Origin of the sequence: Streptomyces neyagawaensis (genome assembly GCF_023516595.1) — a bacterium.
Lineage (GTDB): Bacteria > Actinomycetota > Actinomycetes > Streptomycetales > Streptomycetaceae > Streptomyces > Streptomyces neyagawaensis.
On sequence record NZ_JAMGBG010000025.1, the window covers coordinates 1 to 57,671 of the forward strand.

General features: G+C 72.2%; 45 protein-coding genes and 1 pseudogene (1 of these 46 running past the window's edge). 17 read left to right on the top strand and 29 right to left on the bottom strand.

The genetic code is table 11. From position 1 onward, the window contains the following. From M8J73_RS12695 to M8J73_RS12750, 12 genes are all read right to left on the bottom strand, one after another. The coding region (locus M8J73_RS12695; protein WP_249828615.1) for an alpha/beta fold hydrolase at window positions 1–1,139 on the bottom strand (1,139 nt) is incomplete at its 3' end. A gap of 375 nt (window positions 1,140–1,514) precedes the next feature. Beyond that, window positions 1,515–2,360, bottom strand: a complete 846-nt coding sequence (locus M8J73_RS12700; RefSeq protein WP_055541797.1) for a 4'-phosphopantetheinyl transferase family protein — start codon at window positions 2,358–2,360, stop codon at window positions 1,515–1,517. Then, window positions 2,341–3,204 carry a 2-oxo acid dehydrogenase subunit E2 gene (locus M8J73_RS12705; RefSeq protein WP_055541798.1) on the bottom strand — a complete coding sequence of 288 codons (864 nt, stop codon included), beginning with the start codon at window positions 3,202–3,204 and terminating at the stop codon, window positions 2,341–2,343. The genes M8J73_RS12700 and M8J73_RS12705 overlap by 20 nt, the downstream gene beginning before the upstream one ends. Then, the gene (locus tag M8J73_RS12710; RefSeq protein ID WP_055541799.1) at window positions 3,201–3,428 is read right to left on the bottom strand and encodes an acyl carrier protein; all 228 of its coding nucleotides are present in this window, start codon (window positions 3,426–3,428) and stop codon (window positions 3,201–3,203) included. The genes M8J73_RS12705 and M8J73_RS12710 overlap by 4 nt, the downstream gene beginning before the upstream one ends. Window positions 3,429–3,465: 37 nt before the next feature. After that, window positions 3,466–4,524 carry a 3-oxoacyl-ACP synthase III family protein gene (locus M8J73_RS12715; RefSeq protein WP_055541800.1) on the bottom strand — a complete coding sequence of 353 codons (1,059 nt, stop codon included), beginning with the start codon at window positions 4,522–4,524 and terminating at the stop codon, window positions 3,466–3,468. A gap of 94 nt (window positions 4,525–4,618) precedes the next feature. Continuing rightward, the gene (locus M8J73_RS12720; RefSeq protein WP_055541801.1) at window positions 4,619–7,669 is read right to left on the bottom strand and encodes a type I polyketide synthase; all 3,051 of its coding nucleotides are present in this window, start codon (window positions 7,667–7,669) and stop codon (window positions 4,619–4,621) included. Continuing rightward, a complete protein-coding gene (locus tag M8J73_RS12725; RefSeq protein ID WP_055511768.1) occupies window positions 7,666–7,974 on the bottom strand; it encodes an acyl carrier protein in 309 nt (102 codons plus the stop codon). The genes M8J73_RS12720 and M8J73_RS12725 overlap by 4 nt, the downstream gene beginning before the upstream one ends. Window positions 7,975–8,019: 45 nt before the next feature. Then, complete coding sequence (locus M8J73_RS12730) at window positions 8,020–9,816, bottom strand: acyl-CoA dehydrogenase family protein (RefSeq protein WP_249828616.1); 1,797 nt, start codon at window positions 9,814–9,816, stop codon at window positions 8,020–8,022. Next, complete coding sequence (locus M8J73_RS12735; protein WP_249828617.1) at window positions 9,810–11,702, bottom strand: acyl-CoA dehydrogenase family protein; 1,893 nt, start codon at window positions 11,700–11,702, stop codon at window positions 9,810–9,812. Before M8J73_RS12735 ends, M8J73_RS12730 begins: the two co-directional genes overlap by 7 nt. Before the next feature lie 3 nt (window positions 11,703–11,705). Beyond that, a complete protein-coding gene (locus tag M8J73_RS12740) occupies window positions 11,706–13,523 on the bottom strand; it encodes a fatty acyl-AMP ligase (protein WP_055540275.1) in 1,818 nt (605 codons plus the stop codon). A 164-nt stretch (window positions 13,524–13,687) separates the two neighbouring features. Next, window positions 13,688–14,005, bottom strand: coding sequence for a DUF6059 family protein (locus M8J73_RS12745; RefSeq protein ID WP_055540276.1), 318 nt, complete (start codon window positions 14,003–14,005; stop codon window positions 13,688–13,690). Between the two features lie 11 nt (window positions 14,006–14,016). After that, window positions 14,017–15,960: an HAD-IIIC family phosphatase gene (locus M8J73_RS12750; protein WP_055540277.1), complete on the bottom strand. Its 1,944-nt coding sequence runs from the start codon at window positions 15,958–15,960 to the stop codon at window positions 14,017–14,019. A gap of 288 nt (window positions 15,961–16,248) precedes the next feature. On the opposite strand from M8J73_RS12750, the gene M8J73_RS12755 reads away from it, so the two are divergent. Continuing rightward, window positions 16,249–16,485, top strand: a complete 237-nt coding sequence (locus M8J73_RS12755; RefSeq protein WP_055540278.1) for a hypothetical protein — start codon at window positions 16,249–16,251, stop codon at window positions 16,483–16,485. Window positions 16,486–16,608: 123 nt separating this feature from the next. Here M8J73_RS12755 and M8J73_RS12760 read toward each other — a convergent pair whose 3' ends face one another. Together M8J73_RS12760 and M8J73_RS12765 are read right to left on the bottom strand one after the other, a co-directional pair. After that, the gene (locus M8J73_RS12760; protein WP_055540279.1) at window positions 16,609–17,064 is read right to left on the bottom strand and encodes a (2Fe-2S)-binding protein; all 456 of its coding nucleotides are present in this window, start codon (window positions 17,062–17,064) and stop codon (window positions 16,609–16,611) included. 21 nt (window positions 17,065–17,085) lie between these two features. Continuing rightward, window positions 17,086–19,260, bottom strand: a complete 2,175-nt coding sequence (locus M8J73_RS12765) for a xanthine dehydrogenase family protein molybdopterin-binding subunit (RefSeq protein ID WP_055540280.1) — start codon at window positions 19,258–19,260, stop codon at window positions 17,086–17,088. Window positions 19,261–19,423: 163 nt separating this feature from the next. Here M8J73_RS12765 and M8J73_RS12770 point away from each other — a divergent pair, with 163 nt between their 5' ends. Next, window positions 19,424–22,390, top strand: coding sequence for a helix-turn-helix transcriptional regulator (locus M8J73_RS12770; RefSeq protein ID WP_249828666.1), 2,967 nt, complete (start codon window positions 19,424–19,426; stop codon window positions 22,388–22,390). 78 nt (window positions 22,391–22,468) lie between these two features. Here M8J73_RS12770 and M8J73_RS12775 read toward each other — a convergent pair whose 3' ends face one another. The 10 genes from M8J73_RS12775 to M8J73_RS12820 all read right to left on the bottom strand — a co-directional run bounded on the left by M8J73_RS12775 (window position 22,469) and on the right by M8J73_RS12820 (window position 35,478). Beyond that, the gene (locus M8J73_RS12775) at window positions 22,469–23,323 is read right to left on the bottom strand and encodes a hypothetical protein (protein ID WP_055542040.1); all 855 of its coding nucleotides are present in this window, start codon (window positions 23,321–23,323) and stop codon (window positions 22,469–22,471) included. Window positions 23,324–23,453: 130 nt separating this feature from the next. Beyond that, window positions 23,454–23,855 (bottom strand): hypothetical protein, encoded by a 402-nt coding sequence (locus M8J73_RS12780; protein ID WP_240501677.1) that lies wholly within the window; start codon window positions 23,853–23,855, stop codon window positions 23,454–23,456. 119 nt (window positions 23,856–23,974) lie between these two features. Next, window positions 23,975–26,944: an aminotransferase gene (locus M8J73_RS12785; RefSeq protein ID WP_055542039.1), complete on the bottom strand. Its 2,970-nt coding sequence runs from the start codon at window positions 26,942–26,944 to the stop codon at window positions 23,975–23,977. A gap of 78 nt (window positions 26,945–27,022) precedes the next feature. Then, window positions 27,023–27,463 (bottom strand): Lrp/AsnC family transcriptional regulator, encoded by a 441-nt coding sequence (locus tag M8J73_RS12790; protein ID WP_055537936.1) that lies wholly within the window; start codon window positions 27,461–27,463, stop codon window positions 27,023–27,025. A gap of 171 nt (window positions 27,464–27,634) precedes the next feature. Next, the gene (locus M8J73_RS12795) at window positions 27,635–28,459 is read right to left on the bottom strand and encodes an ABC transporter ATP-binding protein (protein WP_055537935.1); all 825 of its coding nucleotides are present in this window, start codon (window positions 28,457–28,459) and stop codon (window positions 27,635–27,637) included. Next, window positions 28,459–30,435, bottom strand: coding sequence for a dipeptide/oligopeptide/nickel ABC transporter permease/ATP-binding protein (locus M8J73_RS12800; protein ID WP_249828619.1), 1,977 nt, complete (start codon window positions 30,433–30,435; stop codon window positions 28,459–28,461). Before M8J73_RS12800 ends, M8J73_RS12795 begins: the two co-directional genes overlap by 1 nt. Beyond that, window positions 30,425–31,456, bottom strand: coding sequence for an ABC transporter permease (locus M8J73_RS12805; RefSeq protein WP_055537933.1), 1,032 nt, complete (start codon window positions 31,454–31,456; stop codon window positions 30,425–30,427). Before M8J73_RS12805 ends, M8J73_RS12800 begins: the two co-directional genes overlap by 11 nt. Next, complete coding sequence (locus M8J73_RS12810) at window positions 31,453–32,880, bottom strand: amidase (protein WP_055537932.1); 1,428 nt, start codon at window positions 32,878–32,880, stop codon at window positions 31,453–31,455. Before M8J73_RS12810 ends, M8J73_RS12805 begins: the two co-directional genes overlap by 4 nt. 128 nt (window positions 32,881–33,008) lie before the next feature. Next, window positions 33,009–34,586, bottom strand: coding sequence for an ABC transporter substrate-binding protein (locus M8J73_RS12815; protein WP_055537931.1), 1,578 nt, complete (start codon window positions 34,584–34,586; stop codon window positions 33,009–33,011). 274 nt (window positions 34,587–34,860) lie between these two features. After that, on the bottom strand, window positions 34,861–35,478 hold the full coding sequence (locus M8J73_RS12820) for a TetR/AcrR family transcriptional regulator (protein WP_055537930.1): 618 nt from the start codon (window positions 35,476–35,478) through the stop codon (window positions 34,861–34,863). A gap of 146 nt (window positions 35,479–35,624) precedes the next feature. On the opposite strand from M8J73_RS12820, the gene M8J73_RS12825 reads away from it, so the two are divergent. The 4 genes from M8J73_RS12825 to M8J73_RS12840 all read left to right on the top strand — a co-directional run bounded on the left by M8J73_RS12825 (window position 35,625) and on the right by M8J73_RS12840 (window position 39,903). Further along, window positions 35,625–35,885, top strand: coding sequence for a hypothetical protein (locus tag M8J73_RS12825; RefSeq protein WP_055537929.1), 261 nt, complete (start codon window positions 35,625–35,627; stop codon window positions 35,883–35,885). A 237-nt stretch (window positions 35,886–36,122) separates the two neighbouring features. Next, window positions 36,123–37,730 carry an amino acid adenylation domain-containing protein gene (locus M8J73_RS12830; protein ID WP_055537928.1) on the top strand — a complete coding sequence of 536 codons (1,608 nt, stop codon included), beginning with the start codon at window positions 36,123–36,125 and terminating at the stop codon, window positions 37,728–37,730. Continuing rightward, window positions 37,727–39,064, top strand: coding sequence for an FNR domain-containing protein (locus M8J73_RS12835; protein WP_055537927.1), 1,338 nt, complete (start codon window positions 37,727–37,729; stop codon window positions 39,062–39,064). Before M8J73_RS12830 ends, M8J73_RS12835 begins: the two co-directional genes overlap by 4 nt. Window positions 39,065–39,135: 71 nt before the next feature. Next, window positions 39,136–39,903 (top strand): enoyl-CoA hydratase-related protein, encoded by a 768-nt coding sequence (locus tag M8J73_RS12840; protein ID WP_055537926.1) that lies wholly within the window; start codon window positions 39,136–39,138, stop codon window positions 39,901–39,903. 55 nt (window positions 39,904–39,958) lie between these two features. Here M8J73_RS12840 and M8J73_RS12845 read toward each other — a convergent pair whose 3' ends face one another. After that, window positions 39,959–40,693, bottom strand: coding sequence for a TetR family transcriptional regulator C-terminal domain-containing protein (locus M8J73_RS12845; protein ID WP_240501132.1), 735 nt, complete (start codon window positions 40,691–40,693; stop codon window positions 39,959–39,961). A 370-nt stretch (window positions 40,694–41,063) separates the two neighbouring features. On the opposite strand from M8J73_RS12845, the gene M8J73_RS12850 reads away from it, so the two are divergent. The 5 genes from M8J73_RS12850 (at window position 41,064) to M8J73_RS12870 (ending at window position 46,947) form a co-directional block, all read left to right on the top strand. Further along, window positions 41,064–42,377, top strand: a complete 1,314-nt coding sequence (locus tag M8J73_RS12850) for an ABC transporter substrate-binding protein (RefSeq protein WP_055537924.1) — start codon at window positions 41,064–41,066, stop codon at window positions 42,375–42,377. A 101-nt stretch (window positions 42,378–42,478) separates the two neighbouring features. Further along, on the top strand, window positions 42,479–44,497 hold the full coding sequence (locus tag M8J73_RS12855) for a branched-chain amino acid ABC transporter permease (protein WP_055537923.1): 2,019 nt from the start codon (window positions 42,479–42,481) through the stop codon (window positions 44,495–44,497). Then, a complete protein-coding gene (locus tag M8J73_RS12860) occupies window positions 44,494–45,309 on the top strand; it encodes an ABC transporter ATP-binding protein (RefSeq protein WP_055537922.1) in 816 nt (271 codons plus the stop codon). Before M8J73_RS12855 ends, M8J73_RS12860 begins: the two co-directional genes overlap by 4 nt. After that, complete coding sequence (locus tag M8J73_RS12865; protein WP_055537921.1) at window positions 45,306–46,019, top strand: ABC transporter ATP-binding protein; 714 nt, start codon at window positions 45,306–45,308, stop codon at window positions 46,017–46,019. The genes M8J73_RS12860 and M8J73_RS12865 overlap by 4 nt, the downstream gene beginning before the upstream one ends. 28 nt (window positions 46,020–46,047) lie before the next feature. After that, window positions 46,048–46,947 (top strand): alpha/beta fold hydrolase, encoded by a 900-nt coding sequence (locus M8J73_RS12870; RefSeq protein WP_055537920.1) that lies wholly within the window; start codon window positions 46,048–46,050, stop codon window positions 46,945–46,947. Between the two features lie 15 nt (window positions 46,948–46,962). Here M8J73_RS12870 and M8J73_RS12875 read toward each other — a convergent pair whose 3' ends face one another. Then, window positions 46,963–48,534, bottom strand: a complete 1,572-nt coding sequence (locus M8J73_RS12875; protein WP_055537919.1) for a sigma-70 family RNA polymerase sigma factor — start codon at window positions 48,532–48,534, stop codon at window positions 46,963–46,965. Between the two features lie 487 nt (window positions 48,535–49,021). Here M8J73_RS12875 and M8J73_RS12880 point away from each other — a divergent pair, with 487 nt between their 5' ends. From M8J73_RS12880 to M8J73_RS12890, 3 genes and pseudogenes are all read left to right on the top strand, one after another. Beyond that, window positions 49,022–50,452, top strand: coding sequence for a glycoside hydrolase family 43 protein (locus tag M8J73_RS12880; protein WP_055537918.1), 1,431 nt, complete (start codon window positions 49,022–49,024; stop codon window positions 50,450–50,452). Window positions 50,453–50,555: 103 nt separating this feature from the next. Beyond that, window positions 50,556–50,795, top strand: a pseudogene (locus tag M8J73_RS12885) (family 43 glycosylhydrolase); the annotation flags it as partial. 279 nt (window positions 50,796–51,074) lie between these two features. After that, window positions 51,075–51,725 (top strand): arsenate reductase/protein-tyrosine-phosphatase family protein, encoded by a 651-nt coding sequence (locus tag M8J73_RS12890; RefSeq protein WP_240501131.1) that lies wholly within the window; start codon window positions 51,075–51,077, stop codon window positions 51,723–51,725. Between the two features lie 57 nt (window positions 51,726–51,782). Here M8J73_RS12890 and M8J73_RS12895 read toward each other — a convergent pair whose 3' ends face one another. The 3 genes from M8J73_RS12895 to M8J73_RS12905 all read right to left on the bottom strand — a co-directional run bounded on the left by M8J73_RS12895 (window position 51,783) and on the right by M8J73_RS12905 (window position 55,306). Then, complete coding sequence (locus tag M8J73_RS12895; RefSeq protein ID WP_249828620.1) at window positions 51,783–53,252, bottom strand: DUF4012 domain-containing protein; 1,470 nt, start codon at window positions 53,250–53,252, stop codon at window positions 51,783–51,785. Window positions 53,253–53,649: 397 nt separating this feature from the next. Continuing rightward, complete coding sequence (locus M8J73_RS12900) at window positions 53,650–54,465, bottom strand: hypothetical protein (RefSeq protein ID WP_055537914.1); 816 nt, start codon at window positions 54,463–54,465, stop codon at window positions 53,650–53,652. Between the two features lie 181 nt (window positions 54,466–54,646). Further along, on the bottom strand, window positions 54,647–55,306 hold the full coding sequence (locus M8J73_RS12905; RefSeq protein ID WP_055537913.1) for a sugar transferase: 660 nt from the start codon (window positions 55,304–55,306) through the stop codon (window positions 54,647–54,649). A 191-nt stretch (window positions 55,307–55,497) separates the two neighbouring features. Between M8J73_RS12905 and M8J73_RS12910 the strand changes: the two genes are divergently transcribed. From M8J73_RS12910 to M8J73_RS12920, 3 genes are all read left to right on the top strand, one after another. Beyond that, window positions 55,498–56,499, top strand: a complete 1,002-nt coding sequence (locus tag M8J73_RS12910; protein WP_055537912.1) for a UDP-glucuronic acid decarboxylase family protein — start codon at window positions 55,498–55,500, stop codon at window positions 56,497–56,499. Between the two features lie 65 nt (window positions 56,500–56,564). Continuing rightward, complete coding sequence (locus tag M8J73_RS12915; protein WP_249828621.1) at window positions 56,565–57,449, top strand: WecB/TagA/CpsF family glycosyltransferase; 885 nt, start codon at window positions 56,565–56,567, stop codon at window positions 57,447–57,449. Further along, window positions 57,446–57,671: the start of a class I SAM-dependent methyltransferase gene (locus M8J73_RS12920; RefSeq protein ID WP_240501128.1), read on the top strand. Its footprint extends 593 nt past the window's final position; only the first 226 of its 819 coding nucleotides appear in the window; it begins with the start codon at window positions 57,446–57,448; its stop codon lies beyond the right edge, outside the window. The genes M8J73_RS12915 and M8J73_RS12920 overlap by 4 nt, the downstream gene beginning before the upstream one ends.

Genomic DNA, 57,671 nt, shown 5'->3' on the forward strand with positions numbered 1-57,671 from the left:
GGGGCGCCGGGCGCGCCGGGCGCCTCGGCGCCGACCGCACGGGACAGGCCGGGCGCGCCACCGGGCGCCCCCGGTCGCCGCCCCGCTCCGCCGGCGGGCAGGGCGCGGGATCCGCCGAGCCGGTGGGTGACGCGGGCCCGCAGCAGGGACGCGATCAGCCACTTCCGCATGGCGCCCAGGTGCGCCGGGGAGCCGTGGACGTCGTCGAACTCCTTGAAGCGCACCCGGGGCAGTGTGGCGCCGAGCAGCTGCCGCTCGGTGGGCGGAATGATCTCGTCCCGCGAGCTGACGACGTATCCGACGGGGATGTCGACCGCGCCCAGGACGTCCGGGCCGAGCGGGAAGCCGGCGAGCAGCGCGCGCAGGGCGTCGTCGTCGGGGGCGCCGGTGAGCCGGCGCAGCGTGGCGACGGTGATCCCGGGGACCCGGGGCCACCAGTCGGGGTCGTCGAAGAACCCGGCGACGGGGGCGCCGACGGTGTGGACGGAGCGGATGCGCGGGTCCTCGGCCGCCGCGCGCAGCGCCAGGTGGCCGCTGAAGCTGAGGCCGAGGACGGAGGTGTCGGTCACCCGGGCGCGGCCGGCGAGTTCGTCCATCAGGAACGGCAGCAGCCGCCAGGAGTCCGCGTGGTAGCGCAGGGTGTTCTCGCCGACGCCGGGCATCTCGGCGACCACGGCCGCCCAGCCGAGGCGGGCGAGCCGGGGCAGCAGGGGTGCCCACTGCTCCTTGACGCTGACGATGCCGCCCATGACCAGCAGCAGCGGCCGTCGGCGGCGGGAGTCGAGTCCGCTCGCCCAGCAGGCGACCGTGCCGTCGGGGTGGTCGAGGACCAGGCGTTCGACGCCACGCCGGCGCCGCCAGTCGTCGAAGGTGCGGACGCAGTTGTCCTGGGCCCGGCGCCGGACGTCGTCGCCGTGGTAGGGGAAACGGGCGAGGGCGTAGTGCCGGCAGGCGTCGAGGGGGCGGCCGGCGACGGCCAGCCGGTCGGCCTCGCCGGTCCACACCCGGGCCCACGACGCGGGGTGTCCCGGCTCGTCGTTGGTGATCCTCGGCAGGACGGCCGCGACCTGGCGGTCACCGATGCCCTGGCCGCGGGCGTGCAGCCGCGCGAACTCCTTGAGTTCCGCGAGATGGTCCATCGCTGTTCTCCGTCTCCTCCGGGATGCGGGTCCGATGCCCGGGGGATGCGGCCGGAGGGCTCGGGGCCTTCCTGGTCGTACCGGCGGCGGGCGGGGCTGTCCGGTCGTACGGCGGCGGGCCTGCCCGGTCGGGAGCGGGGGATGTCCCCCGGCCGGGTGGCCCGCCCGGAGAGATCCTGGCCGCCGTCCCTTAAGCCCTGCTGGCGCACGGGTTGCGCCCCGCTAAGCGCCGCGCGTGGAGTGCCGTGCGCGATGTGCCACACATGGTGTGCCGTGCGTGGTGTGCCGTGCGGTGCCGCGCGGGCGCGCACGGCACACGGCGGCGCGCTGGTGCGAAGAGGCGTCCTCTTCGCACCAGCGCGTCGCCGTGGTCCCTCACCAGTCCAGGAGGTCGTCCCCTTCCCCGGCCGGGTCGTCGGACTCGGCGTCGTCGCCCAGGGCCTCGGCCACGGCGGCGACGACCCGCGGGTCGAGCATGGTGCGGGCGGCGGTGTCCCGGGTGCCGCCGAAGCCGGCGTCGCTGACCGCGACGCTCACCACGTAGCCGTCGTCGACGGAGAAGGTGCGGAACTGCCATTCGACACCGGTGCCCGGCGCGCCGTCGGGAGCGAGGACCCTGGCGGGCCGGCCGTCGCGGCTGAAACCGAAGTCGGTGAAGCGGAACCGCAGCCCCTGCCCGATCGCCTTGCTGTATGCCTCCTTGAGGGTCCACATCCGTACGAGCGCGGCGCCCCGCCGCTGCGCCGGGAGCCGTTCGAGGACGGTCAGCTCGTGCGGCGTGCAGACGTGGCGGTGCAGCCCGCGCGTGTAGAGCGGGCGGTCGGCCCGCTCCGCGTCCACCCCGATCAGCCCTTTCGTGGTGAGCCCGATGAGCAGCAGGTCCTCGGTGTGGCTGAGGCTGATGTCCACCGCGTCGTAGCCGCGCAGATAGGGCCGGCCGGTGGGGCCGTACCCGAGTTCGACGGCCTGCGGGGGCACCCGCAGCGCCACCGAGGCGGCGAACTTCAGCAGCACCCGGGACGCGGCGAACCGGGTCCGCACGTCCGGGTGTGTCATCTCCAGGTAGCGGTCCCAGTCCCGGCCCAGCAGGGCACGCAGTCGCGGGGCGCCCGCCCGGTCCGGCCGCCAGTCGGCGAGCCGGGCGTGCAACACCGCGACCTCGTGCTCCTCCAGGTCGGCGCGTACCTGGTCCCAGGCTCCGTCACGGCCGGAGATCCGCACCGGCTCCCCGAGCGATGGGCTGGGTGCCGTCCTCCTCCGCGTCATCGAAGCCCTCCAATTCCTGCTTGAGATCCCCGAGTACGTCGGCGGCGGCCGCGCCGTCGACGACCCGGTGGTCGAAGGTGAGTCCGAGCCGCATCACCGGGGCGATGGCGAGCCGCCCGTCCTTGACGACGGGCCGCTCGACGACGCGTCCCGCGCACAGGGTGATGGCGGTGCCCCCGCTGGAGTGGAATCCGTCGACGGGGCGGTGGCCCAGCGAGCTGACCGCGACGGTGCCGAGGACGCCCGGCCGTCTGGCCGGGTCGCGGGTCGCGGCGGCGAAGGCCAGCCGGCCGAGCGGCACGGGCAGCCGGCCGAGCATCCGGACCCCGCGGAACTCGGGCATCCGCTCGGTGCCGGGTCCCCGGTAGCGGTCGACGCGTGCCTGGATCTCGTCGAGGTCGGCGCTCTCCAGGTCGGGCAGCAGCGCGGACAGCACGGTCCGTTCGCCGTCCACGGTGCGGTCCAGCGCCAGCTTGGCGGTGACCCCGCTGAACCGGACGGTGCGCGGTCCGCGCAGCCCGAACAGACGGGCGGGGGCGAGGGCCGCGTTGGCCTCCGGGTGGCGGTGCAGCACCCGGCCGGTGGCGTGCAGCAGATAGGTGACGACGGAGTAGCGGCGGCCGGCCGCCCGCGCGGCCCCGCGGTGGGCCTGGATCCGGGTCATGTCGATGTCGGTGTCGAGGTGGACGGGCCGCTGCCGGGCGGCGTGCTCCAGGAAGTACAGGGTGTGCCGCCGTCGGCGCTCGGGGTGCGCCCGGGCGGGGGCCGGCGGGTTCCCGCCGGCCCCGGCGGCGGTCATGTCCGGGCCGCCAGCTGGTAGATCTCGCCGAGGCTGCGGGCCTCCAGCAGTCGGCCCACGGGCAGGCTCCGGCCGGTGGCCTGTTCCAGCGCGGTGACCAGTTTCAGGAGGTACAGCGAGTCCCATTCGGGCAGCTGGTCCAGGTCGGCGGAGACCTGGTGCTCCTCCAGCGGCATGCCGAGCTCGTCCCTGACGAGGCGGACGAAATCGTCGATGGTGTGCATTCTGTACGGCCCTCCCAGGGGCGGGTGTGTGCGGATGTCAGATCTTCTCGAGCGCGAAACCGGACTTGATCCATTTGCTGGACTCGACGGCGACCGCCAGCGCGCGCTGCCCCTGGCCGATCTTGCCGAGGAGCCCCTCCAGTTGGAGGAAGGGCAGGGCGTTGCCGTTGTTGCCGGTGTCGGCGACGCAGGACACCTCGACGGCGTCGGGCAGTCCGAGTCCGTCCGTGATCCGCCGGGTCATCCGGCCGGACAGCTGCGGCGGCAGCAGGAAGTCCACATCCTCGGGGGTCCAGTCGAGTTCCTCCAGGAGTTCCCAGAGGATCTCCACGGCCATGGTCGGGACGGACTCCTCGATGGCCTTGTAGTCCTCCCGTACGGCCTGCCGGTCCTCGTAGCGGTCGGCGAGCCCGAACCAGTCGATGACCTGGCCGGGTTCCCGGCCGAGGCCGGTGAACCGGTTGAGGACGGTACGCAGGGCGAGGCGCTCCCCGCGCGGGGTGGAGGTGACCACGGCGGCGCCCGCCCCGTCGCCGAAGAGGACGTAGTTGACGAGGTCGCTGGGGGCGGCCGAGGACAGGTCCCGGTCGAGATCGAGGTGCTTGCTGCAGACGTCTCCGCCGATGACCAGCCCCGCCTTGTGGCCGCCGCCGGTGACGAGGGTGTGGCCGAGTTGCAGGGCCTGGACGGCGCCCGCGCAGCCGGACTGGAGCTGGTAGGTGGGGATCTGGTCGAGGCCCAGCTGGTCGACGACGTGGTTGACGGTGGCGGGCATGAGGTGGTCGGGGGTCGCGGTGCCCATGACCACGAAGTCGATCTCGTGCGGGGCGAGTCCGGAGGCGGTGAGTGCCTGCTCGGCGGCGCGGGCGCACAGGTCGGCGAGCGACCAGCGGACCTCGCCGGTCTCCAGGTCGCGGGCGAAGTGCCGGGTCCGGGTGCCGATGAACACGTCGATCCACTCTTCGTTGACGCCGAGTGTCCTCGCCAGCGCCGCGTTGTCGACCGGGTCGCCCGGCAGCGCGGTGCCGACCGAGGCGAGGTAGGAGACGGGGCCGGGCGGTGCGGAGCCGTGCTGAGGTGAGTGTTCCGACTGCATGCGAGCGGTCCTTCCTTGAAGTCCGTGACGAGAGCGGGAAGCGCCCGGCCGCGCGCGGCGCGCGGCCTGCCCCGCCGCGCGGGCGCCCAGGTGCCTAGGCGACGGCCGAGCCGGCGCGGTCCTGGAGGTAGTCGACGAGGTCTCCGACCGAGGACAGCCGCGGGAGCAGGTCCTGCACGCTGATCGTCTCCAGCCCGTCGAGGCGTTCCTGGAGCCGGTCCTTCAACTCCATGATCATCACCGAGTCGAAGCCGAGGTCCTCGTAGAGCAGGGACAGCCGCGACACCTCGTCCGTGGCGTAGCCGCCGACCTCGGCGACGGCCTCGATGACGGCGCGGGTCACCGGGTCCACCGCCGTGTCCTCCGCGGCGGAGGGCAGCACGGCGGTGAGCACGGCGCCGTGCCCGTGCGCGGCCGTCTCGTCCCGCGGGTGCGGCTGGGCGGTGTCCGCGTGGTCGGGGACGACGCTGAGGTCCGCCGGGGCGGCCCGTACGGTGGTGCGGGTCCAGAACCGGTGGGCGTCGGAGAAGGCGTACGGGGCGAGCCGCTGCGGCTGCCGCTCCTCCTGCGGGTAGACGGCGTCCCACCGGGGGTCGAGGCCGCTGCGGAAGAGTTCGGCCAGCGCCTCGGCGAAGGTGCTGCCGTCGGCCTCGTCCCCGGAGACGGGGGCCACGGTGTGCACGCCGGCTCCGGCGGCGGAGCGCAGGGCGCGCGCCATGCCGCTGAGCACCGGGCGGGGGCCGACCTCCACCAGGTGGGTGGGGCCCGCCTCCAGCAGCCGGTTCATCGCGTCACCGAACAGCACGGGGGCGCTGATGTGCTCGGTCCAGTACTTGGCGTCCATCGGCTCGGCCTCCAGGAGCCGCCCGCGCACGGTGGAGTACACCGGGAGCTTGGGAACGCCGCCGCCCGTCTCGTCCGCGATCGCGGCGAACGCGTCGAGCATGGGTTCCATCAGCGGGGAGTGGAAGGCGTGCGAGACCTCCAGGCGGCGGGTCCTGACGCCCCGTCGTCCGAGGGTGTCGTCGATGCGTTCCAGCGCCGCCAGGTCCCCGGAGAGGACGGTGGCCCGGGGGCCGTTGACCGCGCCCACGCCGACCAGGGGCTCCGCGTCGACGAGTTCGGTCAGCTCCGAGAGCGGTGCCCGTACGGAGAGCATGCCGCCGCCCTCGGGCAGCCGCTCCATCAGGGCGCCGCGGGCGGCGATCAGCCGCGCGGCCTGTTCCAGCGGGAAGACCTCGGCGAGGACGGCGGCGGCGTACTCGCCGACGCTGTGGCCGAGCAGCAGCGCCGGCGGCACCCCGAGTTCGGTCAGGCTCGCCGCCAGGGCGTACTCGACGGCGAACAGGGCGGGCTGGGTCCAGCCGGTGCGGTGCACGGCCTCGTCGCCGGAGAGCAGCAGGTCGCGCACCGAGCCGCCGAGGTGCGGGGCGAGCGCCTCGTCGGCCTCGTTGAGGAACCGCCGGTACAGCGGCGACTGGAGGTACAGCCGCGCCGTCATGCCCGGGTACTGGGAGCCCTGGCCGGTGAACAGCAGTCCCACCTGGGGCTTGCCCGTGGCGTTGCCGACGAGCCGGGCCAGCAGGTCGTCGTCGCCGGCGGCCTCGCGCAGGGTCGCGGCGAGTTCACCGGTGTCCTTGGCGGGCAGCGCGAAGCGGTAGCGGTGCCCGGTCTTGGTCCGGTTGCTGCTCCAGCACAGCGGGCCGGCCGGGACCCGGCGCCGTTCCAGGGCGTCGGCCTGGACGAGCAGGTTGCGGCGGAGCGCGGCCGTGGAGGGGGCGGTCAGGGTGAAGACGCCGGCGCCGAGGCCCGAGGCGCCGGTGGTCCGGCCGGTGCGCCCGGACTCCGGGTCCCGCTCCTCGGGGCGGGCGGCGTACGGCGGTGCGGACTCCAGGACGGCGTGGGCGTTGGTGCCGCCCATGCCGAAGCTGCTGAGGCCGCCGATCGCCGGCCCGGAGCGCAGCCGCAGCGGCGCCTTGAGGAGCCGTATGCCCTGCTTGGCGAGTTTCAGGGCGGGGTTCTCCTTGGCGGCGAACCGGCTGGCGGGGACCGTCTTGTGGTGCAGCGACAGGGCGACCTTGATGAGGCCGGCGATGCCCGCGGCCCCTTCGGTGTGCCCGATGTTGCCCTTGACGGAGCCGAGGGCCAGCGGGCGCCCGGAGCGGCCGGAGTGCAGATGGCCGAGCGCCTTGATCTCGATCATGTCGCCGAGGACGGTGCCGGTGCCGTGGGCCTCGGTGAAGGTGACGTCGGAGGGGTCGACGCCGGCGCGGCGGTAGGCGGCGGCCAGCACCTCCTGCTGCGACCAGCGGTTGGGGGCGGTGATGCCGTTGCTGCGGCCGTCCTGGTTGACGGCGGTGCCGCGGATCACCGCGTACACCGGCTGGCCGTCGGCGATCGCGTCCTCCAGCCGGCGCAGCACCACCGCGCCGACGCCCTCGCCCCGGCCGATGCCGTCGGCGTCGGCGCTGAAGGGCTTGCACCGGCCGTCGGGCGCGGACAGTCCGGCCTGGGTGTAGAAGATGCCGAGCGCCGGGGTGAGCGCCACATTGACCCCGGCGGCGATGGCGGTGTCGCACTCCCCCGCCAGCAGGGCGTTGCACGCCAGGTGGACGGCGACGAGGGAGGAGGAGCAGGCGGTGTCGACCGCGAGGCTGGGGCCCTTGAGGTCGAGGTGGTACGAGATCCGGTTGGCGGTCATGCAGTAGCCGTTGCCGGAGCCGAGCTGGGCGGTGACCTTGGCGTAGTCGGTCATGTGCAGGTGGGCCCACTCGTTGCCCATGATGCCGACGAAGACACCGGTGTCGGTGCCGGCGAGCTTCTGCGGGGCGACCCCGGCGTCCTCGACGGCACGCCAGGCGCACTGGAGCAGCAGCCGCTGCTGCGGGTCCATGGCGGCCGCCTCGCGCGGGGAGACGGTGAAGAACTCGTTGTCGAAGGCGTCCGGGTCGGAGATGAAGCCGCCCTCGGTGGTGTTGGAGTGTCCTTCGGCACCGGAGCGGGAGTGGAAGTCACGGGCGTCCCAGCGCTGCTTGGGCACCTTGTCCACCCCGTCCCCGGAGCGCATCAGCATGTCCCAGTAGGCGGCCGTGTCGGGCGCCCCCGGGAATCGGCAGTCGATGCCGACTATGGCGACGGGCCTCATCGATTCTCTCCCCCCATCTCCCCGAGCTCCTCCACCAGGTGCCCGGCCAGCGCCTCGACGGTCGGGTAGTCCCAGGCCACGGTGGGCTCGAGGACGAGGTCGAAGTCCTCCTCGATGTCACCGCACAGGCTCAGCGCGGCCACCGAGTCCAGCCCGTACTCGGCCAGCGGCACGGTCGGGGAGATCTCGGACGGCGTCCGCTTGAGGTACAGGGCGATCCGGTCGGCGAGCCAGCTGCTCAGCGACTCGACGGTGTGTGCGGTGTGCTCGTTGTTCGCGGTGCGGTCGGTCGCGGGAACAGACATGGTGTAACTCCTCGTGAAGGCGCGTCAGGTCCGGTCGGCCGGCGGTCAGCCGGCCAGCGGGGTGTCGTAGAGGTCGTAGCTGCGGCGTTCGTGGAAGCGCCGGAGCACTTCTTCGTGCACCCGTGCCTCGCAGCCGGGCGGCAGGTCGGCGGGGCGCTGCCCGAGCCGTCGTGCCAGCCGGTGCAGTGCGGCGGCCACCCAGGCCGGGTCGGCCAGGAAGGGGTCGTCGCCGCCCTGTGCCCCGCGCCAGACGCCCAGGACGGACGCCGCCGCGAGGAACACCGCGTAGCGGTCGGCGAGCGCGAAGCTGGCGGGGCTGGCGAGGGCGGTGCGGTCCTGCGGGGACAGGTTCAGGCTGTCCTCCTGGATCTGGCGCAGCTGGTCGATGAGCCGCATGACGAGGGCCTGGACGGCGAGTTCCTCGGGGGAGCCGCTCGGCAGGTCGTCGGCGGCGGCGACGAGGGAGGCGCTGAGGCTGTCCCGGCCGCTGGCGAGGGCGAGCCGGTCGAAGGGGATGCCGGGCAGTGACTCGCGGGGGCGGAACAGGCTCTGCGGGGCCTCGTCCCCGGAGAACCAGGCGCGCCGGGCCAGCCGGGACAGCTGCGGGATGATCGTGGCCTGGCAGGCCGCCGAGCCGGCGTGGCCGAGGCTGAGCACCGGCAGGTCGCGGACGTGCTTCTGGAAGAGGCCGAACTCGCCCTCCCTGACGTAGAACCGCGCCCCGAGCACGATCGACAGGTCGTACATGGTGTCGGTGAGCATCTTGGGCACCAGGTACTTCACCGCGGCCGCGTACACGCTCGTCTCGTCGGGCAGCAGATGCACCGCCCGGGTGCCGACCGTCGCCATGCTGTCGCAGATCAGCAGGTCGAGGAAGGCGCCGGTGAGGGTGGCGGAGGCGTGCGGTATCTCCATCACCGAACGCCGGTACAGCTGGCGTCCGAGGGCGAACCGCACGACCGTGCGCAGACTCGTGTCGAGGGCGCCGACGGCCATGCTGGGGATGGCGCTGCGGGTGATCTGGAAGGAACGCAGCGCCAGTTCCACGCCCTGGCCGCGGGCGCCGACGAGGGTGCTGTCCGGCACCGGGCAGTCGGTGAAGTCCAGCCCGGACAGCCGGCAGCCACGCACGCCGACCGCGGAGTACCGGGGCAGGACCGCGAAGCGCTCCGTGTCGAGCTGATCCCGTTCGACGAGCAGCACGGAGTGGCTGCGGCTGCCGGGGCTGTCGTCGGTGCGGCTGAACAGGGCGTAGGCGTCGGCCCGGTCGGCGTTGTTGATGACCTCCTTGCGGCCGTTGAGACGGAAACCGCCGGGCACGGGGTCGGCGCGGAACTCGTTGCGCACGAAGTCGTTGCCGTGCGGCAGCTCGTGGTAGGCGACCGAGACCTTGGAGCCGCCGAGCAGCAGCTCGGCCGTCCGGCGGCGCTGCTCCTCGTTGCCGGCGGTCCACACGTTGACGGCGGCCATGAACGACGTGATGCCGTAGCCGAGGCCGAGCGCCACGTCGCGGCGGAACACCTGCCGCATCACGCGGACGAGCGTGTCGAGGCGGTCGAGGCGCCCACCGAGGTCGGTGGGCACGAACTCGGCGTTGAGGACCAGGTCGTCGAGGAGCCGCTCACCGGCGGCGGGCAGTTCCCCGGCCTCGTCGGCGGCCAGCAGTCCGGCGGCGCCCAGCGGGTTGGCGGGGTCCTGGGGGTCCCCGAAGCGGCTCTCCAGGTCGGCGATCCGGGCCCGGACCTCGTTCTCCCGTTCCTGGTGCGCGGCCGGGTCGGTAAGGGCGGTGCCGTTCGGGGCTGCCGTCCCGTGCAGCCCCTGGACCGCGGGATCACTCAGCATGACGTCCCCTCGGATGTCCGGGTACCGCCGACGGCGACCCGGGTGTCGGTGTGTGCGTGCGCCGCGGCGGCCGGCGGACCGCCGGGTGCGCCGGATGCGTGGGTGAGCGGGGCGGCGTCGCCGGGTGACCCGGCCGGCCGGTCGGCGGGCCCGTGCAGCGCGAACGGGAACAGGGAGAACAGCTCGCCCGCCTCCCGTACGGCGCGCAGCCGCTCCAGCAGCGGGGGGTAGGCGTCGAGGTCGCCCGCGTCGGGCTCGCCCAGCCGCGCCAGCAGCCGGTCGAGGACGGGCCACAGCCACACCCCGTCCCGCCACAACGGCCCGGTGCTCCCGGCCTGCGCCGCCCGGTGGTTGTGCGTCCACAGGCCGAGGCAGGCGGCGCCGGCCAGGCACAGGCTGTACTGCCGGGCCACGTCGAAGGCGGCGGGCGGCACGTCGGAGACCACGGCGCGGTGGGCGTCCATCGCCTCGTGGACCCGGCCGGTCACCGCGAGCAGCCGCTCCGCGGCCCCGAGCGCGCCCTTGAGTTCGGGCCGGCCGCCGGCCTCGGCGCGCAGCGCCGCCACCGACGCGGGCAGGGTGGCCATGATGCCGCTGCCGCGCCGGGCCACCAGGGACAGCCGCTCCGGGGCGAGCGGGGGCAGGGGCTCCGCCAGGTCGAAGGCACGGCCGGCGCCGGCCGTGTCGCCGGTGCCGCGCACCCAGCCGCGGGACAGCGAACGGAACTGGTTGACCAGGGAGTTGAGGTTGACCAGGGTGTTGCCGTCGAAGAGGCCGACGATGCGGTGGTCGCGGTCGACCTTCTGGAACATCCCGAGGGCGTGGACGTCCTTGAGGAAGGCCCGCGCCCCGAGCAGCCGGGTCAGCTCGGCGATCACTCCCTCGGTGCCGGTGGGCACCAGGTACTTGGTGACGGCGGCGGCCACGCTCAGCTCGTCGGGGACGGTGTGCACGGAGCGGGCGGCGACCGTGGCCAGCGCCTCCCCGGCGAGGACGTCCGCGGCGGCCGAGGCGAGCACATGCCGTGCCTGCGGCAGGTCGACGAGGCGCCGCCCGAACAGTTCGCGCCGCTCGGCGAAGTCCAGGGCGATGTTCAGCGCGTGGTCGGCCGAGCCCAGGGACAGCGAGGCGCACATGGTGCGGGTGAGCTGGAGCGCCTTGAGCACGGTCTCGACGCCGCCGCCCTCCCCGCCGACCGCCGCGTCCGCCGGCACCGGGGCGCCGTCGAAGGCGATGCCGCTGATGTCGGCGCCCCGGATGCCATGCGTGTGGATCTTGTCGACGCAGCGGTAGTGCTCTCCCGGCGTCATCGGCCGCTTGTCGACGAGCAGCACGGTGAAGCCGCGCGGCCCGCCGTCCTCGGAGGTGCGGGTGAGCACGGAGAGGAGGCTGCCGCGGGTGGCGTTGTTGATCAGCCATTTCTCGCCGCTGATCCGCCAGCCGCCCGCTTCGTCGGCCTCGCCCCGCACGTCCCCGGCGAGCAGGTCGCTGCCGTGGGCGCGCTCGGTGAGGGCCAGCGAGACGGGGACGCCCGCCCGGATGTCCTCGGCGAGGGCGCGGGCCTGCTCGGGGGTGCCGGAGATCCAGACGCAGACCCCGCCCAGATACGTCTTGCCGTGGCCGACGGCGACGGTCATGTCGCGGCGGGCCACGACCCGCATGACCTGCATGACGGTCTCGTAGTCGGTGAGCCTGCCGCCGTGCTCGGCCGGGATGTAGAACTCCTGGAGGCCCCAGCCCTCCAGCACCCGGCAGATGTCGGACGGGAACTCCTCGTTCTCGTCCAGTTCCAGGCAGCGGGCGTGGGAGAAGGGCGTGGCGGGGTCGTCGGGGTCGCCGAGCAGCGACTCCAGTTCCTGTGCGACGCGGTAGGGAGGATGGTCCATGGTTCAGCCCACCGGTGCCATGGCCGGGTCGGCGGCCGGGGTGCCCGCCGCGGCGGACGCGGCCGTTGCGGCGTTTTCGACGAGTGTGCGCACCGAGGGGTCGAGCACGGAGTGCAGCGCGGTGACGGCGCCCTGGAGGAACAGCTTGCGCATCAGGGTCCGCTGGATCTTGCCGCTGGTGGTCCTGCGGACGGTGCCGGGGCGGACCAGCAGCACATTGCCGGCCGGTACGGCGAACTCCATGCCGATGTGCCGCTGGATGTCGGTGGCGATGCTCTTGAGGTCGTCGCCCGCGGCGGCGGCCCGGATCTCGTGGATCACCACGAGGTGCTCCTGGCCGCCGGTGTCGACGGCGAAGACGGCCCCGGCGCCGATCGCCGGGTTGAGGCCGCGGACCGCGCTCTCCACGTCGTACGGGTAGATGTTGCGGCCGTTGATGAGGACCATCTCCTTCAGCCGGCCCGTCACGAACAGCTCACCGCCGCCGCCCATGACGCCCATGTCGCCGGTGCGCAGCCAGGCGCCCAGCTCCTCCTGGCCGGCGATCCGGGCGCCGAAGATCTCCGCGTTGACCTCCGGCCGCTCCCAGTAGCCGGAGGCCACGCTGGCGCCGCGCACCCAGATCTCCCCGACCCGGCCCTCGGGCTGCTCGGCGAGCGTCTCGGGGTCGACGATCCGCACCTCGAAGTCCTCGGCCAGCGCGACCCCGCTGCTGACCAGGGTGCGGCGCGGGGCGCCCAGGAACGGTCCGGCGAGGGTGCCCTGCTCCAGGCCGGCCGCGTCGACCTCGCGCAGCAGCGCGCCCCGCGTCTTGGGGGTGCCGGTCACCAGCAGGGTCGTCTCGGCCATGCCGTAGCAGGGGAACATGGTCTCCGCGCGGAACCCGTGGGGCCCGAAGCGCTCGGTGAACGCCTGGAGCGTCTCGGCGCGCACGGGTTCGGCGCCGTTGCAGGCGGTGCGCCACGTCGACAGGTCCAGGCCCTCCAGCTGCGCGTCGGTGACTCGGCGGACGCACAGGTCGTACGCGAAGTTGGGGCCGCCGCTCGCGTTCACGCCGTACTCGCTGACCAGTTCGAGCCAGCGGGCGGGCTTGCGCAGGAACGACACCGGGGGGATGAGCACGCTCGTGGTGCCCAGCCACAGCGGCTGGAGGATGTGCCCGATGAGGCCCATGTCGTGGTAGAAGGGCAGCCAGCCGCCGATCATCGTGTCGGGGGTGTTGCCCGTGGAGCGGGCGATGGCCGCCTCGTTGGCGAGCAGGTTGCCGTGCGAGACCATCACGCCCTTGGGGGCGCTGGTGGAACCCGAGGTGTACTGAAGGAAGGCCAGGTGCTCGGGGCTCAGCCGCGGGTCGCGCCAGGCGTCCGCGTCACCGACCGTGCCCTGGTCGGTGGGCAGGCACACCACGTCGGAGAAGCCCTCGGCCGCCAGCCACGCCTCCACCTCGGGGGCGTGCTCGGCGAGGGTCAGCACGGCGCCGACGCGGGCGTCGCGGACGATCCCCGAGACCCGGCGGAAGTGCTGGCCCTGCTCGGAGGGCAGGGGCGCGGGCACCGCGACGGCGCCGGCGTAGAGGCAGCCCACGAACGCCTTCACGAAGTCCAGGCCCGAGGGGTACAGCAGCAGGACCTGTCGTCCCGCAAGGCCCCGTTCCTGCAGCCAGGACGCGATGTCCTTGGCCGCGCGGTCCAGGCTCCGGTACGGCAGTCGCTCGGGCTCCTTGCCCCGTACGCCGTCCGCGAGGAAGAGGAACGCGTCCCTGTCTCCCTGTTCGTCCGACCGCGTCAGCACGAGCTCCGCGAATGAACCGAATTCCGCCACCGTCTTTCCCCTCGCCTCGAAGCGACTCGTATCGCGTTGAAACCGGCTGAACCGGCCGGGCCGGCCGCACCGGGTGGACCGGGCGGCCGGCCGGACCCCCTGGTCCGCCCGACCTGTCGTGCCGATCGTCGGGTCCGTCTCTAAAGCCCCTCTTGCGGCCGACGTCACTCCCGTCGGCCGGGGCCGTCCTCCACCCGGCCGTGGCCCTCCAGTTGTGCCCACAGCTCCCGTTCACGCGGGGAGAGCGGCACATCGGCGACCAGGCGCTCGGGATGGGCGGGCGGCGGCTCGTCGAGCGGCAGCGCGCCGCTCCGCGCCCCGGGGTCCGGGTCGCCGAGCCACCACTGTTTGGCCTGCTCGACGTGGGCCGGCGGCACCATGCCGAAGATGACGGCGAGCGCGCCGAAACCGTCCACGAAGAATGTGACGACGCCCCGCCAGACGCGGCGCGGAGACCCCCACTTGCCGGGCGGGACCGCCATGTCGTCCCGCCTCAGGACGATCGCCGGGCGATGTCCGCGCTCAGCCGGACGTGCGCCGGCGGCGTCGGCAGGTTCTCCTCGGACAGGTCGTGCCGGAACGACACGGTGCCGTCCGCGTCCTCACCCGTCTCGGCGAAGCCCATCGACGGGTACAGGTCGCGCACCCGGTGGTTCTTGGCCGTCGGACGGTAGCGGGCGTGCACGGCGCCCGCTCCTCGGGCCCGGGCCTCGTGCAGCAGGGCGGCCAGGCAGGCCTGCTCGATACCGCGGGCGAACACCCGGCAGCTCAGCAGCATGTTGTCGATGTGCCACTCGCCCGCCGCCTCGGCGCCGCTCACCAGGACCGCGCCGACGAGGCCGTTGTCCCCGAACCGGTCCGCGGAGCGGATGGCCAGCACCAGCCCGTCGGCGGACTCGTGAAGGGCCCGTACGTCGGCCTGCTGGAGCCGCTCGGTCGTGAGGTTGAACTGGTTGGTGCGCAGCGTCACCTGGGAGACGCGGGCGATCTCGTGGTCCCGTACGGGCGAGAAGGAGACCTCGACCCCCAGTTCGGCGAGGTACTCCTCCATGGAGTCGGCGCTCTCCAGGAGGTCCTGGCGGGCCACCTCGGTGCGGTACTGGGTCGCGCGGGCGCGGTCCTCGGCGGTCAGCTCCCGCACGTCGAACCAGCCGTCGGCGAGCAGCCGTTCGATGTGCAGGGCGGGCTCCTCGTCGAGCCGGACCACGGCGACACCGGGCAGGCTGCGAGCCACCAGCCCGCACTCGAACGGGGAGTCGTCGGCGAAGACGAAGCTGTCCACGCCGAGGTTGAGCCGCTGGGCGATCTCCAGCAGGTTCCGGTCCTTGGGTTCCCAGTTGGCGGTGACCTGGACGAAGTCGCTCTCCCGCAGGGCCATGTCGGGGTGGTCGCGCAGCACACCGCGGACGGGCTCGATGTCGTTCTTGCTGCACACCGCGAGCAGCACGCCCTGGGCGCCGATCTGTCCGACGGCCTTCTGGAACCGGCCGAACGCCTCGCCCCGGTATGTGGTGGCGGCGGCGATGCCGTCGGGGCCGTCGTCGCCGAGGATGCCGTCCCACAGGGTGTTGTCCAGGTCGACGACCAGCACCTTCTTGGTGCGGCCGCGCAGCACCCGGGCCAGGTGGCCGACCTCGCGGGCGTAGCCGGCGAGGAGTTCCTCGCCGAACTGCACCTTGGCGTAGGCGGCGAGCCGGGGCTCGTTGACAGGGCCACTGGAGGCGATCAGCGGGTCGAGGTCCACGACATGGACGCGGTCGTGCACGGCGGCGAGCCGGAGCAGCCCCGCGTTGAACTCCCGCCAGATCACGCCGAGCCGGGCCCTGGAGCGGGCGTCGACCAGGCGGCGCAGCTGGGTGCGGAGCAGGGGCACGGTGTTGAGCACCAGGGTGCCGGCGCCGCGGGTGACGTAGCGTTCCGCGAGCGAGCCGATCAGGGAGAGCTTCCCGGAGAGGACGCGCTGGACGTCCTCCACCGACCAGGGGTGCGGCAGTTCGGCGAAGACGATCTCGGCGTCCAGGACGCACAGGGCGAGGTCGGCGGCGTACACGTCGCTGGAGATGTCGTGGAGGTCGCGCCGCCATGCGCCGTAGTCGCCCTCGGTCAGCCTGCCCAGCAGGCCGTGCCGGGCGAGTTCGGCGGTCAGCGGGGCGGTGAGCCCGCTCAGTGTGGAGCCGCCGGTGACGGCGACGGTGATCGTCTCGGTGCCGGGGTGCTCGCGCAGCACCTCCTCCCGGTCCAGCCGGGAGAGCAGCTGCCCGGCCCGCGCCAGGTCCGGGGCGGGCGGTCCGGCGGGGTCCCCCGCCGCGGCCAGCTCGGACAGCAGACCGGGCACCTCGTCGTACGCGTCGGCGAGGCGTCCTTCGGCGTGGAGGGCGCGCAGCCGGTCCAGCGGTCCGGTCCGCTCGCCCACGGCGGTGCTCACAACCGTGGCCATGGTGTCTCCATTCACTGAATCGCCCGTCGCGCGGCGCTCGCGGTGGTACGAGATCGCCGCTACGGACCCGCGCCCCGTCCCGGAACCGGGCCCACCACCACTGCCGGTGGCCGGACCGAGCCTGCCGAGCGGTTCTTAAGCGGGCCTTGAGCGCGGGGGCCTCGGGGGCCCGGCCCGGCGGCGCGGGAGAGGGCGGCGCGTGTGACGCGGGGTGACGGGGCCGCTCCATGTGCGCGGCATTCGAGTGAGGCGCAGACTGGCCGCAGGGGTCGACGATCTGGAGGCGCCATGCGGCTGAGCAAGGAGATCGACTGCACGGTCAGACTGGGGCTGCACGACATCAGTGATCAGGACGTGGCGACCCTCGTCAGCGGTGTCCGGAGCAGGGAGCACGAGGTCGCCATGCTCTGGGAGCCGGGCGCCGACTGCGCGCTGACCGTGGATTTCGGCGACGACCTGGAGGGCGCCCAGGCGCTGGTCGAGGCGGCGCAGGAGCTGGAGAAGAGTTCCGGCGACCAGGGCTGAGCCCCCGTGATCGCCTTCGCCCCGGCCCGCGACCTGCGGAAACACCTTCGCGAGCGGGGGCCTCCACGCGCGTCCGGGGGCAGCCCGGGTGACGCGCGTCCGGGAGGCAGCCCGGGTGAGCCGTCAGCCCTGCGCCGCGGCCTTCTTGATCGCCTCGCGGATCCTGCAGTACGTGCCGCAGCGGCAGACGTTCTCGATGCGGTCGATGTCCGCGTCCGTCGGGTGGGACGTCTTCTTCAGCAGCGCCGCCGCGGCCATGATCTGGCCCGGCTGGCAGAAGCCGCACTGTGCGACGTCCCGGTCGAGCCACGCCTGCTGCACCGGGTGCAGCTCGTCACCGTCGGCCAGCCCCTCGATCGTGGTGACCGCACGGCCCGCGCAGTCCGCGACCGGGACGACACAGGGCTGGATGTCCGCGCCGTCCAGGTGGCTCGTACAGGCGCGGCAGACGCCGACGCCGCAGCCGTACTTGGGGCCGGTGACGTCCAGCATGTCCCGCAGGACCCACAGCAGCGGCATGTCGGCCGGGGCCTCGACGGTGACCGGTTTTCCGTTGAGGACGAAGGAGTAGGAGGGCATCGGCACCTTCTCGGAGTCGGGTCAGAAGTTGAGGGGGAAACGGCGGGGCCGGGTGCCGGTCGCCCGCGCGTAGGCGTTGGCGACGGCGCCGGCCGCGGCGGGAACGCCGAGTTCGCCCGCCCCGCCCGGTTCCCGCCGCGAGGGCATGATGTGGGCCTCGAACCGCAGCGGGGCGTGCCGCTGGCGGGCGTACTCGAAGTCGGCGTAGCTGCTCTCGCGGACGGCGCCCCGGTCGATGTGCAGGCCGGCCCGCAGGACGGTGGAGATGCCGTCGATCGCCGCGCCCATGAGCTGTGCCTCGAGTCCGCGCGGGTTGACGGCCGTTCCGACGTCGGCCGCCATCACCACCTTGGTGACCCGGGGGTTCTTCGGGTCGGCGGCGTCGATCTCGACGAGGCACGCCACGCGGGAGCCGTACTCCTCGTGGACGGCGACGCCCTGCGCGTGGCCGTCCGGCAGGGCCCGGCCCCAGTCACCGGCGTCCGCGACCTTGTCGAGCACGGCTTTGACGCCCTTGTGCCTGAGGGTGGCGCGCCGGAAGGCGACCGGGTCCTTGCCCAGGCTCCTCGCGACCTCGTCGACGACGATCTCCTCGGCGGTGCGCATCGTCCCGGAGTCCACCGACCGCCAGGCACCGAGGGGCATCGCCAGTTCGACCGAGCCCGAATCCCCGGAGACCCGGCCGAAGTTGTACAGCCCGCTGTCGCTGGGCAGCGGGCCGGCGGCGCGGGTGGCGGCCCGGGTCACCCGGCCCTGTGCGGGTCCTTGGCCGGACCCCTGACCGGGTCCCTGGGCCGTTCCCCGGGCGGACGGCCCCCGCGCCTCGAACGCCTCGGTCACCGAGGCCATCGCGTGGGTGAACGCCACCACGCGGCCCCGTGCGTGGCTGGCCCGGATCCGGTGGTGGCTGGCCGGGCGCATCCTGCCGTGCTGGAGGTCGTCGGCGCGGCTCCACATCAGTTTGACCGGTCGGCGTGCCGCCTTCGAGATGAGGGCCGCCTCGATCGCGGCGTCGTGGTTCAGTCTCCGGCCGAAGGAGCCGCCACCGCGTACGACGTGGACCTTGACCTTCGACTCGGGCAGCCCGACCGCCGAGGCGATGCTGTCCCGCGCGTACATCGGCGTCTGGGAGGAGAACCAGATCTCGGCACGGGTGGCGCGGACGTCCGCCACCGCGGTCAGCACCTCCATCGGGGCGTGGCTGACGAAGGCGAACTCGAACTCGGCCTCCGTCTGGGTGGAGCCGCGCGGCGGGGTGCCGAGCCGGGGGACGGCGGCCCGCAGCCGTGAGCGGATCGCGGCGTCGGAGAGCGGCGCCAGCGGGCCCGGGGCCCAGGTGATCTTCAGGGCGTCCCGCGCCGTGAAGGCGTGGTGGAAGGAGTCCGCGACCACGGCGACCCCTCCGGCGATCTCGACGACCGCGTGGACGCCGGGCATGGCCCGCGCGGCCCGGGAGTCGACCGCGACGGCCTTCCCGCCGAGGGTCGGCGGCCGGGCCACGACGGTCGGCTTCGCCCCGGCCACCGCCAGGTCACCGGCGTACACGGCCTTGCCGGTGACGATGTCGCGGGCGTCGATCCGGGTCGTCGCCTTCCCGATCACCCGGTGCCGGGAGGCCGGCTTGGGCTTGCTGGACACGGCCGGCCGGGTGATCCGGGCGGCGCTCGCGGTCAGTGACCCGAAGGTGGCCGAGCGGCCGTCCGGCGCGATCACCTTCGTGTTCCGGGTCTTCAGGGTCCGCGCGGGAAGCCTCCAGCGTCTGGCCGCCGCGGTCACCAGCTTGGCGCGCGCCAGGGCGGCCAGCTCGCGGGCCGGGCCGTACAGCGAACTCACCGAGCTGGAACCGCCGGTGAACTGGTTGCCCTTGGTGCGGGCGTCGGCGAGCGGGATGTCGACATCGGCGAGCCGGGCGTCCAGTTCCTCGGCGATCATCATGGCGACGGCGGTGGTGACGCCCTGGCCGACCTCGACGCGCGGCAGCCGTACGACGACCTTGTTGGCCTTGGTGACCTCGAGGACGAGCATCTCCTCATCAGTACCGGTCACCAGGACGTCGGACGGGCGGCGGGGGGCGGAATCGGCGGCCTCGGCGCCTTCCGCCGTCGTCACGTCGCAGCCGAGCGGCGCGGCGACGGTCAGCGTGGATGCCGCGAGCGAGTACACGACGAACTTCCGGCGCGACAACTGACGAGCCATCGGACGCTCCTCTGCGAATATCCCGGCGCTTCGACAGGTAGGAGGGCTAGTCGCCCTCCGGGGTTGCCTGACGATCACCAGGAGAGAATGACATGTGTGGGTAATGTGAAGTCAGGGGGCAACTGTGGGAGCGGACACGGTAGTTGGCGGTGGCGGGGCTCCGCTGCTGGGCCGCTCCGTCGAACTGGCCCGGTTCGACGCGCTGCTCGACCGGGCGATGGTCGGCGCGCGCGGCGGGGTGCGGGGCGGCGGGTCCCGTGAGACGGCGGGAGGCGGCGGGTCCCGTGGCGCGGCCGGAGGCGGGGAGCCGCGTGACGGCGGCCGTTCCCGGCTCGTCGACATCACCGGTGAGGCCGGCATCGGCAAGAGCCGGCTGCTCGGCGAGGTGTGCGCACGGGCCCACCGGCGCGGCATGACGGTCCTGCGCGGCAGGGCCACGGAGTACGAGCGGCAGGTGCCGTTCCAGGTGTTCACCGACGCGCTCGCCCACCTCGACCCGCACGCCCTGGACGGCTTCGAGGAGACCGACGCGGTGGCGCCGCTCCTCCAGCGGGGCGGCGCCGTCGACCGGTTCGCACTGCACCGTTCCACCGCCGCGCTGCTGGCCCGGCTCGCCGCCCCGTCCGGGCTGCTGCTGGCCCTCGACGACCTGCACTGGGCGGACCCGGCGTCCCTGGAGCTGCTGGACCATCTCGTACGCCATCCTGTGCACGCCCCCGTGGTCCTGGCCGTGACGCGCCGCGACCGCCAGAGTCCCGAGTCCCTCGCCGCCAGGCTCACCCGGGAGCTCGACACCGGCACGGTCGTCCGCCTCGCCCTGGGTCCGCTGAGCGCACGCGACTGCGCCGAACTGGCCGGCCCCGGCCTGCCGCCCGCCGAGACGGCCGCGCTGCACGCCGCGAGCGAGGGCAACCCGTTCTACTTCCTGACCCTCCTCCAGGCCCACCGCGGGGGTACGGCGCCCGAGGCCTCCGCGCCACCCGGGCTCGGCGCACTGCTGCTGGACGAACTGACCGTGCTCTCCCCCGCCCGGCGCGGCATCGTCGAGGCGGTGGCGGTCCTGGGCGAGCACGCCACCCCGGCGATGGTCGGCCGGGTGACCGGCCGCTCCGGCACCGCCTTCACCGCCGACGTCCACGCCCTCACCCGCCGCGACCTGCTGCGCTCCGGCCCGCAGGGCCTGCTGACCCTGCGGCATCCGGTGGTGCGGACCCTCGTCCACGAGAGCACGCCCTATCTGAGGCGCGTCGAGATCCACGGGCTCGCCGCGCGGGAACTGGCCCGCGCGGGCGCCTCCGCCGCCGAGCGGGCCCACCATGTGGAACAGTCCCTGACCGCCTGGGACCCGGAGGCGGTGGCGGTGCTCGTCGAGGCCGCCGCACGCACCGCCCGGACCGCCCCGGCGAGCTGCGCCCACTGGCTCGATGTGGCGCTCCGCCACCTTCCCCACACCCCCGAACACGCGGTTCGGCGGCGCGAGTTGATGCTGCGGCGGGCCCGCGCCCTGGCCGCGTGCGGCGGTCTGCGCGAGAGCCGCGACCTGCTCCAGGAGCTGATCGCCACCCCACGGCGACCGGACGCGTCCCCGGCCACCGGTGAGGACCGGGGGCTGCGGGTGCGCGCGGTCGTCCTGTGCGCGCTGGTGGAGCGGCATCTGGGGCGCCGCACCGAGGCCGTCGCGCTGCTGCGCCGCGAGCTGGCCCGCGACCCCGCGCCCGCCGACGTGGTCAGGCTCGGCCTGGAGCTCGGCTCGGCCGCGCCCGAGCACGGCGACACCTCGTACGCCCGGGTGCGCGGCGAGGTCGACGCGGCGCTCGCCGCGGCCCGGTCCACGGGGGACGAGATCGGGGAGGCGGGCGTCCTCGCCGTCGCCGCCCTGGGAGAGGCGTACGAGGGCAACATGAGCGCGGCGCACAGGTTCGCCCGGCAGGCCGCCGCCCTGGTGGACTCCCTGCCGGACAACGACCTCACCGCGCTGTGCGAACCGCTGGCCCGGCTCGGCTGGGCGGAGGCGTTCCTGGAGCACTACCCGGACGCCGAGCGGCACGCGGAGCGCGGCCTCGCCATCGCCCGCCGCAGCGGCCAGCTCTATGTCGTGCCCCATCTGCTGCTGTGCCTGTCCCATGTCCGGGTCCAGACCTGCCGGATCTCCTCGGCGCTGGAACTGGCGGACCAGGCCGAGGACATCGCCCGCGGCATCGGCAGCGACCAGTTGCTGGCGTTCGTCCTGGCGAGCAAGGCCGCGGCCCTCGTCGCCGCCTGCCCGCCGGGCGATCCGCGTCCGCTCGCCGTCGCCGAGGAGGCGGTGTCCGCGGCCGGCACCGGGGTCGACTGGTGGGCCTCCACGGCCTGGTGCATCTTCGGCTGGGCCGCGCTGATGGCCGGCGACCCGGTGCGCGCGCGGGAGGCGATGCTCCGGGCGGGCGGCCCCGAACTACAGCGGATGCAGCCCTCGATGCGGCCGCTGTACCTGGAGATCCTGGTGACGTCCGCGCTGGTGACGGGGAGGCCGGAGGAGGCCCGCGGCTGGGCCGAGCGGGCGCGGAAGGAGGCGGAACAGCTGGGGCTGCCGATGCAGCGGGCGTCGGCGCTGCGCAGCACCGCCCATCTGCCGCTGGCGCAGGGGGACACGGCTGCCGCGGCGGACCTGTTCGCGGAAGCCGCGGCGGAGAGCGCCCGCTGCGGCGCGGTCTTCTGGGAGGCCCATTCGCTGCTGCTCGGCGCCCCGCTGGAGGCGACGGCGGGCCGGGTCCGGGCCGGTGGACAGTCCTGGCTGAGGGGGCGCCGGCTCGCCGAGGCCGGCGGCAGCGGCCTGCTGGTCGGCCTCGCCGACGCCACCCGTCCGCCCGGCGACCCCGAGGCCCCGTACGGCTCCCCGGACCGCGCCGAACTCGCCGAGCTGCTGGCCACCCTGACCGCCCGGGAGCTGGAGATCGCCGAGCTGGTGGCGCAGGGCCTCACCAGCCGGGCCATCGCGGACCGGCTCTACGTCAGCCGGCGCACCGTGGAGACCCATGTGTCCCGCGTCTTCCGCAAGACGGGGGTCTCCTCGCGTACGGCTCTGGCGGCGCTCATGGCCCGCCGCCGCTCGGGGAGCCGTTTCGGGGACGCCCGCACGGAGCAGGAGTGAGCCGGCCGGATGTCCCGGGCGGTGCCCGGTGCGCCCCGGTACGCACCGGCCACCGCGGTCCGGGCCGGGCTCGGCCGGCTACCTGACGTCGATGTGGTCGCCGGGCGCCGTCGCGGAGCCGGTCGTCGTGGTGCCGGCGAAGACGAAGCGGTAGGAGCCGTCCGCGCCGGCCCGGGTGGTGGCCCTCAGGGCGCCACCGCTCCCGCTCTTGACCGTCTTGACGGTGGTGTAGGTGCTGCTGCCCTGCCTGCGGAACTGCAACTGCACCGGCTGGGACGCGTAGCCCGTGTATCTGCCCGTGGCCCAGTCGGCGCGGGTCAGTCTGCCGGTGACCGTGATGGTCCTGCCCCGCCGCACCGGCTCCGGGGAGGCGTTGGCGGTCAGCTCGGCGGCCCGCTTGATCCTGGTCCTGGCGACGTCGTCGTCGTAACTGGCGTTCGCGTAGAGGTCGTAGGCGCCGAGGAAGAGTTTCCAGGTCCCGGCGGTGCCGTTGCCGTCCTTGAAGGCGACCGCCGGGTCGATGGTGAAGACCGTTCTGCAGCTGTAGCTGTAGCCGTCCTGGACCGGCGTCTCCGTGCAGACGGGGTTGTCGTCCGCCCCGAGGGCGCCGGTGATGGTGTCGGTGCTCGAACTGTCGGTGCCCTGCCACAGGAACGCCTGGGTGACGGCCACGCCCTCCTCGTCGAAGGCGGTGAAGGTGACGGGCACGGCCTTCTTGCCCTTCACGCCGAGGACGATGTCCTTGCCCTTGTTGACGACGCCGTCCTTGAAGGTGGTGCCGCCCAGCGCGTCCGGCCGGCCGCCGCCCGAGGCGAAGGCCCCGAGATCCGTCGCCGCGGCGGGGTGCTCCGCCGCCTGGGCGGGCCCGGGAAGGACGAGCGAGGTGAGGACGACGGCGCTGGAAAGGACCGCGGCCGCGGTGTGTATACGCATAGGACTCCCTCAGGACGAGGTGGAACGGCCCCGCCGAACCATGGTCGTGCCAGGGCCTGTTGATGTGATGAAGAGGCCGGTGCTCACCGGGACCCCTCGGAGGGGGCCGGGGCGTACGAGTGCGGGTGCCTCACCGGTCGAACCAGTTCCTGGCCTCCGCGGAAGTGAAGCCCCGCAGCACGGCGAGGGCGAAGACGATACCGGGGAGGGCCGAGACGCCGCCCTGGAGCAGCCCCAGCACACCGCCGACGAGGCTCACCGCCTCGACGACGACGACCGTGACACGGATCGCGTTCGACCGCTTGCCCACGAGAACGCCGCACAGCAGGAGCGCCGCCGCGATCAGCAGCGACAGCACGGCCACGAACCGGATCAGCCCGACCCCCTCGTCCTGACCGTGGTCCACCGCGTCGCTCACCACGGCCAGCAACAGGGCTCCGGCGGCCAGGTTCAGCACGGCCTGGACCCACACCCCCACCGTCGCCAGCCTCACGCTCTTCGGCATCTTCGCCCGCACGCCTGGTGTCGTCATGCACCCAGGAAACGGCACGGCTGTCAGGGACACGTCGGTAGGAGTACGTATTCCACGTACGTACCTGCCGCCGCCGTTGTCGCCGCCGCCGTCGCTCCGGGTCCTCTCCCCGCCAGGAGTCAGCCGGCGTGGCCGAGTTGGGTGAGGGCCACGTCCAGCATGTCGGCGAAGAAGTCGGCCGCGGTGGTGTCGAGGCACAGCGGTGGTTTGATCTTGAGGATGTTGAGGTGGTCGCCGGTGGGCTGGACGACCACGCCGAGGTCGAGCATGCGGTCGCAGAGTTCGGCGGTCTCCTCCGTGGCGGGTTCCAGGCGCTCGCGGTCCCGGACGAGTTCGAGGCCGAGGTAGAGGCCCGAGCCGTGGACGGCGCCGATGATGCCGTAGCGGTCGGCCAGCGCCTCCAGTCGGTTCTTCAGATGGCCGCCGACCCGGACCGCGTTGCCCTGGAGGTCCTCGTCGCGCAGGGTGTCGAGGACGGTGAGGCCCACGACGCTGGAGACGGGACTGCCGCCGGTGGAGGAGAAGAAGTAGCCCTGGTCGCGGTACCGGTCCGCGACCGCCCTGGAGGTGATGACGGCGCCGAGGGGGTGCCCGTTGCCCATCGCCTTGGCGACACAGACGATGTCGGGCACGACCCCCTGCTGCTCGAAGCCCCAGAACCAGTGCCCCAGACGGCCGTATCCGACCTGGACCTCGTCGGCGACGGCGAGGCCGCCGTGGCGCCGTACCGCCGCGTACACCTGGGCGAGATAGCCGTCGGGCAGGGCGACTCCCCCGGCGTTGCCGTAGAAGGTCTCGCCGACGAACGCGCCCGCCGGGCGGCCCGCGGCGGCCAGTTCGTCGAGCAGCGCGACGGCCTCGGGTGCGTAGCGCACGGCGTCCGGCCCGCGACGGCGGCCGCGGTAGGAGTTCGGCGAGTCCACGGTGTGCACCCAGCTCGGGCGGCTGGCCAGGGCGTTGGGGTTGTCCTGGAGCGAGGTGGACACCGCGTCGGAGGCGTACGTCCAGCCGTGGTACGCCTCACGCAGCGCGACGACGTCGTGCCGTCCGGAGGCCCCGATCGCGAGCCGAAGACCCAGATCCACGGCTTCCGAGCCGGAGTTGACGAGGAACACCGTGTCCAGCGGGTCGGGCAGGAGGGCGGCGAGGCGCTCGGTGAACTCCACCACGGAGGCGTAGTGGAAGCGCGAGTTGGTGTTGAGCCGCCGCAACTGCCGGGAGACCGCCTGCTCGACGCGGGGGTGGGCGTGGCCCAGCGGGGTGACGTTGTTGACGATGTCGAGGTAGGAGCGGCCGTCGGTGGACAGCAGATGATGGCGCCAACCCCGCTCGATACGGGGAGGGTTGGCGTAGTAGTGCTCCTGCACGGTGGCGAACACGGCGTCACGCCGGTCGAGCAGGTCCTCCTCGCCCGTGTGGCCGGGGTCGGCCGGGAGGCCGAGGAGCGGGGCCGGGTCGGCGGTGAGCGCGAGCCAGCCGGAGGCGTACTCGGGGCGGACCAGACGCGGGGCGGCGGGGCCGTCGGCGTCGCGCAGCGCGATGTGGACCGGGGTGCCGGAGCCGAGGTGGGCGATGTCCTCGCCCGCCCGCACCGTCGCACCGGCGGTGACGACGGGCCGGTCCGCGTGGGGGAAGGACAGCGACAGCACCTGTGCGCCGTAGGTGAGTTCGACGTGACCCGGCGCAGCGGTGCGGACCGTCCCCGCGGCGGGCGCCTGTACGACGGTGTCCCGGCCGAGCCGGAGGTCCATCCCGGTGGGCACCGTGGCCGGGGACAGCGCCGACAACGCCGGTGTCCGGGTGAGGCGCGGACGGGCGTACGGGATGGCGACGGCGGCTGCTCCGTCCGCGAGGGCGGCGGTCGTCAGCCGGTCCTCGGTGCCGGCGTCCGTCCAGGCGCCGTGGTCCATGGAGTCGGCGTCGGTGCACAGGTCGAGGAGGGCGATGTCGTCGGCGGCGAGGTCCCGCAGGAGAGGGCGTACGGGTGCGTCGGTGCGCGTGGTCCTGGCGGGTGCGTCGGCGAGGCCGGCCGCGTCCCTGACGAGGCGGTTCATCACCGGCAGGGGCAGGCTGGTGGCCTGTTCGAAGATGCGCCACTCATGGTCGAGCGCGTCCTTGGCGTAGGCGTTGTCCTCGTCGACGACGGCCTGGTGCCGTCCGCTGACCACCAGGACGGCGGCGCGCAGCACCACGATCGGCCACACCGCGTCGGCCTCCTCGGCGGAGAGCGGCCGGACGGCGTGGAAGGCGCGGACGGCCGGCAGGACATGGTGGGGCTCTGTGCCGTCGTGGTGGAGCATCGAGGACAGGGCCACGGCGAGTTCGCCCACCGCCCAACTGGTGGTCACGTCACCGAAGTCGATGACCCCGTCGGGCAGGGGCGGACGGCTGTCGGGACGGCGGATCACATTGTCGTCGGTGAGGTCCATGTGCACGGCCTGCGACGGCAGCGCGTCGGCGAGCCTTCGGACCTGGGCCCAGGCCTCCTCGGTCGCGGCCCGGACGGCGGTGCGCCGGTCGGGTTCGGCGATGTGCCCGGCGAGCTTGGCGACGACGCGATCGGCGTGCCGCGGGTCCCACTGCAACACACGGTCGAGGCCGGGGTGCCGGAAGTCGCGCAGGGCGCTGCTGACCTTCCCGGCGAGCGCGCCCATGCCGGCGACGGTGGCGGGAGACAGGTGCCGGGGTCCCGAGAGCGTGCCGCCGGGCAGATGGCGCAGCAGGCGCGCGACGGCCGGACCGCTGTCGGTGTCCACCGTCGTGCGGCGTGGGGAGCCGTCGGGGCGGCGCAGGACCGTGGCGATCCGCAGGTCCGGGCAGGCCGAGGCGATCAGGTCGGCGGCCGCGTCGGCGGCGTCGATCTCCACCGCGCCGAACGCGGGGTTGGCGATCTTCAGGATCGCCAGGGGTGTCCCGTCGCCGGTGTGCAGCAGGAAGTTGGCGTCCTGCTGGCTCCCCAGCGCCTGCGCGCGGGCGGTGAGGCCGAGGTGCGCGGCGGCGATGTGCTCGGCCTCGGCCGGCGTCAGGCGGGGCGCGGGGAGGGCGTCCTCGGCGAAGAAGTCGATCGTGCGGTGCTCGTCGGGCAGCATGCGGGGGTCCTCGGCTGGTGCGGGCGGGACAGGGCTCGGACGCTCGGGCCATCAGAAGGGCCGTAGGTCGGGGAGCCTTCAGTCGACGTGCCACAGGAAGCGGTGGGTGTGGATCGCGAAGTAGGGGAAGTTCTCCACGGCCGCGACACCCTCGACGGGCCGTACGACGTCGTTGATGAAGTCCAGGAGGTCCCGGGGGCCGGGGCACACCACCTCCGCGAACAGGTCGAAGCCGCCCGATGTCAGGACCGTGTACACGACCTCGTCGTGCCGGGACAGTGCGTCGGCGACCGCGCGGGGATCGCCGTCGACGCGCAGGCCCAGCAGTGCCATCGCCTGCTGGCCCAGGGTCATCGGGTCGGTCACCCCGACGACCTGGACCGCCTTGGCGTCGATGAGCCGCTGGAGCCGGAGCCTCGCGGCCGAGGGTGACAGCCCCACCTTGGGGCCCAGGTCGGCGTACGGGATCCGGCCGTCGACCTGCAACTCCCGCAGGATGGCCCGGTCGATGTCGTCCATGCGGACCTCTCCCCTGTACGAATCCGGCAAGCGTGGCGCTTGTTTCAAGCACCATGCCGGATACAGACGCTCGATTCAAGCGTGCATACGACAGAATCGAGCGCAACAAGAAGTCCGGCCCGCCGACGGGGAGGAGTCGGCGGGCCGGGAGCGGGGCGGCACCCGGTCGGTTCAGACCGTGGCGGGCTCGTCGTCGAGGCGGAACCTCGGGTCGCCCGGGACGGACGCGAGGAGCCTGGCGGTGTACGGGTGTTCCGGCTCGGCGAAGGTGGCCGCGGTCGGGCCGAACTCCACGAGGTCCCCGTGCAGCAGGACCGCGACCGTGTCGCTCACATGCCGGACGACGGCCAGGTCGTGCGAGATGAACAGCATCGTCAGCGAGAGCCGGCGGCGCAGATCCGCGAGCAGGTTGAGGATCTCGGCCTGGGTCGTCAGGTCGAGGGCCGAGGTGATCTCGTCGGCGATGACGAACCGGGGACGCGGCGCGAGGGCCCGCGCGATGGCCAGCCGCTGCCGCTGGCCGCCCGAGAACTCGTGCGGGTAGCGGTCCATGCTGTCCGGGTCGAGGCTCACCTGGCCGAGCAGTTCGGCGATCCGGGTCCGCACCGGTCCGACCCTGGCGCGGATCGGATCGAGCGCCTCGGCGAGCGACTGCGCGACGGTGCGCCGTGGGTCGAACGACGAGTACGGGTCCTGCGGGATCATCTGGACCGTCGCGGCTCCCTCCCGTCCGCGTGCGGCGCGCAGCGGGGCACCGTCCACGAGGATCCGGCCCCCCGACGGCCGGTGGACACCGACGAGTGTCCGCGCGAGCGTCGTCTTGCCCGACCCGGACTCGCCGACCAGTGCGAGGGTGCTGCCCCGGGGGATGTCGAACGAGACCCCCTTGAGCACCCTGCGGGCCGCTGCGCCGTGGCCGAGCTCGACGGTGAGGTCCTCGACGCGCAGCAGCGGGTCGGCCGTCCCCGCGTCCGGTGCGGTGGCTGTGGCGGACATCAGCGGCTCCCTTCGGCGGCCGGCGGGCGGTCCGCGGCGGTGTCGGAAAGATCGTCCGACGGCGTCCCGTGCGCCGTTGTCCCGGCCAGCGGCGTCCCATGCGCCGGTGTCCCGTCCAACGGTGTCCCGTCCAGCGGCGCCTTGTCCGGCTGCGTCCCGTCCACCGGCTTCCCGTCGGGCGTAGTCCCGTCCAGCGGCGTCCCGTCCGGCTGGGCCGTGGCCGTGTCGGCCGTCCACCGGACAGCGCTGAGGGGCGCGCCGGCCTCGACCGCGGCGGGCGTCGCCGCGAGCAGCGCGCGGGTGTACGGGTGGGTGACCGTCCCCCGGCGCAGGTCGCGGCCCGTCGTACGGTCGACGACCCGGCCGCCGTGGAGCACCAGGACGGTGTCGCACAGCACGCCCACCACGCCGATGTCGTGCGAGATGAACAGCATCGCCGTGCCGTGCTCGCGGTTGATGCGGCGGAACTGCCGCAGCACCTCCGCCTGCACGGTGACGTCGAGTGCCGTCGTCGGCTCGTCGGCGATGAGGAGCCGCGGGTTCGTCGTCATCGCGGAGGCGATCGAGGCACGCTGGAGCATGCCGCCGCTCAGCTCGTGCGGGTGCTGGCGCAGCCGCCGCTCGGGCTCGGTGACATGGATGTCGGCGAGGGCGCGGGCCATGTCCCGCCGGGCCTGACGCCGAGACGTCCCCAGATGCGTCCGGGCGACCTCGGTGAGCTGGGCCCCGAGCCGCAGCGCGGGGTTGAACGTGCCGATCGGGTCCTGGTAGACGATGCCGATCTCGGTGGCGAGGCGCCGGCCGGGCGGTGTTCCCAGCAGGTCGAGGTCGCCGAGGGCGAGGCGCGTCGCGTTCGCCCGGACACCCTCGGGGAGCAGGCCCGCGACCGCCATGGCGATGGTGGACTTGCCCGAGCCGGATTCCCCGACGAGGCCGACGATCCGGCCGGCCCCGATGGTGAACGACACGTCGTCGACGAGGGTCCGGTCACCGGCCCGCACGGTCAGCCCGTCGACGGTCAGCAGACCGTCCGGCTCGGTGCCGGCCGTGGCCCCGGCACCGCCCGGTGCCCGGAGCGCGCGAGACTCCTTCGCCGGAGTGGCCGGTGCCGCCGTGTCCGCCGCCCCGGTCGGTGCGGGCGCCGTGCCGCGGGTGCGCGGGTCGACGAGCGAGGCCACGCCGTCCCCGAGGAGCATGGCGCCCACACCGGTGACGATGAGCATGATCGACGGAGCGAGGACGACCGACGGCTGGGCGAAGATCGACGGCAGCGCCTCGTTGAGCAGCCGGCCCCAGTCGTACTGCGGGCTCTGTACACCGAGGCCGACGAAGGACAGGCTGCTGATGTCGAGCAGGGACAGGGTGAAGCTGGAACTGAGGAGCACCAGCAGCGGCCCGCTGATGTTCGGCAGGACGTGCCGGGTCAGGATGCGCGGGCCGGGAACGCCGAGCAGCCGCGCGGTGAGCACGTAGTCCTTGTCCGCGACGGTCGCGGCGAGGTTCGCCGTCAGCCGGGCGAACCCGGGGACGCCGGCGACGGCGATCGCGACGATCGCGGACCCCGTGCCCGGTCCGAGCACCGCCGCGATGACGAGGGCGAGCACGAGCGACGGGAACGCCACCGCCGAGTCGATGAGCCGCAGACAGGTCTCGCGCAGCCATCGGGGGGCGAGGTGGACGAGCGCGCCGATCGCGACGCCGACGACGAACGAGACGGCGGTGGCGGCGGCGGCCATGAGCAGGGTGAGGCGGGTCGCGACGAGGGCCCGGGCGAGGACGTCACGGCCGAAGGCGTCGGTGCCGAGGAGATGTTCGGCGCCGGGGCCCAGCCGGGCGTCGTCGGTGAGGGTCTCGGCGGAACCGCTCAGCAGCGGCGGGGCCACGAGGGCCACGACGACGAGCAGCCCGAGGATTACGGCGCCGGCCAGGAGCGACGGGTTGCCGCGCCACCGGCGTACGGTCGTGTCAGTGGCCACGCCGACCTCCGTCGAGAGTGCGGGGGTCGACGATCCCGAGGACGACGTCGACGAGGAGGTTGACGAGCAGGGCGAGCATGCCGACGACGAGGATGATGCCCTGGATCACCGGATAGTCCTTGTAGATGATCGCCTGGACGACCTCGGTGCCGAGCCCCGGATAGGTGAAGACGTTCTCCAGGATGATCGTGCCGCCGAGCAGCGACGTGAGGACGAGCCCGCTCAGGGTGAGGACGCTCGTCACCAGGTTGGGCAGCGCGTGGCGCAGATGGAGGCGCACGGATCCGAGGCGGTGGCCGCGGGCGGTCCTCATGTAGTCCTGGGCGAGGACGGAGGCCGTCTCCTGCCGGACGACCCGGGCGATGGCGAAGGCCGGGCCGATGCACAGCGCGGTGATCGGCAGGACGAGGGCGCTCGGTGTGGTGGCGCCGCCGGACGGCAGCAGGCCGAGGCTGATCGAGAACAGCACGATGAGGAGGGTCGCGACGACGTAGACGGGCGCCGACGCGAGGAGTCCGGCGATCGTGCCGAAGGCGACGCCGAGTCTGCGGCGGCGCCCGTCGCGGGTGAGGACGCCGACGGCCATGCCCAGCGGGACGGCGATGAGCAGGGAGAGCAGCACGGCCGGGATGACGAGCTGGACGGTGTACGGCAGCCGGGTCGAGACGATGTCCGCGACGGGGGTGTCGAACCGGAAGGAGGTGCCGAGGCGCCCGGACGCGATGTCGCCGAGGTAGTGGACGAACCGCGTCGTCATCGGCTCGTCGAGGCCCAGTCGTTCGCGTATCGCCGCGAGGGTGGCCGGGGACGAGTTGGTGCCGGCGATCGCGCGGGCCGGGTCTCCCGGCAGCAGGGGCACGATGAGGAACGTCACGACGACGAGCAGCAGCATCGACATCAGCAGCCCGCCGGCCCGGCGGACGGCGAACCCGGCCCATCCGCCGCCCAGTCGCAGCCCGGGAGCGCGTCGGACGGCCGCGGCGGGCAGCGGCCCGGCCGGGACCGCGGGCCCGGCACTCACAACGCCCCCGCGAGCGCCGCGTCGTCCGGGCGCCGCTCGTGCCAGCGGAACCGCGGTTCGAGCTGGGCGGACAGCCGCAGCAGCGTCGCCTCGTCGTAGGGTGCGCCGATGAGCTGGGCACCGACCGGGAGGCCGTCGGCGGTGGTGTGGACGGGCAGCGAGATGGCGGGCAGCCCGGCGATGTTGACGAACGCGGTGAACGAGACCATCCGGGTCTCGGTGGCCCGCGGACCGTCCGGGTCGGAGTTCGCCTCGTCGTACACGGGGCCGACCGGCGGCGCCACGACGGCCGTGGTCGGGGTGAGGAGGACGTCGAAGTCCCGGCCCCACTGGGCGACCACGTCGCGTGACTCGGCCTGCAATCGGGCCGCCGTCCGGGCGTAGTCGCCGGCGGTGACCTCCAGGGCGGTCTCCCGGCGGCGCCGGATGTAGGGGTCCACCGCGTCGGGGTCGTCGACGTCGATGGCGTAGGTGGAGGCGCTGATGATCGTCCAGGTGAAGCCCATGATCGCCTCGTAGGAGAACATCTTCGGGCGGGCCTCGACGACGTCGTGCCCGAGCGCGCGCAGGGCCTGCGCGGCCGTCAGCGCCGCCGTGCGGCACTCCTCGTCGACGGGCAGCCCGGTCGGCGCGTCGAGGAGCAGGCCGATCCGCAGCCGCCCGGGGTCGGCGCCGACCTCGTCGAGGTAGGGGCGCACCGGTTCGGGCGCGCTGTACCAGGAGAGCCGGTCGGGGCGGCCCATGACGTCGAGCAGGAGGGCCGTGTCGCGCACGGTGCGGGTGATGGCGCCCTCGGTCGTCGAGTGCTCCCAGGCCCGGACGAGCGCGGGCACGCGGCCCCGGCTGGGCTTGAGGCCGATGAGTCCGGTGACGGACGCCGGGACGCGGATCGATCCGCCGCCGTCGCCGGCGTGCGCCACCGGGGCGAGTCCGGCCGCGACGGCCGCGGACGCGCCGCCGCTCGAACCGCCGGAGGTGTGCGCCGGGTTCCACGGGTTGCGTGTCTTGCCGTGCCGGGCGTTCTCGGAGACGGTCAGCGCGCCGAACTCCGGCGAGTTGGTCCGGCCGAGGGGGATCGCGCCGGCGTCGAGGAGGAGTTGGACGTCGGGGTCCGTGACCGTCTGCGGGGTGTCCCGGATCGCCAGCGAGGACATGGTGTTGGGCTGTCCGGCGACGGAGCTGAGGTCCTTGATGGGGACGGGGACGCCGTGCAGCGGGCCGAGCGGCTCGCCGCGCAGCACCGCCCGCTCGGCCCGGACGGCCGCCGCGCGCACGGCGTCGGCGTCGAGCCAGACGACGGCGTTGACGGCGGGGTTGATCCGCTCGATGCGGTCGAGATAGGTCTCGGCCACCTCCACCGGGCTGACCTCTTTGGTGCGGATGAGGTCGGCGATCTGCTGGGCGGTGCTGTAAGGGTCGATCACCAGGGGGCTCCTGTGTCGGAAACGGTGCGAGGGGAGTCGGAGGGCCGGTCGGTCAGCCGGTGATGCGCAGGAGTGCGGAGGGCCGGTCGGTCAGCCGGTGATGCGCAGGAGTGCGGAGGGCCGGTCGGTCAGCCGGTGATGCGCAGGATCGGGTCGTCGAGCGAGCCGCCGAGCATCTGTGCGCTGAAGCCCTCGCGCAGTGCGTAGATGAACGGGTCGTTGACCAGCGGCACCGCGTCCACGTTCGAGATCAGGGCCTTGGCGGCCTTCCGGTAGGCGGCGCAGCGGGCCCCTTCGTTGGTCGCCTCGGCGGCCTGGGCGAAGGCCTTGTTCAGGGCGGGGTTCTTCACCGCGCCGAGGTTGCCGCCGCCCTCGGGCACGGTCGGGCCGACGAAGTGGCCGAGCGGGTTGGCGAGGGTGCCGAGGAAGTTGAGGTCGGCGAAGACCGTGAGGTCCCAGGCGTCGGGCTTGCCGAACACGGTCCCGACCCAGGCACCGACGTCGACGTTGGCGAGGGTGACGTCCGCGCCCGCGGCCCGCAGCGCCTCCTGGACGTACTGGTTCCCGGCGCCGGCGGGCCCGACGACCTGGGGGCCGACGAGGCGGATCTTCTTGCCCTTGAGCACGTCGGCCGCCGCGGCCTTGTCCTTCGGTACGAGGGACGAGGAGTCGGGGTCGTTGCAGGGGATGTTCTTCTGCACGAACATCGTCGACGGCTCACCCGTGTCCTTGGAGACGACCTTGGTGAAGGCGGCGCGGTCGACGGCCTGGGCGACGGCCCGGCGGGTGGCGACGTCCTCGAAGACGGTGCCGGGGCGTTCGTTGAACAGCAGGTAGAAGTCGGAGAACCGGCTGATGCTGACGCTGTGGCCGTTCACGCCGTCGAAGCGGGGGATGCCCGAGGCGTCGATCTTGCCGATGTCGAGCTGTCCGCTGGTCACGAGGTTGCCGGTCGCGGTCGGGTCGGGCGAGACCAGGTACTCCATGGTCGTGGCGACCTTGCCGGGGATCTTCGTGCGCCAGGCCGGCCATGCCTTGTACTCGGGGCGCAGCGTGTAGGAGTACGAGACGCCGGACTGGGACTTCCGCAGAAGGTACGGGCCGGACTGCGAGCCCTCGGCCTTTCCGGCGGCGAGGGCCTTTACGTCCTTGAGCCCCGCCGGGCAGACGATGCCCGTGCTCGCGACCGACAGGCCGGTGACCATGTCGCCCCACGGCCTGGCGAGCGCGATCTCCACCTTGTTCGCCGCGTCGTTCGCGGTCACCTTCACCTTGTTGCCGGGGCCGAAGACCGTGGGCAGGTCGGGCGCCGCCGTCCTGGGGTCGGCGAAGCGGTCGAGGGACGCCTTGACGATCTTCGGAGTGATCGGTGTCCCGTCGGCGCACGTGGCGTCGGTGCGCAGGGTGAACGTCGCCGAGGTCGGCGTCGCTTTCCAGTCGGTGGCCAGACCGCCGACGAGCCCGCCGTCGTCCTTGCGCACGAGGGTGTCGTAACTGTTCCGGGCCAGTTGGTAGTCCGGCAGGGACAGCGCCTTGACCGGGTCGAAGCTGGCCGGCACGTCGATCGTCGTCCGGATCTTCGTCGCGTCGGCGGCGTCGCCGCCCGGGCCTCCGGACGTCGCGCCTGTGGTGGTGCAGCCGGCGAGGACGGCCGTCATGGCTACGGCCGCGGTCACGGGGACCGCGCGGGTACGGGTGTGGCGCATGAGTGCTCCTGGAGAGGGGTGTCGCGCTCTGCGCGGGTCGCACGGGATCGGCGGGACGAGCGCGAGCAGGTACGGGCGGAGGCGGTGCGCGTGACGCTCGGCGGACGCTGCGCGGGAGCGGTCCGTGGAGCTCTCGGTGGGGAGAGAATGCCGCCTAGTTAACGGCGTAGTCAATAGCGTTAACTATCTTTGGCCATGGAGTGGCGGAACCCCTGCCGGTCGGCGGCAGTGAAGTCCTGCGGGTGGCGCGTGTCAGTCGCGCGGGTGGCGCGTGTCAGTCGCGCGGGAGCGTCGCCGCCTCCGCCTCGAGGGCGGTGAGGAGGATGTCCATCTGCCGGTGGAAGACCTCCGTCATGTCGAGGCTGCGCAGGTGTTCCTTGGCCGCCTCGGCATAGGGGTACGTGGCGGGGTCGGCCGGCTGGTACTCCTGCACCCAGTTGACCTCGGCGCCGAACCGCTGGTTGACGAGCCGCCAGGCGTTGTTGCTCGCCATGGAGAGGGCGAAGTTCGAGAACGCCTGGTAGTGCAGGACGGCCGCCCGGCCGCGCCAGCCGCCGCGGTGGAACGCCTCCAGGACGGCGTCGACGGCACGCAGCTCGTGAAGACCGCGGGTGACCCGCCCCATGCAGAGCGCGGCGGCCGCCGGGTGATCCATGGCGGTGTTCCAGGCACGGATCGCCAGGTCCCGCAGCGACTCGGTCCATGACTCGTGGGGCTCGTACCCCTCCAGGCAGAGCCTGTCGATCTCCTCCGCCACGGCGACCATGATGTGGTCGCGACTGGCGAAGTGCCGGTAGACCGCGGTCGCGGAGGAGGACAGTTCCTTGCCGAGCCGCTGGAAGGTCAGCGCGTCCGGCCCGTCCTCGTCGAGGATCCGCAGCGCGGTCGCCACGATGAGCCCCCGGGAGAGAGTCCCCCGTTGGAGTCGCTTCGTCGACCGGCCCCCAGCCGCTGCCACTCGAACGCCTCCCTAGGACGGACGGCGGACCCACACCGCCACGGCCTGCGCCTCTTCACCGACGAAACCGGCCCCAGCCTATGCGACCCATTTCAACCGGGTCACCCTGGACCGGGCACCCCCTGCTCGGGCAGCACGCCGACGGCCGACGAGGCCTCGACCTCGGCGCCACCCTGCCCGCCGCCCGCATCTCACAGATCACCCGCCGCTACACAGGCGCGTTCTTCGACCTGCACCTCCGGCACAGGCCCCAGCCCCTGCTCGACCAGCCGTCACCCCAGTACCCCGAAGTGGGTTTCTGTTCCACGGCCACGCCGAGCCGTTGCACGAGCGGTATGTGAGGTTCCTGCTGCCTGTCCGTACGGAAGCTGTCCGTGTGCCGTGAGTCCAGCCATGTGACTTGTTTTGTCAGTGACGCAGACCACGTTGAACGTTGAAACTGTTAGAGCCGCCACCGCACTTCGGTGTTGCCGCTCTGCACCTCCGCACGATGCTCGACGTCTCCACATGATCGAGGCACGTCAGCGTTCAGTAGCCCGAGGCATCTTCACCCCACACAGCCAGGAGGTCTGTGAGGCATGCCCCTGAGCCATCTGTCCCCCCGAGACAGGGCCCTGTTCTGGCAGTTCGGCCAAGGCCCTGAAGTCCTCGTCCCCCACCCTCTCGTCCACCAGGCCGTCGAACGGCGGGCCACCGCCGCGCCGCACGCGGTCGCCGCCGAGCACCAGGGCACGACGATCACGTACGGCGAGCTGAACCGTCGCGCCGACCGGCTCGCGGCGAGACTCGTCCGGGAGGGCGTACGGCCCGGCGATCACGTCGGCCTCTTCGTACGCCGCTCCATCCCGATGCTCGTCGGACTGCTCGGCACGCTGAAGGCCGGCGCCGCGTACGTCCCGCAGGACATCGGGCTCACCCCCGCCGCCCAGTTGCGGCACGTGATCCGCACCGCCGGGATCCGGGTCGTCCTCACTCAGTCGGAGCACACGCTGCGGGTGCCTCCGGCTGACACGGGACAGCGCCTGATCACCCTCGACGACGATCTCACCGATCTCTCCACGCAAGGCCCGGTCCGCCTCGAACGGCCCGTGCGCCCCGACGACGGGTGCTACGTCCTGTTCACCTCCGGCACGACCGGCAAGCCCAACGGCGTCAAGGTCACCCACCGCAATGTCGCGAACATCCTCCTCACCGCCCCCGGTGACCTGGGCATCCGCCCGGGTGACCGAGTCGCTCAACTCCTCAACATCGCCTTCGACATGGCCGCCTGGGAGATCCTCGGCTGTCTCGCCCACGGCGGCACACTCGTCGTCCGCGGCAAGGACGTCGCGGCCGCGGCCCGTACGGCGGACGTACTGATCGCGACGCCGACGGTGCTGTCGGGGATCGACCCGGCGGACTGCCCCCACGTGCGGACGGTGGCCGTCGCGGGCGAGCCGTGCCCTCGGCCGCTCGCGGACGCCTGGGCCCGGCGGTCCGCCTTCCACAACTCCTGCGGGCCCACGGAGACGACGATCGTCAACACGATGCGCCGCCACCGCGTGGACGACGCCCTGCTCACGATCGGCCGCCCCACCCCCAACAACACGGTGTACGTCCTCGACGAGCACCGGCGTGTGCTGCCCATCGGGGAGGTCGGCGAGATGTGGGCCGGGGGCGACTGCGTCTCGGCTGGCTATCTGAACAACGAGGCGCTGAACGCCGAGCGGTACGCCCCCGACCCCTTCCTCGGCGGCGGACGCCGTATGTTCCGCACCCGCGACCTCGGCCGCTGGACACCGGACGGCGAACTGGAGCATCTGGGCCGTACCGACGACCAGGTCAAGGTCCGCGGCTTCCGCGTGGAACTCGACTCCGTCTCCTCGGTGCTGGAGTCGGTGGCGGGCTGCGCCCGCGCCGTCACCCTCAAGCGGGACGCCCGCAGCCTGATCTCCTTCGTCTGCCCGGCCGACGTCGACCCGGACACGGCCCGACGCGCGGTGGCCGACGTACTGCCGTACTACTGCGTGCCGGCCACCGTCCTCCCGGTGGCCGCGCTGCCGGAGACAGACCGGGGCAAGGTCGACCGGGGCGCGCTGCTGCGGCTGGCGGCGGAACGGGAGGAGGCCGCGCGGGCGGTGACGGCTCCCGGCGTGGGAGCACCCCTGCTGCCGGTGGCGGCGGTACACGAGGGGGCGGCCCGATGACGTCGTCCATCGAGACCACGTCGGCCGGGACGGTGTCCGCCGGGACGGGAGGCACCCGGCAGGCATCGCCTCCCGCGCCCCCGGCGCCTCCCGCCGCTCTCGCCGAACTCCCCCCGCTCACATCCGCGCCCCGTCGCCTCCTCAAGCACCCCCGCCTGATGCACTACAACCGCCTGGCGGCCCTGGTGATACTGGCCAACATCGGTGTGGCGGCGGCGAGTTGGACACCGGACGCCGAGACCATGGGATACGCGGCCCTCGGGAACCTCGCGCTCGCCGTGGTCGTACGGCAGCAGTACGTCATCAACCTCTTCTTCCGGCTGGCGACCCGGGCTCCTACGAGCTGGCCGTTGAAGGCGCGGTGGACGCTCGGCAAGGTGTACCACTTCGGTGGACTGCACGTGGGCGGGGCACTGGCCGGGGCGGTGTGGTTCCTCGCCGGGACGGTCGCGACGACCGCCGACGGCGCCAACGGGCCTCTCGTCGCGGTGAGTTGGTCCCTGTTCGCTCTGCTCGCCGTCATCGTCGCCACCGCCTTGCCGCCGTTCCGTTCCCGCTTCCACGACCGCTTCGAGAAGATCCACCGCTTCGGCGGCTGGAGCGCCCTCGCCCTGTTCTGGACGCATACGCTGCTGGGCGGGCAGGGGCCGGTCGCCCTCGGGGTGCTGGCCGTGGTCACCTTCAGCGTCGCCCTGCCCTGGCTGCGGCTGCGCAAGGTGGACGTACGGATCGAAAGGCCCTCCGCGCACGTCGCGCTGGCCCGGTTCGACCATGGCGTGACCCCCTTCGCGGGGTCCTCCACCGCCATCAGCCGCAGCCCGCTCACCGAGTGGCACTCCTTCGCCAACGTGCCCTCACCCGGCCAACCCGGCTTCCGGCTGACCATCTCCCGTGCGGGCGACTGGACGGGCTCGTTCATCGACGACGCGCCATCGAAGGTCTGGGTCAAGGGCATCACCACGGCCGGGGTCGCCAACATCGAGACGCTGTTCAGCAAGGTGATCTATGTGGCCACCGGGAGCGGGATCGGCCCCTGTCTGCCGCATCTGCTGGCCGCCGAGGTGCCCTCACGGCTCGTGTGGGCCACACGCGATCCCCGCAGGACCTACGGGGACGATCTGGTCGACGAGATCCTCGCCGTCCAGCCGAACGCGCTGGTCTGGGACACCTCTCAGCACGGCAAACCGGACATGGTGCGGCTCGCGTACACCGCGTACCGCGACTTCGGCGCCGAAGCCGTCATCTGCATCTCCAACAAGAAACTGACCTGGCAGGTCGTCCACGGTCTGGAGCGGCGCGGCATTCCCGCGTACGGCGCGATCTGGGACTCATGACGAAGGGACGAAGGGACGAAGGGACGAAATGGCGAACCGTCAGGATCGAGGGAAACGGAGAGGGGAAGCCGATGAACACCCTCAAGATCGAGCGTCATGACCGCGTCGTCACGGTACGGCTCCACCGGCCGCACGCCCTGAACGCCCTCAGCAGTGAACTGCTGGCCGAACTCCTCGACGCACTGCGCCCGTTGGACCGCGACCCGGATGTCGGCTGCTTCGTGGTCACCGGTTCGGAGAGGGTCTTCGCGGCCGGCGCGGACATCAAGGAGATGGCCGGGAAGTCGGCCGTGGACATGGCCGCGGAGGACTACTTCGCGGACTGGGAGGAGTTCGCCGGATTACGGACGCCGAAGATCGCGGCGGTCAACGGCTATGCGCTGGGCGGCGGCTGCGAACTCGCGATGATGTGCGACCTGATCATCGCGGGCGAGTCGGCGGTCTTCGGCCAGCCGGAGATCAAGCTCGGCGTGATCCCCGGCATCGGCGGCACCCAGCGGCTCACCCGCCTGGTGGGCCGCGCCAAGGCCATGGACCTGATCCTCACGGGCCGCACGATGAACGCCCGCGAGGCGGAGGCGGCGGGCCTGGTGTCACGCGTGGTCCCGGACGACCACGTCCTCGCCGAGGCAACGGAAGCCGCCGCGACCATCGCCTCCTACGGCCGCCCGGCGGTCACGGCGGCCCGCGAGTCGGTCGACCGGGCCCTGGAGACCGGCCTGCGCGACGGACTCCTCTTCGAACGCCGCGTGTTCCACGCGCTGTTCGCGACGGAGGACCAGAAGGAGGGGATGAGCGCGTTCAAGGAGAAGAGGACGCCCGTCTTCAAGGGCCGCTGACAGGCTGACCCGACCCACCGAGCGGGGCGGCGCGCCGGCAACCCCGGCCCGCCGCCTACGCCGGTTCGGTGAACTGGTCGAACACCGTCACGGCGGCGCGGGTGGCGAGGGACCAGCGGTCGTCTCCCTCCGGGTCCTCCAGGTTGGGGTGTCCGGCGATCCAGCGCATATGGAAGCCGTCGAGCAGGGCCGCGATGGTGGTGGCGAGGTGTTCCACCGTGTAGGGCGCGCGCATGCGCAGCCCGTAGGCGTCCAGCAGCGCCTGGTACGCCTCGCGGGCGACCTCGGTGAACGACTCCCCGTAGTGCCCGAGGGCTTCGCGGACGCGCGGGTTGGCGGCACTGGCGTAGAAGCCGAGCAGCACGCGGTAGATCGGGTCCACGCGGTGGTTCTCGTGGTTGTCCGTCAGGACGTCGTTGAGAGCCTCCCGCCAGGTCGTGCCGCTGTCGACCGCCTCCTTGAAACGGCGGATGCTCTCCGGCAGCCCCGGGACCAGTTCGGCCTGTCGGCTGGTGAGGTGGAAGAGGAGATCCGCCTGGAAGTCGGCCTGGGCGGGCCAGATCTGGTAGATGGATCCGGTCGTGATCGCCGGTGCCGTGTCGTCGCCCAGCCGCTCCCGCATGATGCGGGTGGCTTCCTCGGTGACCCGCTTGACGCGAATGTGAGCAAGGGCTGCGGAGACAGCCTCCTCGCTCGTGTCGGAGGCCCCGGCGCACACGAGCTTGGTGGCCGCTTCCAGCATGAGGGCCCGGGTCTCTTCGGGTGAGCGCCGAGGGAGTCTGCGTCTCACGGCGGGCTCCGTCATGTCCTTCGCCTCCCATTGCATGATCGTTAATTCGGTGTGAACCGGGGCGTTGACAGGGCGCCAGCGTACACCTAGATTCCCGATCCGTAAGAAAGTTACGGAACTCGGAAGCGCCGGTCACCTGGCCTTTCGAAGGTCCTCTGGCTGGTCCGAGGCACCGGTCACCCCTGTGCCCCCTCCTGCCTTCCTCCGCCTCCGCGCTCTCCCCGCTCTGTGCTGTCCCCCGCTCTGTGCTGTCCCCGCTCTCCCCGCTTTCACCGCACTCCCCGCTTTCACCGCTCTCCTCGCTTTCTGTGCTCTCCCGCATGCCGCGCCGGGCACCGCCCTGCCGTTTTCCGATCCTGGAGGATCCCGCATGCCCTCGAACTCACGCCCCCTGAGACTCGGTCTCGTCTCCGCCGCCATGGCGCCCCTGCTGGGGATCGCCGCATGCAGCGGATCGGGCACCAGCACGTCCTCGTCGTCCGGCGCCTCCGGCGGCGGCTCCTCCGCGACCGCGGACTCCCGCTCGGCGAGTGACGTCGTGACCGACTACCTCGGCTACGTCGGCGGAAAGGCGGGCAAGGCCGACGCCGGTCTCGCCCCGGTCACCCTGGGCTGGGTGAACGTCGAAGGCGGCCCCGGCGGCAACCCCGAAGCCACCCTGGGTGCCCGTGCAGCCGTGAAGTACGTCAACGACAAGCTGGGCGGCATCGGCGGGCACCCGCTGAAGCTGAACGTCTGCACGGTGGTGTCCGCCGAGGAGGAAGGACAGAAGTGCGGCCAGCAACTGCTCGGCGCCAAAGAGGTCTCCGCCATCGGTGTGGGCAACCTCTACCTCGGCGACGCCTCCTTCAACTCCGTGATCGCGGGGAAGAAGCCCGTGTTGGTCGGCGTGGCGACGGGCCCGACCATGCCCACCGCGAAGAACACCTTCAGCACGTTCGGCGACCTGCCGCACATCTTCGGCACCTGGGGCTCATACGCCCGTGACGTGCTGAAGGCGAAGACCGCGGCGGTGATCCACACGAACACACCCGGCGACAAGATCGCCTCGGGGGCGGCGGTGAAGGGCCTGAAAGCCGCCGGTCTGAAGGTGAAGTCCGTCGGATTCGACGCGCAGTCCACCGATCTGATCGGCCCGGTCACCGCGGCCGGGGCGAACACCGCGGACGTCGTGGTGCCCATCTCCGTCGGGGGCGGATGCGTCGGGATCGCCAAGGCACTGAAGCAGCTCAACGTCACCAAGCCGGTCGTCTCCACACCGCTGTGCATGTCCCCCGACGTCGCCCAGGGGCTCGGAGGAGACCTGCCCAACTGGACGTACGGCGTCGCCCAGACGCTGCCGATGGACTCCTCGGCCGCCGACTCCAAGGCGTTCCTGAAGGCATCGGCGCAGGTGGGACTGGGCAAGGACGACCAGTCCAAGGTCTTCGCGCCGCTGGGCTGGAGCACGATCCTGACGTACGCGAAGGTGCTCGACGCCATCGGCCCGGACAAGATCACCCCCGCGTCGGTGACCGAGCGGCTCAAGAAGTTCCCCGGCCCGGTCATCATGGGCGCCGCCGAGGTCGCGTGCGGCAAGTACCCGGACGCCCCCGCCGTCTGCAACGACCAGGCCAGGTTCTACCAGTACGAGGGCAAGGGCCGCTTCAAGCCCCTGACCGACTGGATCCGCCCGCCCCAGTGAGCCCTCACCCGACCCGCCGCCGCTGAGGTCGCCGCCCTGACAGGACGCGGCCTCAGCAGCGCGGACCCGCGGATGTGCGGGCTCATGACAGGAGTCATGCATTGGAACAGATCCTGCTCTTCGCCGTGCTCGGCCTCGGCCAAGGGGCACTGATCGCCGGCATCGCGCTCGGCGTGGTGGTCACCTACCGGGGCTCGGGCATCATCAACCTGTCCACCGGCGCGGTCGCCATGGCCTCGGCCTATGCCTTCTGGGCCCTGACCACCGGTTTCTTCGGGGTCACACTGCCCGTGGGGGCCGCTCTCGCCGGTGCCCTGGCCGTCGCGCTCGCCGTCGGAGTGCTGACAGAGGTGGCGGTGTTCAAGCCGCTGCGCACCGTCTCGCCCCTGGCCAAGCTCGCGGCCTCCCTCGGCATCCTGCTCACCCTTCAGGCCACCGTCCTCCTGGTCTTCGGGGTCCAGCCGCAGCAGGCACCGAGCATCCTTCCGGCCGGCACCGTCACCATGCTGGGCGTCACCTCTCCCTCCGACCGCTTCGTCCTGGCCGGCCTGGTCGTCGTGATCGCGCTCGTCCTCGGGGCCCTGTACCGGTGGAGCCGCTTCGGCCTGGCCACCCGCGCGGCTTCGGAGAACGAACAGGCAGCCCTTCTGGCGGGCCTGTCGCCCAACAGCGTCTCGATGGCCAACACGCTCCTGGCCGCCCTGGTCGCCGGGCTCCTCGGTGTCCTGGCCGCGCCCATCGTCCAGGTCGACTCCATGACGCTGCCCCTTCAGGTGGTCCCGGCCCTGGCCGCCGCACTCTTCGCCGGGTTCACCTCGCTGTGGATCGCCTGCACCGCGGGCATCCTCATCGGAGTGCTCCAGTCGGTCGTGTACTACCTGTCCACGCAGAGCTGGTTCCCGACCGACAACGGCAACGCCATGCCCGGCCTCCAGCAACTCCTCGTCTTCGCCCTGATGGTCGTCGCCCTGTACGTGCGGGGCGCCGGTCTGCCGCGCCGCGGTGAACTCGTCGAACAGCGACTGCCCGCGGTGCCCCTGCCGGAGCGGCTGCTGCGTCCCGCGCTGATATCAGCCACGGTCGCCGCCGCCGCACTGATCGTGCTCCCGTTCGACTTCCGCCAGGCGCTCACGAACTCGATGATCGGCATGGTCATCGTTCTGTCGTACGTCGTCATCACCGGCTACGTCGGGCAGATCTCCGTGATGCAGCTCGCGCTCTCCGGAACCGCGGGCTTCGTCCTCTCCCACCTCTCGGTCGGGTGGGGGATCCCGTTCCCGTTCTCCGCCCTCGGCGCGATGGTGCTGGCCACCCTGCTGGGCGTGGCCGCGGGCGTCTCCGCCCTGCGGGTGCGGGGAGTGAGCCTGGCCGTCGTCACCCTGGCCGCGGCCCTGGCCATGGAACAGGCGCTGTTCAACAACACCTCGTTCGGCGGAACGGCCGGGGTGTCCGTACCCCCGCCGCGCCTGTTCGGGATCGACCTCGGGCCGAAAGCGGACTTCCGCGGCCTGGACGGCAACGAACCCAGCCCCATGTTCGGCTTCCTCGTCCTGGCCGTCACCGTCGCCCTCGGACTGTACGTCGCCCATCTCCGGCGCACCGGACTCGGCCGGCGGATGCTCGCCGTCCGCTCCAACGAGCGCGCCGCCGCGGCGGCCGGTGTCGACGTGCGGGCCGTGAAGATCGCCGCGTTCACCATCAGTTCCTTCATCGCCAGCGCCGCCGGCACCCTCTACGGCTACAACTTCGGCTCGGTCAGCGCCGCCCGGTTCACCGCGCTGGCCGCCCTCGGCCTGATCGGTTTCGCCTACATCGGCGGCATCACCATGGTGTCCGGAGCCGTGATCGCGGGGCTGATGTCCACCGAGGCGCTGCTGCCGCACGCGCTGGACAAGTGGTTCGGGATCAAGGGCACTTGGGCCCTGCTCTTCGGCGGCGTCTCCCTGATCGTGACGCTGATCGCCAACCCCGACGGCATCGCGGGCGCCGCCCACCGCCGGAAGAGGGCGAAGAGGGCGGCACGCGCCGCGGCCACGACGGGACCACCGGCCGACAACGCATCCGCCCCGGACATCCACCTCGGCCGTACCCCTGCCGACGCCAAGGAGGTCGCATCGTGAACGTTCTCTCCGTCCAGCGGTTGGGCGTCAGCTACGGCGGCGTCCACGCGCTCAGCGATGTCTCCCTGGAGGTCGGCGAGGGCCAACTCGTCGGGCTCATCGGCCCCAACGGGGCCGGCAAGACCACCTTCGTGGACGCGGTCACCGGCCTCGTCGCCGCCCGGGGGCGGGTGGTACTGGACGGCAAGGACCTGACGGGACGACCGCCCCATGTACGGGCCCGCCGAGGACTCGCCCGCACCTTCCAGAGCAGCGAACTCTTCGAGGACCTCACGGTCGCGGAGAACCTCCAGGTCACGGCGGACCCTTCGACATGGTGGACGGCGCTCGGCGAGACCTTCGGACGCCGCCCGGCCTCGAACCCCGCCGTCCCTGAGGCCCTCAAGGCCCTGGGACTGGAGGACCTGGCCGACGCCTCGGCACACGAGCTGTCCCAGGGCAGACGCAAACTCGTGGGTGTGGCACGAGCCTTGGCGGCCCGGCCCCGCATCATCTGTCTCGACGAACCCGCGGCCGGCCTGGACACGACGGAGAGCGCCGAACTGGGACGCAGACTGCGCGGCGTCACCGAAGCCGGCACCGCGCTGCTCCTCATCGACCACGACATGAGCCTCGTGATGGGCATCTGCGACCACGTCGTCGTCCTGGAGTTCGGCAAGGTGATCGCCTCCGGGACACCCGCGGAGGTCCGCACCGACCCCGCCGTCGTCACCGCCTACCTCGGGGCATCCGCCGCCCAGCCCGCCACCGCGCCCGGCACGTCGACCGGTGGCTCCGCCAAGGCCCTGACCAGCACACCGGAGACACCATGAGCACCCCCGTCCTGAAGCTGGCCGGACTCACCGCCGGATACGACGGCGCCGCCGTCATCCGCGAGGTCGACCTCGAGGTGGGCGCGGGAGAGGTCGTCGCCCTCCTCGGGGCGAACGGCGCGGGCAAGACCACCACGCTCAAGACCGTCTCCGCGCTGCTGCGCCCCCTGGCCGGCACGATCACCTTCAACGGGACGGACCTCGGCAGGATCCCGGCAGCGACCCGGGCCCGCCTCGGCATCGCCCACGTCCCGGAAGGACGAGGCATCTTCTCGGGCCTCACGGTGGCGGAACACCTGCACCTGGGTCACCGGGGCGAGCGCCTCGACCGGGCGGCCGCCCACCGGTACTTCCCCGCCCTGGCCCGCCTCCAGGACCGCAAGGCAGGGCTGCTCTCCGGCGGCGAGCAGCAGATGCTCGCCATGGGGCGAGCCCTGGCCCGGGGCCCCAAGCTGCTCCTGCTCGACGAGCTGAGCCTCGGTCTGGCGCCCATCATCGTCGAGGAGTTGCTGCCCATCGTCAGGCGCTATGCCGACGACACCGGCTGCGGGGTGCTGCTCGTCGAACAGCACGTCGGCCTCGCCCTCGACATCGCCGACCGCGGCTACGTCCTCTCCCACGGCGAGATCACCGCGCACGCCACGGCCCGGGAACTCCGGGCCGACCAGTCGCGGATCATCACCGGCTACCTCGGCGAGCAGCCGGCCTGACCCGGCCGTACCCCAGAGAAGGAGTCCGATGTTCACCTTCGCAAGCGAAGACGGCGTCCAGATCCACGTGCACGAATGGAAGCCGGACACGCCCCCGCGAGCCGTCGTGCAGATCGCCCACGGCATGGGCGAGCACGCCGGCCGCTACGCCTCACTCGCGACAGCGCTGACCGCCCAGGGCTACGCCGTCTACGCCAACGATCACCGCGGACACGGGCTGAGCAGGCACGCCGAGCCCGGTCACCTCGGGGACGACGGCTGGAACCGGCTCGTGGGCGACATGGTCACCCTGTCAGGGGCCGTCCGCGAGCGGCACCCCGGCCTGCCGCTGGTGCTGCTCGGACACAGCCTGGGTTCCTTCGCCTCGCAGCAGTACGTCCTCGACCACGCCCACCTGATCGACGCGCTCGCCCTGGCCGGTACGACCGCGGTCGACGCCATGCTGGCGGCCCAGGCGCACACGGCCGCGGCGGGAGGAGACCCACTGCTCGCGCTCAACCAGGCGTTCCAGCCCAGCCGCACGCCGTTCGACTGGCTCAGCCGGGACGAAGCGGCCGTCGACGCCTACCTCGCCGACCCGATGTGCGGCTTCAGCCTCGACGCCCAGGGCATGGCCGACATCTCCCTCGCCTCGGCCTCCCTCGCCCGGCCCCGGGGCATCCCGGCGGACCTTCCCGTCTGCGTCCTGGTCGGAGATCACGACCCGCTGAACGCCGGCCTCTCCCTCAGCAACCTGCTGGTCGAACGCTACGGCGAGGCCGGCCTCACCGAGGTGACCTACCTCATCTATCCCGCGGCCCGCCACGAGCTGTTCCACGAGACCAACAGCCGGAAGATCGTCAGCGACCTCCTGGCCTGGCTGGACGGCGCTCTCGCCACGTCGACTTCGCGCACTTCGACGTCGCGCACCGCGGCAGGGCTGGACTAGCACGGCCGTTCGGTGTCAGCTCCAGGGCGCCACGAGGACGAAGGAGCGGCTGGCCCGGTACGCGGCCGTGCCCTCGGAAGGGTCGAGCCACAGCTGGAGGTTGTCCCGGTGGCGGAGGTAGCGGCCGGGGTAGTTGTAGGACTCCAGGGAGACCGAACCGGCCGTGGAACCCGGACGGGGGCAGAAGGTGGCGTCCTTCCGGAAGATGGCGGACCCGTCGTCGGTGTCCAGCTTGATACGGAAGGCGTAGTGCCGCAGATACCTGCCCGTGGCGTCCCTGAGTGAGGAGCAGCGGGGGTCGGCCAGGCCGGGCACGAAGGTGAAGGTGGCCGCCTGCCGGGTGGCCGCGGAGCTGGTGGCGCCGACCGGCCCCAGGATGCCGAGTCGGCCGGACTGGCTCACGTAGCCACCGGGCTTGTCGACCGACCGCAGCGCATGCCGTCCCGCGAACCGTGTCTCAGCCGTCGCCGCCGGGGCCGATGTCGCCGGCGACGGCGGTGTTGGTGTCGGTGTCGGGGTCCGTGAGGCGGACGTTCTCGGGGACGGCGGCGCGGACGAGGCGGCGGGCGAGAGCGGGGCCGCGACGGCGGGCTGCGGGGCCGGCTCGTGCGGTCCCGTGGCCGTGTACCAGGCCACTCCGGCGGCCGCGAGCGTGACGGCACCCGCGGCTGCCGTCGCCACGGGCTTGGCGGCGAGCCTGCCGAGCGTCCGCGCCGTACGGCTCGCACCGCTCACCGTGTGCGGGCCCGCGCCGACGGTCGCCTCGGCCGAGCCCGCCCCCAGCGCCCTGGCGAGCACCAGGCCCGCCAGGCCGGCCGGCACCGGCACCAGGGCAAGGCCTGCCAGCAGCCCCTCCGCCGGTATCAGGTCGGACGAGTTCGACAGGCACTGCGGACAGTCGCGGACATGGCGTGCCAGCCGCTTGCGCCACAGCCCGGACGGCCGCCCGTCCCACGAGGCGAGCACGGCGGCCAGGTCCGGACAGCGCGGCGAGGCCGTCACGGCTCGGACGACGGTGCGCGCCGTCTCCAGCCGTTCCTTGACCCGCTGGACGCGGACCGCGGCATGCTGCGGTGTGAGACCGCAGGCCTCCGACAGCTCGCGGCGGGTCAGTTCACCGACGCTCTCCATCCACCACAGCGCGAGTACCTCGCGTTCCTCCTCCTCCAGCCAGCGGGTCGCCTCCACCGCTTCTCGCCGCTGGCCCGACAGCGCGAGCCGAAGAATCGCCAGGTCGGAGAAGTCGGCCCCCGGGTCCGACTCGTGGGCCTTCTCCTCCAGGGGTTCCACGGTGAGCGGGGTGCGCCCCCTGCGCCACCGGTCACGGATCTGTCGCACGGTGATGGCGACGAGCCAGGACCGGAACCGGTCCGGTTGCTTCAGTCCGGGCAACCCGTCCAGGACCCGCATCATCGTCTCCTGGACCACGTCGTCGACGTCGCTGTGCCCGTCCAGCGCCCGCCCGACGATGTTGTAGACCAACGGCAGACAGTCCCGTATCAGCTGTTCCGTGGCCTGCCGGTGACCCGCCCGCGCCGCCGTGACGACGGCGGCGTCCGGCCGCTCCTGCCTGTCCTGCGAGCGCACCGCACCCCACCTGCCCCGTCTCCCTGCCGATGTGCCGAGGCGCCAGTGTGCCAGGAGGCCCCCACGGCCGTACCCGCCGTACACACAACTGCACAGCAACGAACGATGTCCCACCGACAGCGGGCTGTTCTACGGCGGTACCCGCGGTAGGTCAACAGCCTTGGCATCCCCTCCACAACCCGTCGGAGTACCAGCCGGGAGGCCTCACGGCACTGCCGCTGCCCGCCACGCCCGCCGGCGCCGCCTCCGTCTCGTTCGCCCTCTGTGCGGCCCGCCCCGCCCTTTCCGTTATGCGCGAAGCGCCGGTGCGTCTCCTGTGTGTACGACTCCCGCGCACCACCGTTCTTGGTTTGTCTCTTGACACTCCCCTTACCCACCTCTAACTTTTCGCCGAATTCACGAACAATGTCCGGCATTTCGAACCATACGCGTACTCGCCGGATGCCCTTCGCCTGTCCCGGCACCCGCAGAAAGACGGGAAACGCACATGCGCACGCTTCTCTCGCGGCTCGCGGCGATATTGGTCGCCGCCTGCCTGCTCTTCACCTCTCAATCCCTGGCCGCACCCGAGCGGGCGGCCGCCGCCGAACCGGGCTATCTGATGACGCACTTCATCGGGGAGGGCTCGAACGGCCAGCAGATCTACTTCTCGTACAGCACGGACGGCCTGAACTGGAACGACCTCAACGGCGGCGGAATAGCCCTGCGCTCCACGGTCGGCACGAAGGGGGTGCGTGACCCCGCACTGGTGAGATCCCCCGACGGCAGCAAGTACTGGATCATCGCGACCGACCTGTGCATCAGCTGCGGGCAGTCGTGGGCGGACTCCATCAACAACGGCAGCCGCAACCTCGTGGTGTGGGAGTCGACGGACCTGATCAACTGGTCGGAGCCGTGGCTGCTCAACGTCGCCGGCGCGATCCCCGACGGACGCAACGCCTGGGCTCCGGAGGCCATCTGGAACTCCGAGACCAACGATTACGTCCTGTACTGGTCGACGAACGTGCCCCTCAACGGCAAGACGAAGCACCGCATCTTCTACGCCCGCACCAGCGACTTCCGCTCCATCACGCCCCCGCAGATCTACATCGACCGCCCCGGCACCCAGGAACTCATCGACACCCAGATCGTCGAGCTGCCGGCCGGCGTCGGCCCCCACCGCTATGTGAGGGCCTCCGGTGACGGCCAGATCACCCTCGAAGGCAGCAACTCGATCCTCGGCACGTGGACGAACCTCGGCAACCTCTCCGGCATCGGCCTGACCGGCGCCCAGGTCGAGGGCCCGATGTGGATGAAGTTCCGCGACCGCAACGAGTGGGCGCTGTACCTCGACCAGTACTCCTCCGGACGCGGATACATGCCGGTCACGACGACCAACCCGTCCGCCCCCGGCACCTACCAGCTCCCGGCGTCGGGCAGCTACAACATGGGCGTCAACAAGAAGCGCCACGGCTCGATCCTGAACCTCACGGCCGCCGAGGAGACCCGCGTCCTCGCACGCTGGACCGACACCCCGGCCAAGCGGCTCCAGTCGTTCAACTTCCAGGACCGGTACGTGCGGCACGCCAACTTCGACGTGCGCATCGACCAGAACATCACCGGTCCGGACGCCCAGTTCCGGATCCGGCCCGGCCTGACCGGCACCGGAACCGTCTCCTTCGAGTCGGTGAACTACCGCGGCTACTTCCTGCGGCACGCCAACAACGACTTCCAGCTGGTCCGCAACGACGGCACCGCCCAGTTCGCCGCGGACGCCACCTTCAACCAGGTCGCCGGCCTCGCCGACCCCACCTGGTCCTCCTTCCAGTCCTACAACCACCCGGACCGGTACATCCGCCACTACGCCTACTACCTGAAGCTCGACCCGATCACCACGGCGACGGGCCGCGCTGACGCCACCTTCCGCGTGACGAACTGACCCGACACCGACAGGGGACGCCGGCGCCGCCACGAGAGCACCGGCGTCCCCTTCCTCCGCCCGGAAGGGAAGCACAGTGACCCTTCGCCATCTCAGGTCGTGGCTGGCCGGAGCCGCGGCCCCGCTCACTGCGCCGGTCTGCGTACAGGGCCCGGCGTCGGCGGCTGACGGCCGCCCCTGCACGAACCCGCTCAAGTCGATGGAGGGCGCCGATCCCTGGCTGGAGTCCTACGACGGCAACTACTACCTGGTCACGACGACGTTCACCGACGTCCTGGGCATGCGCAAGTCGCACACCCTCGCCGGCCTCGCGACCGCCCCCAGCGTGCAGATCTGGTCGGAATGACGTTCTCCATGGTCAGCGCGCTGCATGTCGCCACGTCATCGGGAGGCGGGCCGGTATGGGCGATGGGCAGGACCGCGTCGTCGTCGGTCTGCCCTACGCCGCCGGATCTTCCCACTGTGCGCGGCCAGGGCGGCCGACTCGGCGAAGTGCGGCTCTCCCTACGTTGCTTGCGGGCGCGCGGGCGACTGGGACGCCCGCGGCAGCATCCGTGTTCCTGCGTCGGGTCACCCGGTGAGGCGCGCCCCGGACGACCATGCGTGGCGGGATACTTCCCCCATGAGCCTTTCCCCTGCCTCGCCGATGCCGGGACGCGGGGGCGTGCACTTTCGCGTGCTCGTCGTCTGCACGGGCAACCTGCACCGCTCCCCACTGGCCGAGCGCCTGCTGACGGCCCGGCTCGCCGCGTCTCCAGGAACATCGGAGAGTTTCCGGGTGAGCAGCGCCGGCACCGCGGCCGTGGCTGGAACGCCCATGGACCCGGCGGCGGCAACCCTCCTCGTCGAGTTGGGCGGGGATCCCCGCGGCGCGCTCGCCCGCCGGCTGACCGCAGCACTGGTGGAGGACGCCGACCTGGTGCTGGGAGCTGCCACGGAGCACCGCGAGGCGGCCGTGCGACTGTCGCCGCTGTGGGCCTTGCAGCGGGCTTTCACCTTGCGTGAGTTCGGCCGGTTGCTGAGGCCGGAGGACGCCGCGGGTGCGACGGACCCTGTCGAGCGAGCCTCGGCGCTGGTCAGGGGCGCCGCGGCCCGGCGTGGAACTGACGGCAACGGTGCGGACGACGATGACGTGGCTGATCCCTACGGTGCCCCCATGCGGGTGGCCCGGGAGACCGCGGCACGCATCGCCGAGCCGGTGGAGCGGATCGCCGCAGCTGTACTGGGCCTTCCCCATGACGGTGAGCACCTCACGCTCGAATCCCGAGCCTGAGGGATCCCCGGGGTGGCAAGGCGACTGGGTGCCAAGAGCGAGGAACAAGCCGAGCGGTCAGTCACCACACTCCGGGTAGGGCCGCACCGTGGCCCGCAAGGGCCGCACCATCGGCTGACGCAGTAGCGACGGGGGACGGCTTGAGGGCCTCTCCAGCAGGCGCAACTCCAGGGAGCGGGTGGAACCTGCGGGCAGCTCCAGGTCAAGGGTGTAGACAGGGTGACTGTGCTCGGCAGCTTGGTTCACCATGACCGGTCGGCCGTCCAGAGCCGCCTTGGCCAGCCTCGCCCCCTTACTCGCGTAGTACGAAACCAGCAGACGGTTGTCGCCGGGCCGTGTCCGGTAGGAAGGGGCATCCACTCGCTGGGTGACATACAGGGGGAGTCCCGAGGCCGGTGCTCTGTTGGTGAGGTCCACGGTCACGGTGACCTCACGACCGGCCGCGACACACCGGCCAGGAGCCCACTCCAGACGCCGGTCCAGGTAGTAGTCCAGCTTGGTGCCGGCCGCGTTGTTGACGACCAGTCCGGCGAACGGGTCGGCGGTGTCGGGCAGGGTACCGCCGAACGGGCGTCGCCGGATTTCACGCTGCTCAGAGGGGTGGGCGCTCCACATCTTGACCCGTCCCGACCTCAGCTGCCCGTTGAGGGCGGCGAACAACGCGGGCTGTCGCGGCGGATCGTTCGCGACCCCCAGCAGCCTCGCCGCGACGGCGCGAGCCACGTTGAGGAAGAAAGCCTTGCGCTCCCGAGTGTCCGGGTAGGCCGCGTAGCTGCTGCGCTCGGTGAGATCCACGACATTGGCAGCGGTGACCGCGGTGCCGTCGGGCAGACGGGCGGGGCCGGATGCGGTGAGCAGCCCTGCCAGAGCACTGGGATCGAGGGCGAAGGCTCCGTCCGCCTTCTGACCTGTGTGATCCTCCCATGCGGCCGTCCAGATGCGGGCGGCGTACGGGAAGTGCGGGCTGAGGTTGGAGTTGACCCAGGTACTAGTGGGGGCGTTGTGCCCGTGCGACGCGGCGTACTCGTCGCCCAGGTCGACTGCCGCGACGGCGTCCGCCATCTCGGTGTCGTTGCCGAAGTATTCGAACGCCAGGCGGCCCCGGTCCGCGCGGAGGACCGCGAACGCTCCGGGCAGCCCGCCGGTGCCACGCGCCTCGGCCGTGTTCTCGAACACCACCACATACCGCCGTGGGCTCCGCTCTCCCAGCATGGACGGCAGCACACGCGTCGCCGCGGCGGCGTCGCCCGTGGCAGGGACGATCCGGTCGAGTTTCCGGGCAAGCTGGGCTCGGGCGCGGTCGACGGCGGGCAGCCAGGTATCGCTGGGCAACTCGTCGACCTCGCGACGCACATCGGAGGCGCTGCGCGAGGCCTGGTCGAGAGCCGGAGCAGCGCGGCGGAGCGCGGGGAGGCTCAGGTGACCACCGTCTTTTGCCGTGTCGGCGGTGAGTCGGGTGGCGATGTCCGCCAGCGGGGAGATCACCTCGCGGGTCAACCGCTCAGCAGCCTCCGCGGCCCCGCGCACGGTGCGAACGGGACCACCGAGTACAGGCACGTGCGCGGCCGAGTACCAGGCCGGACCGGTGGTGAGACCGTGTGCTCGCGCAGCGTGTGCGGCTGCCGCGCGTACGGCGGCGTCGGTCTTCTGCTTCACCGGTACGGCACTTGCCGTGGACCCGTCCGCAAGGGGACCTGCTGCGATCTGTTGCCGCAGCGAGTTCAAGGCCCGTTGAGAGGCCAGCAGCTCGTCATGAGCGAGCAGGCCGGTGACAGCGATCCACCCGGCGCCGGCCAGAGGCAGGCCCGTGAGGACGGCCACGAGCAGCCTGGCACGACGGTGACGGACCCATCGGACCAGGCTGTCGGCGTTGTACGGTTCGGTGGACTTCCGGAGGTGCGGCATTCGCATGCTGCAGGCCGGCTCAGCCCTGTTCGGTGCGAGTGTGACGGCGCCGTACGACCGTGACCGCCTTGACGGCGATGGCTGCCAGCCCGGCAGCCCCACCCACCAGCGCCCAGTTCGTACCCGACCCGGTACCCGCCGGCACCGTGCCGCCACTCACGTGACTGGTCGCGTCGTAGCCGACCAGAGCCTGCTGACTCGTCGTCCCGACGGAGCCGGGCTGCTCCCCGGCGGCACCGGTTCTCAGGGCGAGGGTCTTTCCGTGGCCGGCGACCTTGACGGTGCCGGGCCAACCTTCGGCGTCGCCCTCCAAGGCGGGGCTCGCCCCGTCCGCGCTACCCTCCCAAGGGCCGTGCCCGTTCCCGTACTCGTTCCCGGCTCCGTTCTTCGCGGTCACCGTCAGGGGCGCGGAGACGCTTCCCGACTCCTCGCCGGTGAGCGTGAACAGGTAGGGCCCGGGAGGAGTCTTCTTGGGCACCTGGAAGCACCCGGACACCGTGCCCATCGCGTTGGCCCGGTAGGTCGCGTCCCGCCCCTTGCACTTGTCCCCGCCGCCTTCACCGTCCCCGCTGCGGGACGATCCGCTGAGGGCGGTCGAGAACTGCGGGACGAGCGCTGCGGTGACCACCTCGCGGGGCTCGAACCCCTCTGCGACGAAGTAGATCACCCCACCCGCGGGCACCGTGGCAGTGCTCAACTCGGGCGGGTAGGGCTGGTAGACACTCGTGGGCGCGTCGGCATACGCGGCCTGCGCGGTCGCCAGCGGTACGACGGCAACGAAAGTGGCGGCTGTGGCAGCCAGAGCAGCCCGCCACGGCGAGGACTTGATCATCATGCACCAATCTCCCAGCTGATCTGATGTCCGGATGGCGGCGCCGCCAACAAATACAAACATCCTTCTCTATCCCTACATACACACCTGAATTAGCGCGCGACGCCTCAAGTTCCCCCCAATGGCGCACTCCCAAGATCCACGCGGCCACACCGGCCGCGGGGGCGGCTCGGCGCCGACGGCGTCAGTACGCACCCTCGCCGCGCAGTACGACGGGCAGCGTCCTCGCAAGGATGACCAGGTCCTTCCGGATCGACCAGGTGTCGACGTATTCCAGGTCCAGGCGCAGGGCGTCCTCCCATGCGAGGTCGGACCGGCCGCTGATCTGCCACAAGCCGGTGAGCCCCGGCCGGACCAGCAGGCGACGCCGCGCCTCCCCGGTGAAGTCCGAGTCCTCGACCGGCAACGGCCGAGGGCCGACCAACGACATGTGCCCCATCAGCACGTTGAGCAGTTGCGGCAGCTCGTCCAGGGAGTAGCGACGCAGCCAACGCCCCACAGGGGTGACACGGGGGTCCTCGCGAATCTTGAACAGCCGCCCGTCGGCTTCGTTTCGGTCGGCCAGCGCCACCCGCAATCCCTCGGAGCCGACCTGCATGGTGCGCAGCTTGAGGAGCTTGAACTCCTTGCCGCACCAACCCGTGCGCCGCTGACGGAACAGTGCGGGCCCCGGAGTGTCTGCCCTCACGGCGACGACGGCCGCGAGGAGCACCGGCGCCGCCAACACGAGCAGCGCTACGGCCCCCACCATGTCGATGGTCCGTTTGGCCGCCCGCCCCGCCCGTCGCCGCAGGCGGTACACGTTTGACCGGCGGCGAGCCGTCTCCGCAGCGGGTGCCGACATTCCGCGCCCCTTCTCCTGGTGCGACAGACGAGTGAAAGGTGCTCCACCGCGAGGTGTTTCCACGCACTTGTCGTCACATTTAGCTCGCGCCTGGCCAATAAATAGAAACACGGCATATGCCCAATTTTCGGCAATGACACTGCGGGTTGCCCCGTCCACCAGCTCGGGCAGGGCCTACCGAGAGGAACTCCATGCGAGCGGTAGTGACGGGTGGCGCCGGGTTCGTCGGCTCCCACCTGTGTGAGCGACTGCTCCACGCGGGCCACGACGTGGTCTGCGTGGACAACTTCATGACATCCAGCGCCGACAACATCGAACATCTCATGGGCGAGCGACACTTCCGGTTCTGCCGCTGGGACGTCACTCAGGGGCTGGAGGTGCCGGGGCCGGTGGACGCTGTCCTCCACCTGGCCTCGCCCGCCTCGCCCGCGGACTACCTGAGACTGCCCCTGGAGACACTCCGGGTGGGCTCGGCCGGAACCTGGCACGCCCTGGACCTTGCCGCCGCGAAGCATGCTCGGTTCCTGCTGACCTCCACCTCCGAGTCGTACGGCGACCCCCTGATCCACCCTCAGCCAGAGGACTACTGGGGCCATGTCAACCCGGTCGGTCCGCGGTCGGTGTACGACGAAGCGAAACGCTTCGGCGAGGCACTGACCATGGCGTACCGCAGGAGCCGCGGCGTCGACGCCAAGATCGTGCGCATCTTCAACACCTTCGGCCCGCGGATGCGCCTGGACGACGGCCGGGCCATCCCCACCTTCATTCGCCAGGCGCTGCGCGGAGAGCCGATCACCGTCACCGGCGACGGGAGTCAGACCCGATCCCTGTGTTATGTCGATGATGTGGTCGACGGGTTGATGCGGATGCTCGCCAGCAGCCACGGAGGGCCGGTCAACCTGGGCAATCCACACGAGCTCTCCATGCTCGAACTGGCCCAGTGGATCAGCAAACTCACCCGGTCCAGCTCCGAGGTCACACTGGTCCCCCGTCCCGAGGACGATCCGGAAAAGCGGCGCCCGGACATCACCTTGGCCCGCGACCTCCTGGGATGGGAGCCCACGACCCCGGTGGAGCGCGGCCTGTGCGACACCATCACCGACTTCCGACGCCGTCTGCCCTTCTCCGAGTTCGCCGAGCGCGACAACCGACCCGCCGCACTCCCGCTGAGCACCGAAGCCGCTTCCTCATGACCGCCCCACCAAGCTCACGAACGACAGGACCGACGTCGCCCGCTCCCGTGGTCGAGTGCCTGGGGGTGCCCATCACCGCGCACACCCGCGAGAGCGCGGCCCGTCACGTCGTGCGCCTCGCCCGTCGGATTCACGCGGCACGCCATGGGGACACCGGCGGACCGGACGCCCTCGGTGTCCCTCTTGGCAGCGATGTCCATCTGTCCAACGCGTACACGCTCGCCCTCGCGGACCGGGACCCCGAGCTGCACGGCATCCTGCGCTCGGCCTCTCTCAACCTCCCCGACGGACAGCCGGTCGTATGGGCCAACCAACTGCTCCACCGTGGTGCCACCCTGCCGAGCACCCGCGTCTACGGCCCCGACCTCCTGCTGGACGTCTTCGCCCTGACCCAGCACACCGAACTGAACCACTACCTGCTGGGCTCCACGCCCCAGGTGCTGGACGCGCTGCACCGGGAACTGCGACAGCGTTGTCCGGGGACACGGATCGTCGGCACCAGTTCCCCACCCTTCAGGCCGTTGTCCCCCCAGGAACTGCGCCAGCAGGTGGAGGACATTCGTTCCGTCGCAGCGGACATCGTCTGGGTGGGACTCGGCACCCCCAAGCAGGACCGCTGGGCCGCCGACCTGTGTGCCGCACTTCCCGTGGTGGCCGTGGCCGTGGGCGCCGCCTTCGACTTCATCGCCGGTGCCAAGCGGCAGGCACCGCCCTGGATGCAGCGCAACGGAATGGAATGGCTCTTCCGCCTGGGATGCGAGCCACGCCGGCTGTGGCGGCGGTACCTGTTCGGCAACGCGCGTTTCTTACGCGGCGTGGTACGCCAAGCGAGCCGCCCCCTGCGCACCGCCGACGGTGCGGTGCGCCCCGCGGCCGATGGCCTGAATTCGGGCCAACTCGTCGGCGAAATCCAGGAAACCCCCGGCAGGATTCATAAGGTACGGCCATGACGATCGCTGCGGGGAAACCCTCGATGGGGGAATTGCAGGAGCGCGAGCACGGCGTCGGACACGACTACGCTAAGGGCTCCCCACACATTCGCCATCACACGGTCCGGGACCGGCTGATCGGAGATCTGCACGCCCTGGTCCACGAGGTCATCGACCGGAACGGGCAGTGCCGCGTTGTCGAACTCGGCGCGGGACACGGCACCTTCACCGATCATCTCTTGG

Excerpts from the sequence above, each read along its gene's own strand:
- M8J73_RS12910 (WP_055537912.1), top strand. The coding sequence starts at position 55,498 with ATGCGAGCGGTAGTGACGGGTGGCGCCGGGTTCGTCGGCTCCCACCTG.
- M8J73_RS12835 (WP_055537927.1), top strand. The coding sequence starts at position 37,727 with ATGACGTCGTCCATCGAGACCACGTCGGCCGGGACGGTGTCCGCCGGG.
- M8J73_RS12900 (WP_055537914.1), bottom strand. The coding sequence starts at position 54,465 with ATGATGATCAAGTCCTCGCCGTGGCGGGCTGCTCTGGCTGCCACAGCC.
- M8J73_RS12755 (WP_055540278.1), top strand. The coding sequence starts at position 16,249 with ATGCGGCTGAGCAAGGAGATCGACTGCACGGTCAGACTGGGGCTGCAC.
- M8J73_RS12830 (WP_055537928.1), top strand. The coding sequence starts at position 36,123 with ATGCCCCTGAGCCATCTGTCCCCCCGAGACAGGGCCCTGTTCTGGCAG.
- M8J73_RS12870 (WP_055537920.1), top strand. The coding sequence starts at position 46,048 with ATGTTCACCTTCGCAAGCGAAGACGGCGTCCAGATCCACGTGCACGAA.
- M8J73_RS12815 (WP_055537931.1), bottom strand. The coding sequence starts at position 34,586 with ATGCGCCACACCCGTACCCGCGCGGTCCCCGTGACCGCGGCCGTAGCC.
- M8J73_RS12750 (WP_055540277.1), bottom strand. The coding sequence starts at position 15,960 with ATGGCCACGGTTGTGAGCACCGCCGTGGGCGAGCGGACCGGACCGCTG.
- M8J73_RS12730 (WP_249828616.1), bottom strand. The coding sequence starts at position 9,816 with ATGCTGAGTGATCCCGCGGTCCAGGGGCTGCACGGGACGGCAGCCCCG.
- M8J73_RS12725 (WP_055511768.1), bottom strand. The coding sequence starts at position 7,974 with ATGTCTGTTCCCGCGACCGACCGCACCGCGAACAACGAGCACACCGCA.
- M8J73_RS12865 (WP_055537921.1), top strand. The coding sequence starts at position 45,306 with ATGAGCACCCCCGTCCTGAAGCTGGCCGGACTCACCGCCGGATACGAC.
- M8J73_RS12705 (WP_055541798.1), bottom strand. The coding sequence starts at position 3,204 with ATGACCGCCGCCGGGGCCGGCGGGAACCCGCCGGCCCCCGCCCGGGCG.
- M8J73_RS12825 (WP_055537929.1), top strand. The coding sequence starts at position 35,625 with ATGCGACCCATTTCAACCGGGTCACCCTGGACCGGGCACCCCCTGCTC.
- M8J73_RS12795 (WP_055537935.1), bottom strand. The coding sequence starts at position 28,459 with ATGTCCGCCACAGCCACCGCACCGGACGCGGGGACGGCCGACCCGCTG.
- M8J73_RS12780 (WP_240501677.1), bottom strand. The coding sequence starts at position 23,855 with ATGACGACACCAGGCGTGCGGGCGAAGATGCCGAAGAGCGTGAGGCTG.
- M8J73_RS12880 (WP_055537918.1), top strand. The coding sequence starts at position 49,022 with ATGCGCACGCTTCTCTCGCGGCTCGCGGCGATATTGGTCGCCGCCTGC.
- M8J73_RS12720 (WP_055541801.1), bottom strand. The coding sequence starts at position 7,669 with ATGAGGCCCGTCGCCATAGTCGGCATCGACTGCCGATTCCCGGGGGCG.
- M8J73_RS12765 (WP_055540280.1), bottom strand. The coding sequence starts at position 19,260 with ATGGCTCGTCAGTTGTCGCGCCGGAAGTTCGTCGTGTACTCGCTCGCG.
- M8J73_RS12785 (WP_055542039.1), bottom strand. The coding sequence starts at position 26,944 with ATGCTGCCCGACGAGCACCGCACGATCGACTTCTTCGCCGAGGACGCC.
- M8J73_RS12745 (WP_055540276.1), bottom strand. The coding sequence starts at position 14,005 with ATGGCGGTCCCGCCCGGCAAGTGGGGGTCTCCGCGCCGCGTCTGGCGG.
- M8J73_RS12775 (WP_055542040.1), bottom strand. The coding sequence starts at position 23,323 with ATGCGTATACACACCGCGGCCGCGGTCCTTTCCAGCGCCGTCGTCCTC.
- M8J73_RS12905 (WP_055537913.1), bottom strand. The coding sequence starts at position 55,306 with ATGTCGGCACCCGCTGCGGAGACGGCTCGCCGCCGGTCAAACGTGTAC.
- M8J73_RS12715 (WP_055541800.1), bottom strand. The coding sequence starts at position 4,524 with ATGCAGTCGGAACACTCACCTCAGCACGGCTCCGCACCGCCCGGCCCC.
- M8J73_RS12890 (WP_240501131.1), top strand. The coding sequence starts at position 51,075 with ATGAGCCTTTCCCCTGCCTCGCCGATGCCGGGACGCGGGGGCGTGCAC.
- M8J73_RS12760 (WP_055540279.1), bottom strand. The coding sequence starts at position 17,064 with ATGCCCTCCTACTCCTTCGTCCTCAACGGAAAACCGGTCACCGTCGAG.
- M8J73_RS12735 (WP_249828617.1), bottom strand. The coding sequence starts at position 11,702 with ATGGACCATCCTCCCTACCGCGTCGCACAGGAACTGGAGTCGCTGCTC.
- M8J73_RS12710 (WP_055541799.1), bottom strand. The coding sequence starts at position 3,428 with ATGCACACCATCGACGATTTCGTCCGCCTCGTCAGGGACGAGCTCGGC.
- M8J73_RS12850 (WP_055537924.1), top strand. The coding sequence starts at position 41,064 with ATGCCCTCGAACTCACGCCCCCTGAGACTCGGTCTCGTCTCCGCCGCC.
- M8J73_RS12790 (WP_055537936.1), bottom strand. The coding sequence starts at position 27,463 with ATGGACGACATCGACCGGGCCATCCTGCGGGAGTTGCAGGTCGACGGC.
- M8J73_RS12840 (WP_055537926.1), top strand. The coding sequence starts at position 39,136 with ATGAACACCCTCAAGATCGAGCGTCATGACCGCGTCGTCACGGTACGG.